Raw genomic sequence first — 57,671 nt, forward strand, 5'->3', positions numbered from 1 at the left:
GTCCGCCGACCCGGCGATGCGCAACCGTCCGGCGGTACTCACCGGCGACGCGCACCCGGGCCTGACCCGGCCGCCGCTGCTGGTGGTCGCCGACGGGCTGCGCCGTACCGACACCCGGTTCGGCCTGGTCAACGCGAACACCTCGTACACCTACACCGCCGACGAGCGGAACCACTCGGGCAGTCTGCAGAACCCCGGTGAGAAGCCGAAGCAGATCCTTCCGGCCACGGGCGTCAAGCACCAGACGACGGCGGTGCTGCGGGGCGCCTCGCAGGTCACCGCGTCCAGCAGCGGCAGCTGGCTGTTCCACTTGCCGCAGTACGACCCGGTGAACGCCTTCGACGGCAACCCGGACACCGCCTGGGCGGAGGGCAGCGCCGGCGCCCCGGTCGGGCAGTGGCTGCGGGTCGGCTTCGACAAGACCATCACCCTGCCGGAGTCCATCCAGCTGACGCCGCTGCCCGGGGACGGGCTGCGGGCGGCGCCCACCTCGGTGCGCGTGGAGACCGACCGGACCAGCGTGGAGAGCCCGTTGCAGGCCAACGGCTCCCCGCAGTCGGTGCGGGCCCCGGCCGGACCCGCCAAGTGGCTGAAGATCACCATCACCGGTTCGCAGGAGCCGCGTCCGGGGCTGTCCGGCGCCGGATTCTCCGAGGTGTCGATCCCCGGGGTGCAGGTCACCCGGCTGCTGGCGCTGCCCACCGACGCGGAGAGCGTCGACGCCCCGGCGTCGTTGTACTCGCTGCACCGGGGCAGCGACCCGGGCGGGCTGTCGCCCTCCTCCGCCGAGGTGGGGCTGCACCGGCAGTTCCGCACCGGAGCCGAGGGGGACTACGCGGTCTCGGCGCAGGCGCTGCCGGTGCCCGGCAAGGAACTGGACGAGCTGCTGGACAAGGTGGCGCCCGGTCAGCGGGCCCGCATCTCGGTCAGCGCGGACTCCACCAGCCGGGCCGGGACCGCGCTGAGCGCCCGCAACCTGGTCGACGGCGACCTGACCACCGCGTGGATCGCCGGCGACCGGCCGGTGCTCCACCTGAGCTGGCCGAAGAAGACCACCGTCGACGAGATCGTGTTCGCCGCGGCGGGCGGTATCTCCACCCGGCCCGAGCAGGTGATCATCAGCTCGCCGGACGGGGCCGCCACGGCCGGGGTCGACCACAACGGCCAGGCCAGGTTCGAGCCGATCACCACCAACCGGCTGGACATCACCATCAGCAAGACCGTGCCGCTGGCGATGCACAACCCGGTCGCCGACCAGGAGCTCCAGCTGCCGGTGGGCCTGAGCGAGGTGTACGTCCCCGCGCTCGACGCGCTGCGCAGCAAGCCGGCCGACCCCAAGGCCCGCTTCTCGCTGGCCTGCGGCGAGGGCCCGCCGCTGGCGGTGGACGGCACCCTGCACGCCACCAAGGCGTCCGGGCGGGTGCGTGACCTGACCGAGCGCCGGCCGGTGGACGTGGAGCTGTGCGCGGGCGACGCGAAGGACGGGGTGCTCGCCCTGGGTGCCGGCCGGCACCGGGTCGAGGCCGGGGACGCGGGTCCGCTGGCGCTGACCGACGTCACCCTGAGCCGGGGCACCGCCGCGGCCCCGGCGGCCGCGGACCGCACGGTCGAGGCCACCGACTGGTCCGGCGACGACCGCAGCGTGCGGGTCGGCTCCGGCAAGGCCGTCTACCTGCAGACCTACGAGAACCACAACGAGGGCTGGCAGGCCACGCTGGACGGCCGGAAGCTCACCCCGGTGCGGATCGACGGCTGGCAGCAGGGCTTCCTGGTGCCGGCCGGCGCGAGCGGCACGGTGCGGCTCAGCTACGAGCCGGCCACCACCTACCACGCCGGGCTCATCGGCGGCGTGCTGGGCGTGGGGCTGCTGCTGGGCCTGGCCCTGTTCCGCCGCACCGCGGGCGCCCCGGAGGAGCCGGACGAGCGGCAGGCCGCCGCCCCGCCGGCGCCGGGCTGGGTGATCGGCACGGCCGCGCTCACCGTGGTCCTGGTGGCGGTCGCCGGGCCGCTGGCGCTGGTGGTGCCGGTGCTGGCCGCGGTCGCCTGGTGGCGGCCGGCGCTGATGGCCCCGGTCGCGCTGACCGCGATGGCGGCGGCGGGTGTCGTGGCCGCGGTCGGCGCGGGCGAGCCGGTCTCCGCGGACGAGGGCGCGTTCAGCGGCTGGGCGCAGGCCCTGGCCGTGATCGCGCTGGCCGCGGCGGTCGTCACGGTTCCGGTGCGCACGCCGGGCCGGCACGCGGTCCCGGTGCACGGCGCGGAGCCGGAGGCGGGCGGACCGGGTGCGGCCGGGTACGGTGCGGCACCCGGCGGGGCCCCGGCTCCCGGGGACGGTACGCCGGCCGGACCGGCTCCCGAGGCCGGTCCCGGGCGTACCATCCCGACGGGGCCGGTCGCAGACGGCTCGGCACCGGCCCTGCCGCGGCGCGAGCCCGGCGGCGACGTGCCGCCCGGCCCCGCCCCGGACGGCACCGAGGAGGGCACCGGCCGATGACCACGCTCCACGACCCCCGCCTGGGCGGTCCGGCCCCGGCCACCGGGGCCGGGCGGCTGCCGCGGGTGCCGTTCCCGACCATCGACGAGGTGTCCCGGCACTGCGTCCAGGACGAGGAGCCGGAGACCGTCCACATCGAGGTCCACCTGCCCGGCCGGCCGGACCCCGACCGGCTGCGGGCCGCCTTCCACGAGGCGCTGCGGAAGCATCCGCGGATCCTGATGCGGCAGGCGCCCGGGGCCTGGTGGCGGCGCCGGTACGAGTGGGAGCTCACCGACGGGCCGGACGTCGACCCGGTGAGCTTCCCGCCGCCCGCCGCCGACGCGCTGGACCGGGCGCGGGAGCGGTCCATGGCCCAGTGCCCGCCGCTGGACGCCGCCCCGCCGATCCGGCTGGAGCAGGTGGTCACCCCCGGGGAGCCCGGGTGCGTGCTGGTGCTGACGATCAATCACACCGCGCTGGACGGCCCGTCCTGCCTGCGGATCCTGGCCACCGCCGCGACGCTGTACGGCGGCGCGGAGAACCCGCCGGCCCCGCCGCCGTCCCGCGCGGCGGCGGGGGCGCCGGCCGCGCCCGCCGAGCGGGCCGGCCGGACCGCGGCCGACGTCGCGAGGTCCCTCACCCGGTCCGCCCGGATAGCCGCGGACACCCGGGCCCCGGGCCGGACCGGCAACGGGATGCTGCTGCTGGACCTGCCGGTGCCGGCCCGGTGGCCGGCCCCGGCCGACGGGTCGGTGCGGCCGACCGTCAACGACCAGCTGATGGTGGCGGTGTGCCTGACCGCCGCCCGCTGGAACCGGCTGCACGGCCGGCCGGCCGCCCCGGTGCGGGTGACCATGCCGATCGACGACCGGCCGCGCGCCGCGGAGATGCCCATCGGCAACGGCACCCGGCTGGTGGACGTGGACTTCGCGGCGCTCCGGGAGGCGGATCCGCGGCTGCTGGCCGCCGAGCACCCGGACCCGGCGGCGGTGGCCCGGCTGGTCCACCGGACCGCCGCGGTCACCCGGGCGCTGAAGGCGACCCCGGCCGCGCCCATGCGGACGGCGGGGACCCTGCTGACCGCGCCGGTGCTGCCGGTGGGGCTGCGGGCGGCGCTGACCCGTACGGCCCGGCGGGTGGCCGGGCCGTGGACCTCCACGGTCCTGCTGAGCAACATCGGCCGGGTCGCGTTCCCGCTCGACTTCGGGGACGCGGGCCGGGCCCGGGCGGTCTGGTTCTCCGCGCCTGCCCGGATGCCGCGCGGGCTCGCCGTCACCTGTGCGTCCACCGCCGGCCGGCTCCATCTGACGCTGCGCTGGTCGCGGGCGCTGCTGGACGACGCGGGGGGTGCCGCGCTGGCCGGGCTCCTCACCCGTTCGCTCGCCCTCGCCTCGCCCGGGAACGGCCCGGCGACCGCCGGGGGTGAGCGCCCCGGACCACCGCCGGAGACCGGCGGGACAGCGGACCCCGTACCACGTAAGGGTGGAGGAACATGACCACCGGATCCCCGACGGCCGAACGCGGCACGCCCGCCACCACTCCCCTGACCGGCCCCGCCGCCGGGCCGGCCGCCGCCCCCGAGGGGGCGGCGGCCCCGGCGGTCCGGGCTTTCCCCGACACGACCGCCCCGACCGCCGCGCCCCCCGCCGCGACCGCCGCGCCGCCGGCCGGGGCGCCCGGGCGGGACCGGGAGGACGAGCAGGCGGCCGGGCGCGGCACGCCCGCCACCGGGCTGCGGGACTTCTACGAGGACCCGGCCGTGCCCGTCGCCTCCGGGGCCGAACGCAGCCGCCGCCAGGCGCGGATGCTGGCCCGCGCCCTCGGGCCGGTGGGGGCCGGGGGCCCGGCCACCGTGCTCGACATCGGCTGCGGGGACGGTTCCGCGGCCGCCGTGGCGATCCCGTACCTGCGCGGGCACCGGGTGATCGGGGTGGACTGGTCGCAGGACGCGCTGCGCCGCGCGGCCCCCCGGCTCCCGGCCGTGGTACGCGGCGAACTCTCCGACGGCGGCCTGCCGTTCGCCTCCGGCAGTGCCGACGCGGTGGTGTTCAGCGAGGTGATCGAGCATCTGGTGGACCCGGACGCGGCGCTGGACGAGCTGCGCCGGGTGCTCCGGCCGGGTGGCCATCTGCTGCTGTCCACCCCGAACCTGGCGGCCTGGTACAACCGGGGCCTGCTGCTGGCCGGGGTGCAGCCGGTGTTCTCCGAGGTGAGCCTGCGCGGCGTGCACGGCCGTCCGGGCAGCCAGGTGGTGGGGCACCTGCGGCTGTACACCGCCCGGGCGCTGCGCGGCTTCCTCACCGCGTCCGGGTTCGAGGTGGTGAGCTGTGCGGGCGCGCCGTTCCACGGGGTGCCGCGGCCGCTGCGCGCACTGGACCGGGCCGCCTGCCGGCTGCCGTCGCTGGCGTCCATCCTGCTGGTGCACGCGAGGCGGGTGTAGGCCGTGCTGTGGGGTGTGGCGGCGGCACTGCTGGCGAACGTCCTCTACAGCACCGGTTTCGTGCTGGAGAAGCGCGCGCTGGCCGGCATGCCCCCGCTGAGCGCCACCAGCCCGGCGCGGCTGCTGCGGCACGTGCTGGGCAGCCCGCTGTGGCTGGGCGGCGCGATCGCCCTGGCCCTGGGGTTCGGCGCCCAGCTGCTCGTCTACCGGAAGCTGCCGATCGCGGCCGCCCAGGGGCTGTTCGTGTCCGGCCTGGTGCTGCTGGTGGTGCTCTCCTCGGTGGTGCTCGGGGAGCGTCCCAGCGGCCGCGAGCGGCGCAGCGTGGTGATCATCCTGGGTGCCCTGGTGATGGTCGTCGCCTCGCTGCACGGCGGCACGGAGGACATCAGCCGCTCGGCGCCGGCCGGGGTGCTGCTGCTGGTGTGCCTGCCGTCGCTGGCCGCCGCGCTGTGGCTGTACGGCGCCGCGGAGCGGCGGGCCCGGCGGCGGCACCGGCTGCCGACCACCGGGGTGGCGTACGGCGTGGCCGTCGGCCTGCTGTACGGGGTGAGTTCGCTGGCGATCAAGGGCGTGTCGGGGCTGTCGGCGGGCGGCGGCCTCGGCGGGCTGCTGACCGACCTGATGCTCTCCCCGTACCCGTATCTGCTGGTGTTCACCGGCGCCACCGGTCTGGTGCTGTCGCAGACCGCGCTGCAGCGCTGCCGGGCCTCGCTGATCGTGCCCGTGTGCACCACGGTCACCTGTGTGTTCACCGTCGCGTGCGGGACGGTGGTGTTCGGCGAGCCGCTGCCGCACGAGCCGCTGCGGCTCGCCCTCCGGCTGGGTGGCACCGCGCTGGCGGTGGGGGTGCTGCTGGCCCTGCCCCGCCACGACGACGCCCCGGAGGCCGGGGAGACGGCCATGGAGGCGCCGGAGGAGCCCGGCGCCGGCGCCCGGCCGCCGGCCGGTGGGCCCGGTGCCCGGCCGCCGGCCGGGCCGGGGCTGCCGGTGGGCGCCGGGCCGCTGCCGGCCCGCCCGTTACCGCCCCGGCCGCGGCCCCCGCTGGAACCGCAGCCGCTGTCCTCCGCGCACACGCTCACCGCGGCCCCGTGGCCCGAGCGCGGAGTTCCCCGAAGCCCGAAGGATCCCGAAGGACGTACGCCATGAAGCCCGATGACCCGCTGCTGAAGATCCTGGCCTGCCCGCTCGACAAGGGGCCGCTGGCCCTGCTGGCTCCGGGCGACGCGCTGTACAACCCGCGGCTGCGGCTGCGCTACCCGGTGCTGGACGGCATCCCGCAACTGCTGCCGTCCTCCGGCGAGAAGGTCGGCCGGGAGGAGCACGAACGGCTGCTGACCACGGTGTCCACCGGGGCGAGCGGCGACGCCCCGGTGCGCGGTGAACATCTGGGGTGAGCCCGCCCGGCTCGTGGACGGCCCCGTTCCCGGTCACCGACCGGGGGCGGGGCCGTCGCCGTGCCCGCCGTCCGGCGCGCCCGCGGCGTGGTGGACGGTCCGGGTGCCGGGTCCCGGCCGGGCCGGGGCGGCGCCGCCGGGGCCCTTCGGCGGCGGTAGGGTTGGGAGCGCTCCCTGCCCGTGGACCTCGGCACGACGGCCGGCCCGGACGCGGAACCATCCACTCCTCGGACACCGAGATGCCTCGAAGTGCATGACCGAGCGCAACCTTTGGGTGACGATGAGGTGAACGGAGTGCAAGCTCGGACCCCCCAAAGAGGGCAGCCGCCGACAAACAGCGCAATCTGATTCGCCGGACGAGCTTATCTATTTCACCATTGAAGCAGTATGCCCCTTTTTCGCTGCACCATTGACGCAGTTGTGTTCAGGGTGTGCAATCTCGCCAGCTTGCTCTGCGAAAGACACCGCTCCACACCGGCGGCGCCGACCCGGATTAACCCCGGCGCGACCGCCGGCCGTGTCCGGTGCCCGGATTTTTCGCGACGGGCTACCGCAATGCTGCACCGCGCGACTTCAACGGCCACAGCGCCGGCGCCCCACCGGGCGAAGCGCTGCCGAACGGGGGGCTGAAGGATGCTGGAAATGATGGGCAGGGCGCGTTCTTTATCGTCAGCTGTTCACATTCCCGTCCTTCCCGAGTCATCCCCACCCTCTTTCATTCGAACGCGGCGAGCGGCCCTGGTCCGGCGGCCCGTCGCAGCTGTGCGCTGTCCCGACGGGCCCAGAACCGACCGGTAGACGGAGAGCGGGAGCGGGCCACCTGAGGGAAGCGACGGGTGGCCCGCGGCATGTGTTGAAGACTTTGGCATCATGATTCCGGAGCGAGACGTTGCGCATTCACAGGGACGACGCTGATTCCACATCACCGGACGACAGATTCGAGCCATCGAACGCATCCGGAGCCGCAGCCGATACTCTGCTCGGGCATTTTCGTACCGTTTTCCAGGAGCATCCCGAGAAAGAGCTGTACCGGTTTCTGGAAAATGACGGCGAGAGCACGCCGACCATCTCCGGCGGCGAACTCGACCGCCGGGCCCGGGCCATTGCCGCGACCCTGCAGCGCCATGTTTCCCCGGGTGACCGGGCGCTCATCGTCTGCCCGCCCGGACTCGACTACCTCGCTTCTTTTCTGGGCTGCATCTACGCGCGTGTCATCGCCGTCCCGGTGTACCCGCCGGACCCGGTGCTGGTGAAGCGGACGCTGCCCCGGCTGGTCGGCGTGGTGGCCGACGCCGAGCCCGCGGTCGTCCTGGCCACCGAACCCCTCGCCGCGGCCGCCGGCACCTTCGCCCGGCACGCACCCGAGCTGGGCGGCCCGCACTGGCTGGCCGTCGACCGGATCGGGGACGGCGCCGCGGACGACTGGCGGCAGCCGGCCGTGGACGCCGCGGACACCGCCTTCCTCCAGTACACCTCCGGCTCCACCGGGCGGCCGAAGGGCGTCATGGTGAGCCACCGCAACCTGGTGCACAACCTGCGGTGCATCAACGACCGGCTGTACGGCCACGAGCCGGACAACCACATGGTCACCTGGCTCCCGCCCTACCACGACATGGGCCTCATCGGCGGGCTGCTCGCCCCCGCCTTCGGGGCGTTCCCGACCACCTTCATGTCACCGGTCGCCTTCCTCAAGCAGCCGCTCCGCTGGCTGCGGGCGATCTCCGAACACCGGGCGACCATCAGCGGCGCGCCCGACTTCGCCTACGAGCTGTGCGTCGAGCGGATCTCCGAGGAGGAGCGCCGGGACCTGGACCTGAGCGGCTGGCGGGTGGCGTTCAGCGGCGCGGAGCCGGTACGGGCCCGGACCCTGGAGCGCTTCACCCGCGCCTTCGAGGCCGCCGGCTTCCGCCGGTCCGCGTTCCTGCCCTGCTACGGGCTGGCCGAGGCGACCCTGTGCGTCTCGGCCGGCGACCGGGGCGCGCAACCGGTGCTGCGCGACCTGGCGGCCGGGGCGCTGGCGGAGCACCGCGCGGTGACCGCCGCACCGGGCGAGGCCGCCCGCAGCCATGTGGGCTCCGGCCCGACCATCGACGACCAGCGGATCCACATCGTCGACCCGGTCACCCGCACCCGGCTCCCGGAGGGCGGTGTGGGCGAGATCTGGGTGGCCGGGCCCAGTGTCGCGCAGGGCTACTGGCAGCGGCCGGCGGAGACCGCCGAGGTGTTCGGCGCCCGCCTCGCCGACACCGGCGAAGGCCCCTTCCTGCGCACCGGGGACCTGGGCTTCCTCGACGGGACCGAGCTGTACGTGACCGGGCGCAGCAAGGACCTGATCATCGTGGCGGGCCGCAACCACTACCCCCAGGACATCGAGCGGACGGTCGAGGAGAGCGACCCGCGGCTGCGCCCCGGCAGCGGCGTGGCCTGCGGCTACCCGGCCGACGGCGAGGAGCGGCTGGTCATCCTCCAGGAGGTGACCGGGCTGCCGGACGCCGCCGCCACCGAGCGGATCGTCGCCGCGATCCGGGCCCGGCTGGCCGAGGAGCACGGCCTGCGCGCGCACCACATCGTGCTGCTGCGCCGCGGCAGCATCCCCAAGACCTCCAGCGGCAAGCTCCAGCGGTCCGCCGCCCTGCGGGAGTTCCTGGACGGCGGGCTCAAGCGCCTGGCCTCCTGGGACGCCCCCGGGAGCGCACCGGACGCGCCGGAGATGACCCGTACGCCGTCCACGTCGCCCGGACCGGCGACGCCGGAGATGCCGGGCACGTCGCCCGCGTCGCCCGGACCGGACGCGCCGGCGGTGCCGGACGCGTCGCGGACGCCGGTCGTGCCGGACGGGCCGCGGGAGCCGGACACCGGCCCGGCGGCCCGGGCGGAGCTGGAGGAGTGGCTCACCCGGCGGCTCGCCGGCCACCTCGGGGTGCCCGTCGGCTCGGTGGACACCCGTCAGCCGCTGGCCGGGTACGGGCTGCGTTCGGTGGACCTGATCGGCCTGGTGGGCGATCTGGAGCAGCGGCTGGGGCGGGCCGTGCCCGCCACCGCGGTCTGGGAGCACCCGACGATCGAGGCGCTCGCCGGCCACCTCGCCGGGCCGCCGCCCGGCGCCGCCCCGGTCGCCGACCCGGCCGACCCGGCCGACCCGAACGCCTCCGGCACCGCCGGCCCCGGCACCGCCGCACCGGACACCGCCGACGACCTGATCGCGGTGGTCGGGATCGGCTGCCGCTTCCCCGGCGGAGCCGACGGACCCACCGCCTTCTGGGAGTTGCTCACCGAGGGCCGGGACGCGGTCACCCGGGTTCCGGAGGACCGCTGGCGGGCCGAGGACTTCCTCGACCCGGACCCGTCCGCGCCGGGGAAGACCACCACCGCCTGGGGCGGTTTCGTGGACGGCGTGGACCGCTTCGACCCGCGCTTCTTCGGCATCTCGGGGCACGAGGCCACCCGGATGGACCCGCAGCAGCGGCTGATGGCCGAGGTCGCCTGGGAGGCGCTGGAGGACGCCGGGGTGGTGGCCGAGGAGCTGGCCGGGTCCGCCACCGGCGTCTTCGTGGGGATCGCCACCAGCGACTACCTCCAGGCCCAGTTCCAGGACCTGGCCGGGATCGACGCGTACTCCGGGACCGGCAACGCGTTCAGCATCGCCGCCAACCGGCTGTCCTACCTGTTCGACCTGCGCGGGCCCAGCATGGCCGTGGACACCGCCTGCTCCTCGTCGCTGGTCGCCGTGCACCAGGCGTGCCGGAGCCTGGCCCGCGGGGACTGCACGATGGCGATCGCCGGCGGGGTCAACGTCATCCTCTCCCCCGCCCTGGCCATCAACTTCAGCAAGGCCGGGGCGATGGCCGCGGACGGGCGGTGCAAGCCCTTCGACGCCCGCGCCGACGGGTACGTCCGTGCCGAGGGCGCCGGGGCGGTCGTGCTCAAGCCGCTGCGCCGCGCCCTCGCCGACCAGGACACCGTCTACTGCGTCATCCGCGGCGGCGCGGTCAACCAGGACGGCCGCAGCAACGGCATCATGGCCCCCAACCCGCAGGCCCAGGAGGCGGTGCTGCGCGCCGCCTACGCCGACGCGGGCGTGCGGCCGGAGCGGGTGGACTACATCGAGGCGCACGGCACCGGCACCCTGCTCGGCGACCCGATCGAGGCGAAGGCGCTCGCCACCGTGGTCGCGGACGGCCGCGACCCGGCACGGCCATGCCTGATCGGCTCGGTCAAGTCCAACCTCGGGCACCTGGAGGCCGCGGCCGGCATCGCCGGGCTGATCAAGACCGCGCTGATGCTGCGGCACCGGACGGTGCCGCGCAGCCTCCACTTCGAGCGGCCCAACCCGCACATCCCGTTCGGCGAACTGGCCCTGGCGGTCGCCGACCGGCAGCGCCCGTGGCCGTCCGGCCCGGACCGTCCGGCGCTGGCCGGGGTCAGCTCCTTCGGCTTCGGCGGCACCAACGCCCACCTGGTGGTGGAGGAAGCGCCCGCGCCCGCCGCCGGCCGGCCGGCCGCGGTCGGCCCGGGGTGGGCGGAACCGGAACCGGACGGCCCGGTGCTGCTCACCTTCTCGGCCCGTGACGAGCAGGCGCTCCGCGAGCTGGCCGCTCGCTACGCGGGTCAACTGGAGCGCACCGGCGACGGACCGGCGCTGCGCTCGCTGACGGCCGCCGCCGCGCTGCGCCGCACCCACCACGAGCACCGGCTGGCCTGTGCGGGCACCGGTCCGGCCGAGATCGCCGAGGCGCTGCGGGCGTTCGGCGCGGACGGCGAGCGGCCGGGCCTGTCCTGGGGCCGCCGCGCGGTGGGCCGCCGGCCGCGGACGGTGTTCGTCTTCTCCGGCCAGGGCCCGCGGTGGTGGCCGGTCGCCGCCGACCTGCTCACCGCCGAGCCGGTCTTCCGCGACGTGGTCGAGGAGTGCGACCGGATCCTCGGCAAGCACGTGGACTGGTCGCTGCGCGAGCAGCTGGCCGCGGACCCGGACGGTTCGCTGCTGGCCGACCCCGCGGTCGGGCAGCCCGCGCTGGTCGCCGTGCAGGTGGCGCTGGCCGCGCTGTGGCGCTCCTGGGGCGTCACCCCGTCGGCCGTGGTCGGGCACAGCGTCGGCGAGGTCGCCGCGGCCCAGGTCGCGGGGGCGCTGACCTTGGCGGACGCGCTCCGGGTGGCGCTGCACCGGGGACTGGTCATCCGGTCCGCGGTGGGCACCGGCCGGATGGCGGTGGCCGGCGTACCCGAGGAGCGGGCCCGGCGGTTGCTCACCGAACTGGGGGCCGAGCGGGTCTGGGTGGCCGCCGGGAACGGTCCCGCGACCACGGTGCTCTCCGGCGCCGCGGAACCGCTGGCGGCGGTGGCGGCGGCACTCGACGCGGACGGGATCTTCTGCCGGGTGCTGGAGTCGGTCGACTTCGCGTCCCACTGCCCCCTGATGGACCCGCTGCGCGATCGGCTCACCCACGCCCTGACCGGACTGCGTCCGGGCCCGGCCACCGTCCCGATGCTGTCGACGGTCACCGGTGGACCGGTCGACGGCACCGGGCTGGACGCCGGGTACTGGGGCGACAACCTGCGCCGGCCGGTGCTCTTCGACCGGGCGGTCACCGCCCTGGTCGACTCCGGTCACGAGGTGTTCGTCGAGATCTCCCCGCAGCCGATGCTCTCCGACTCCGTCGCCGCCCGCCTGGACCACCAGGGCGCGCGGGGCGCGGTGGTGGCCTCGCTGCGCCGTGACCGCCCGGGCCGGGCCGGGATCCTCGCCGAGCTGGGCCGGCTCTACACGGCCGGCTTCCCGGTCGACTGGAGCCGGCCGCACGGCCGCCGGACGGTGCCGATGGTGCCGCTGCCGGCCTACCCGTGGCAGCGGCAGCGGTACTGGCACGGCGACCCGGCCGGCCGCGGGCGCCGACCGGCCTCCCAGGGCCACCCGGTGCTCCGGGCGCAGCTGCGGTCGGCCACCGAACCCGGCACCCGGCACTGGAGCGCCACCGTCGACCTCGACGGCTTCGGCTATCTGAAGGACCACCAGGTCGACGGGGCGGTGGTGCTCCCCGCGGCGCTGGTGCTGGACGCCGCGCTGGCCGCCGCCCGGGAGACGCTGGGCAGCGGGCGGGCGGTGGTGGAGGACGTCCGGTTCACCGGGCTGACCGTGGTGCGGGAACGGGCCGCGGAGCCCACCCTCCAGCTCGTGCTCGCCGGCTCCGGGCCGGGCACCTTCCGGCTGTTCAGCCGGGACGGCGAGGGCGGTGCCGGGCAGGAGTGGACCGAGGTGGCCACCGGCCGGTTCCGCGACCCGGGCCCGGACGGCGCTGACCGCCCGGCGGACCCGGAGGCCGAGGACCGCCCCGGCGGGGGCCCGGACGGCCGCGCGGACACCTCGGGGGCGGCGACCGGCACGGACCCCGCGCCGACGCTGGCCGCGGTACGCGCCCGCTGCGCCGAACCCGTCGACCCCGCGGAGCACTACGCCGGGCTGCGCCGGGCCGGGCTGGAGTACGGCCCGGCGTTCCAGGGGCTGGACGGCCTGTGGCGGGGCGACCGGGAGGCGGTGGCACGCCTGCGGGTCCCCGAGGACGTCGCCGCCGACCGGGCCCGCCACCCCGTGCACCCGGCGCTGCTGGACGCCTGCCTCCAGGTGCTGGCCCAGGCGCTGGCCTCGGACCCGGAGGCCGGCGCGGCGATCCATCTGCCGGTCGGGGCCGGCGGTTTCGAGCTGCCGGCGGGCCGGGCGCGGCCCGGCTGGGCGTACGCCGACGTGACCCGGGCGGTGCACGGCGACGGCCGGATCACCGGCGGCCGGGTGGTGCTCTTCGACGAGTCCGGGGAGCGGATCGGCGAGGTCGCCGGGATCACCCTGCGGCGCCTGGAGCAGTCCGCGCCGCCGGACCGGGTCGGCGAGGCGCTGCTGGAGGTGGGCTGGCGTGCCGCCGAGACGGAGCCGACCGGGGACCGGCCGCCCGCGGGCACCGGCTGGTGGCTGCTGCTGGCCGACCGGGACGGGGTGGCCGGCGCGGTGCGGTCGCGGCTGGCGGGCCTGGGCGCGGCGGCCGTCACGGTGACCGCGGCCGACGGCTACCGGCGGCTGGGCCCGGACCGGTTCGAGGTCGCCCCCGGCCGGCCGGAGGACTTCACCGCCCTCCTCGCGGACCTGCGGGCCGACCGCCCGGAGGGGTGTGCCGGGGTGGTGCACGCCTGGAACCTCGACCTGCCGGACGGCGACCGGGAGCCGGACGGCACCGGCGACGGCACCGACCCGCTGGCGGCGGCCCGGGAGCTGGGCACCGTCTCGGTGCTCCACCTGGTGCAGGCACTGGCCCGGGACGCCCGGCCGGAGCACCCCCGGCTGGTGGTGCTGACCCGGGGCGCACAGCGGCCGGCGGAGCCCGAGCGGCCGGGGCCGGCGACCGGCGGCGGGGCGCCGCCGGGGCCCGGCGCGGTCGCCCAGTCGGCGGTCTGGGGCCTGCTGCGGGTCGCCGCCGTGGAACACGCCGAGCTGCGCCCGGTCGCCGTCGACCTCGACCCGGCCCGGCCGGCCGGCGAGGCCGCGCAGCTCGTCGCGGAGCTGACCGGGGCCGCGGGCGACCCGCAGGTGGCGCTGCGCGGCGGCGTCCGGTACGTACCGGCGCTGGAACCGTGGCGTCCGCCCGCCGCGGAGCCCACCGCCTGGCCCCGGCGGCCGTTCGACGCCGCGCGGGACGGCAACCTGCGCCTGCTGGCCGAGCGGCCGGGCATCCTCGGCAGCCTCACCCCGACGGTGTGGCACCGTACGCCGCCCGGGCCGGGGCAGGTGGAGATCGAGGTCACCGCGGCCGGGCTGAACTTCAGCGACGTGCTCAAGGCGATGGACGTCTGCCCGGGGGTTCCGCCGGGTATCACCCCGCTGGGCGCGGAGTGCGCCGGCCGGGTGGTGGCCGTCGGCGAGGGCGTCACCCGCTTCCGGCCCGGTGACGCGGTGATGGCGGTGGCGCCGTCGAGCATGGCGGCCTTCGTCACCACCGAGCAGGAGCTGGTCGCCGAGCGGCCCGCCGGGCTCGGCGACGCGGAGGCCGCGGCCGTCCCGATCGCCTTCCTCACCGCCGTGTACGGCCTGGAGTACCTGGGGCACCTCGGCGCGGGCGAGACGGTCCTCATCCATTCGGCGACCGGCGGGGTGGGGCTGGCCGCGCTCCAGGTGGCGCGCCGCAACGGTGCGGAGGTCTTCGCCACGGCCGGCACCGAGGAGAAGCGGGAGCTGCTGCGGCGGCTGGGAGTGCGGCACGTGATGGACTCGCGCTCGCTGGACTTCGCCGACCGGGTGAAGGAGCTGACCGGCGGCCGGGGCGTGGACGTGGTCCTCAACTCGCTGACCGGCGAGGCGCTGCGGCGCGGGCTGGGACTGCTCGCGGCCAACGGCCGGTTCGTGGAGATCGGCAAGCAGGACGTCTACCGCGACAGCAGCCTCGGGCTGCTGGCGCTGAAGCACAACCGGTCCTTCCTCGCGGTCGACCTGGAGCGGGCCTTCGCCGAGCAGTTCGCCCTGATCCGGCGGCTGTTCGACGAGGTGCTGCGCGGCTTCGAGCGCGGCGAGTTCACCGCCCTGCCGGTCACCTGCTTCGACTACCCGGCGGCGGACGCGGCGTTCGCGCACATGGCGCAGGCCCGGCACACCGGCAAGGTGGTGCTCCGCCCGACCGGGGACGAGACGGTCGCGGTGCGGCCGGACGGCCGCGTGGTCAAGCCGTCGGCGACCTATCTGATCACCGGCGGTCTGGGCGCGCTGGGCCTGCACACCGCCCGCTACCTGGCCGACCAGGGCGCCCGGCACCTGGTGCTGCTGGGGCGCGGCGGCCCCTCGCCGGCCGCCCGCCGGGAACTGGACGCGCTGCGGGCCCGGCAGGTGACGGTGACGGTACGGTCCGCCGACGTCTCCCGGTCCGCGCAACTGGCCGCGGTGCTGGCGGAGATCGACGCGACCATGCCGCCGCTGGCGGGCGTGGTGCACGCCGCCGGTGTGCTGGACGACGGGCTGCTGGTGGGGCTGGACGGGGCGCGGTTCGCGTCGGTGGCCGCTCCCAAGGCCGTGGCGGCCTGGCATCTGCACCGCGCCACGCTCGACCGCGAGCTGGACTTCTTCGTGCTGTACTCGTCGGCGGCGGCGCTGCTCGGCTCCCCCGGCCAGGGCAACTACGCGGCGGCCAACGCCTTCCTGGACGGGCTGGCGCTGCACCGCAGGGCGCACGGGCTGCCCGCGCTGAGCGTCGACTGGGGCCCGTGGACCGGCTCCGGTCTGGCGGCCACCCCGGACCGGGGCGGCGCGCTGGCGGACCGCGGCATCACCGGCATCGACCCGGCCGACGGCATCGAGGCGCTGCACCGGCTGCTGCCGACCGCCACCGCCCAGGCCGCGGTACTGCCGCTGGACCGGGCGAAGCTGCGCGCCGCGGCCGACAGCGGCATGCTGCCGCCGGTCCTCACCGGGCTGATGGGGCCGCGGGCCCGACCGGCCGGCGACGGGGCCGCCCCGGCCGGCGGGGTCCGGCGGGAGCTGCTCGCGGTGGAGCCGGGCCGGCGCCGCCGGGCCGTGCTGGTGCGGCACTGCACCGCGCAGGTGGCCCGGGTGCTCGGCTGCGACGAGTCGCAGGTCGACGTCACGGCGCCGCTGGCCGGGCTGGGCTTCGACTCGCTGATGTCGCTCGAACTCCGCAAACGGCTGGAGGCGTCGCTCCGGGTGGAGCTGCCCGCCACCGTCGTCTGGCGCTTCCCCACCATCGACGCGCTGGTCCCCTTCCTGGCCGAGCGCATGGACATCGCGCTGGAGGCCGGGCCCGGCGCCGCCGGCGAAGCGGAGGAAGAGGAGGCGGCCGCGCCCGGACGGCCCGCCGACGGCACCGGAACGGATCTCGACCGCTTGAGCGACAGCGACGTCGAGGCGCTCCTGCTGGCCAAGTTGACCGAGCTCGACGAAGGGGAAGAGTGATGACTTCGCTGGACCAGTCGCAGACGGGCGCGACCCTGCGCCGGGCGTTCGCGACGGTGGAACGGCTGCAGCGCCGGCTGGAGGAGTCCGAGCGCGCCAGGACCGAGCCCATCGCGATCGTGGGTGTGGGCTGCCGCTTCCCGGGCGGGGTGACCGACGCCGACGGCTACTGGCGGCTGCTGGCGGACGGCACCGACGCCATCGGCGAGATCCCGGCGGACCGCTGGGACGGGGCCGCGTTCCACGCCGCGGAGCCGCAGACGGCGGGCCGGATGAGCACCCGCTGGGGCGGCTTCCTGGACCGGGTGGACCAGTTCGACCACGAGTTCTTCGGCATCTCGCGGCGCGAGGCACTGGCCATGGACCCGCAGCAGCGGCTCACCCTGGAAGTGGTCTGGGAGGCGCTGGAGCACGCCGGGCAGGCCCCCACCGGGCTGGCCGGCAGCCGGACCGGGGTCTTCATGGGCGTGTGCAGCAACGACTTCGCCTCCCGCACGCTGCGCGACCCGCTGGACGCCACCGCGTACGCCTCCACCGGCACGGCGCACTCCATCGTGACCGGCCGGGTCTCCTACACGCTGGACCTGCACGGCCCGAGCGTGGCGGTCGACAGCGCCTGCTCGGCGTCGCTGGTGGCGGTCCACACGGCCTGCCAGAGCCTGCGTGCCGGCGAGAGCGACCTGGCGCTGGCCGGCGGGGTGAACGTGGTGCTGTCGCCGATCCCCAGCATCGCGTTCTCCCAGTTCCCCGGCATGGTGGCGCCGGACGGCCGGTGCAAGACCTTCGACGCCTCGGCCAACGGCTATGTGCGCGGCGAGGGTTGCGGCGTGGTGGTCCTCAAGCGGCTGTCGGACGCGGTGCGGGACGAGGACCGCGTGCTGGCGGTGATCCGGGGCAGCGCGGTCAACCAGGACGGCCGCAGCGCCGGGGTCACCGCGCCCAGCGGTACCGCGCAGCGCGACGTGCTGCGCCGCGCGCTGGCGGCCGCCGGGGTGGAGCCGGAGGAGGTGTCGTACATCGAGGCGCACGGCACCGGCACCACGCTCGGCGACCCGATCGAGGTCGAGGCGCTGGCCGAGGTGTACGGGCGGCCGGAGGGCCCGACCGTCCACCTGGGCTCGGGGAAGCCCAACATCGGCCACCTGGAGGCGGCGTCCGGCATCGCCGGGCTGATCAAGGCGGCGCTCTGCGTGAACCGCGGCGCCATCCCGCGCAACGTGCACTTCGAGCGGCTCAACCCGCACCTGTCCTTCGAGGGCACCACGTTCGCGGTGCCGACCGAGCTGACCGGCTGGCCGAAGGTGCCCGGCCGCCGCCTGGCCGGGGTGAGCAGCTTCGGCTTCAGCGGCACCAACGTGCACATGCTGGTGGAGGAGCCGCCCGAGCGGCCCGCCCCGGCACCGGACGCCCGGCGGCCGCTGTCCGCGCTGGCCCTGTCCGCGAAGAGCGACGCGGCGCTGGTGGAGCTGGCCGAGAAGTACCGCCGGCGGCTGGCGGAGGACCCCGGGCCGGCACTGGCCGACGTGTGCTTCTCCGCCAACACCGGCCGCTCGCACTTCCGGCACCGGCTCGCCGCGGTCGGCGCGACCGGCCCGGAGCTGGCGGCCCGGCTCGACGACTACCTCGGCGGGATGCCCGCGGTGGGGCTCTCCGCCGGGCAGGCCGGCCCGGCGGAGACGGTGTTCCTCTTCCCCGGGCAGGGCCCGCAGCGGGTCGGGATGGCCCGCGGCCTGTACGACACCCAGCCGACGTTCCGGCGGGTGCTGGACCGGTGCGAAGAGATCCTGCGGCCGATGCTGGACGTGCCGCTGCCGGAACTGCTCTACCCGGCCGACCCGGAGTCGCCGCGGGGGCGGCTGATCTACCAGACGCAGTACTCCCAGCCGGCGCTGTTCGCCGTGGAGTACGCGCTGGCGGAGCTGTGGAGCTCCTGGGGCGTGCGGCCCGCGGCGGTGCTCGGCCACAGCTTCGGCGAGTACGCGGCGGCCTGCTTCGCCGGCGCGATGAGCCTGGAGGACGGCCTGAAACTGGTCGTGGCGCGGGGCCGGCTGATGCGGGAGTCCGGGAAGACCGGGGCCATGGCGACGGTCTTCGCCTCCGAGGCGGAGGTGGCCGAGGCCATCGCCGGGTACCCGGACCGGATCTCCGTCGCGGCGGTCAACGGCCCGGCGAACACCTCGGTCTCCGGTGACCGCGCGGTGGTCGAGGCGGTGTGCGAGGAGTTCACCCGGCGCGGGGTGCGCGCCAAGGTGCTCCGCATCACCACCGCCTCGCACTCCCCGCTGATCGAGCCGATCATCGAGGAGTTCCGCGCGGTGGCGGAGGAGATCCGGTTCGCGCCGCCGCGCATCCCGCTGGTCTCCAACCTCAGCGGCGAGCTGTGGGCGTGGCAGGAGGCCCCGGACGCCGACTACTGGTGCCGTCACCTGCGGCAGCCGGTGCGGTTCGCCGACGGGGTGGCCACCCTGCTCGGCACGGGCCACCGCGGCTTCCTGGAGATGGGGCCCGCGCCCACCCTGCTGGGGCTGATCAGCGACAGCCTCCCGGCGGACACCGACGCGCTGCTGCTGCCCAGCCTGCGTCCCAAGCAGGACGACTGGGAGGTGGTGCTGGACTCGCTCGGCCGGCTCTACACGCAGGGCGCGGACGTCGACTGGCGCGCCTTCGACGCCGACTACACCCGCGCCCGGGTGGACGTCCCCGGCTACCCCTTCGCCCGCACCCGCTGCTGGCAGGAGCCGCCCCCGGTCGGCTCGGCCGCCCGCCCGGCCCACCCGTCGCCCGCCGCAGGCGCCGCCTGCCTCCCGGAGGCCGCCGGGGCGCCGGCACCGGGCGAGGGCGACCCGGCGGACGCGGAGTTCACCGACGCCGACCTGGTGCACGACCTGGTGTGGGAGCCAGGCCCCGGAGCGCCTGCCGCCGCGCCGGACCCCGGGGACGCGGCGGCCTGGCTGGTGCTCGCCGACGGCACCGGGGTGGGCGACCGGCTCGCCGCGCTGCTGACCGAACGGGGGGCGTCCTGTGTCCGGGTCACCCCGGGCACCGGCTACCGGTACGCCGCGGGCGCACCGGACGCGGTGGTCCGCCCGGACACGGCCGAGGACCTGCGCCGGCTGCTGGCCGACTGGGCGGTGCCGGACGGCACGCCGCTGCACGTGGTGCACCTGTGGGGGCTGGACGACGGCGCCGCGCCGCGGACCGGCACCGGGCCGGACCCGGTGGCCCGGCTGCTCGACGGGCAGCGGGCCGGTCTGCTGAGCGCGGTACGGACCGTGCAGGCGCTCGCGCGGGCCGGCGGTTCCCGGTCCGCCCGGCTGTGGCTGGTCACCCGTGGCGCGGTGCAGCCGCCGGGCGCGGCCGGCACCCCGCTCGCGGTCGGCCAGTCGACCCTGTGGGGCCTGGGCCGGTCGCTCCAGCAGGAGCACGCCGGGCTGTGGGGCGGGCTGGTCGACCTGGACCCGGACCCGGCGGCCGGCCCGGACGCGCCGGCCGAGCGGCTGCTGGCCGAGATCGCGCACCCGGGCGCCGAGGACCAGATCGCGCTCCGGGGCGAACAGCGCCTGGTGGCCCGGCTGGTGCGCCGGGAGCTGCCCGCCGCCCCGGGCCCGGCCGTGGAGTGGCGCACCGACGCCAGCTACCTGGTCACCGGCGGGCTGGGCGGCCTGGGGCTGGCGGTGGCCCGGTCCATGGTGCTCGCCGGGGCCCGGCACCTGGTCCTGGCGGGGCGCACCGCGCTGCCGCCGCGCGGCGAGTGGGCGGCGCTGGACCAGGACACCGTGGCGGGCCGGCGGGTCGCCGCGGTGCGGGAGCTGGAGTCGCTGGGCGCCGCCGTGACGGTGGAGACCTTCGACGTGGCCGCCGAGGAGCAGGTGCGCGCCTTCCTGGAGCGGTTCGACCGGGAGGGCCGGCCGCCGGTGCGCGGGGTGGTGCACACGGCGGGCGTCGGCGAGGTGGTGCCGGTGCTCGACCTGGACCCGGAGGCGCTGGAGCGGACGCTGCGTCCCAAGGCGGGCGGCGCGGTGGTGCTGGACCGGCTGTTCGCCGACCGGGAGCTGGACTTCTTCGTGCTGTTCTCGTCGGTCAGCTCGCTGCTGAGTTCGCCGTTCGTCGCCGGTTACGCCGCCGCCAACGCCTTCCTCGACGCGCTGGCCCGGTCCCGCAGGGCGCAGGGCCGGCCGGCGGTGAGCGTCAACTGGGGCATCTGGCGGTCGCTGGGCATGGCCGAGCGGGGCGCCGAGGCGACCCCGGGGCTCAGCGCCGGGATGGGCACCCTGCCCCCGGCGCAGGCGCTGCGGATGTTCCACCGGCTGCTGCGCCACGAGGACCCGCAGGTCGCCGTGGTGCCGGTCGACTGGCCCGAGTGGGGGCGCCGCTACCAGGAGGTCTCCGGTTCCCCGCTGCTGACCCGGCTGCTGGCCGGGGCCGGCGCGGCCCGGGTGCCGAAGGCGGCGGCCCGGGCCGGGGCACTGCCCGGCCGCCAGGAGCTGCTGGCGCTGCCGGAGGAGGAGCGGATCGGCACGCTCGCCGAGCGGCTGCGGCTCGGGCTGGCGGCCACGCTGCGCGCCGAGCCGGACACCGTGGGGCCGGACCAGTCGCTGTACGAGCTGGGGCTGGACTCGCTGATGGCGGTGGAGGTGCGGAACGAGATCGAGGGCCGCACCGGGGTGTTCCTGCCGATCTCGGTCTTCCTCGGCGGGGCGTCCGCCCGCGACCTGGCCAAGGAGATCGTCGCCGGCCTCCGGGACGGCACCGCGGAGGACGGCACCGGGCCGGACGGCCGCCGGGAGGCCGGGCCGGGCGCCGGGGCCGGGCCGGCGGGCGGCATCCGGCGGGTGGAGCGGGCCGAGGACGACCTGGCGAGCCGGCTGCTGGCCGAGCTGGACGCGCTGCCCGAGCCGGGTGCGGAGCCCGGACCGGGCGCCGGGCGGGAGGGGTCCGCGGCCGGTGCGGACCGCGCCGAGCGGGAGCGGGAGGGGCACCGTGGCTGATCTGGACGCCGCCGGGCTGGAGCGGCGGCTGGCGGCGCTGACGCCGGAGAAGCGGGCGCTGTTCGAGAAGATGCTGCGGGAACGGCAGCCCGCGGAGGACGTGTTCCCGCTGTCGGTGACGCAGCAGGGCATCTGGTTCCTGGAGCAGTTGCGGCCGAACAACCCGGCCTATGTGATCCCGGCGGCGGCGCGTATCCGGGGCCGGCTGGACACCGCCGTGCTGCGGGCCGCGGTGAACGGGATCGTGCGGCGGCACGAGGCGCTGCGCACCACCTTCCGGTTGCGGGACGGCCGTCCGGTGCAGGTGGTCCGGCGGGAGCTGGCGCTGGAACTGCCGGAGACCGACCTGCGCACGGCACCGGCCGCCGGACCCGGTCGCGATGCCGGGACGGAACCGGCCGCGCCGGGGGCCGGCCGCCCCGGCCGGGCCGGGGACGACGGCCCGGACGTCGGTCCGTGGATCGCCGCCGCGCTCGCCGAACCGTTCGACCTGGCCACCGGCCCGCTGCTGCGGATGAACCTGCTGCGCACCGGCGAGGAGGAGTACGTCCTGCTGGTGGCGATGCACCATCTGGTCTCCGACGGCTGGTCGGTGAAGGTGCTGCTGACCGAACTGTCCGCGCTGTACGCGGCGATCGCGGCCGGCCGGCCGTCCCCGCTGCCCGAACTGGGCATCCAGTACGGCGACTTCGCGGTCTGGCAGCAGGAGCAGCGGGCCGAGTCCCTCGCCGAGGACCTGGGCTACTGGCGGGAGCGGCTGACCGGCGCTCCGGACGCGCTGGCGCTGCGCACCGACCGGCCCCGGCCCGCCGTCCAGGGCTTCAACGGCGGCTCGGTGCCGTTCGCGCTGCCGGCCTCGCTGATGGCCGGGCTGACCGAGGTCGGCCGGGCGCGCGGCGCCACCCCGTACATGGCGCTGCTGGCGGTGTTCGCCGTGCTGCTGCACCGCTACAGCGGTCAGGACGACGTGGTGGTCGGGGTGCCCACGGCGGGCCGGGGCCGGGCCGAGCTGGAGCCGCTGATCGGCTTCTTCGTCAACACCCTGCCGGTGCGCACCGGGCTGGCCGGCGAGCCGGGGTTCCACGAGGTGCTGGAGCGGGTGCGCGAGTCCTGCCTGGGGGCGTACGCGCATGACCAGGTGCCGTTCGAGCGGGTGGTGGAGGAGCTCAGGCCGCCGCGCGACCTGAGCCGGCCGCCGGTGTTCCAGGTGAGCCTGTCGTACCAGAGCGACCCGCTGCCGGTGCTGGACATCGCCGGGGTGGAGTTCCGGCGGATGAACCTGCTCGCCGACGGCGCCCGGTTCGACCTGGAGTTGCAGTTCTTCGCCGACGGCGATGGCCTCAGCGGCTGGTTCGAGTACGACCGGGACCTGTTCGACGCGGCCACCGTGGAGCGGCTGGCCGGGCACTTCCGCCGGGTCGCGGAGCTGGTGGTGGCCGATCCGGCGACCCCGGTGGGCGAACTGCCGCTGCTGGACGGGGCCGAACGCGCCGCGGTGCTGGCCGCGGGGCGCGGCGAGGACCGGCGGTGGCCGGCCGGCGGCTGGATCCACGAGGGCGTCGAGGAGTGGGCCCGGACGACGCCGGACGCCCCGGCGGTGCGCTTCGAGGGCGAGACGCTGAGCTACCGGGAGCTGAACCGCCGGGCCAACCGGCTGGCGCACCGGCTGCGCGGGCTGGGGGTCGGGCGGGACGTGCCCGTCGGGGTCTGCCTGGAGCGGTCGCCGGACCTGGTGGTGAGCCTGCTGGCGGTGCTGAAGGCGGGCGGGGCCTATCTGCCGCTGGATCCGGGGCTGCCCCCGGCCCGGCTGGCCCGCATCGTGGACGACGCCCGGCCTCCGGTGCTGCTGGCCCACCGGGCGTCGGCGGCCGCGCTGCCCCCGGCGGCCGAGGTGCTGTACGTGGAGGAGCAGCCGGACGGACCGGCGGCCGGGCCGGACACCGATCCCGGGGTCGAGGTCGGCGGGGAGGACCTGGCGTACGTCATCTACACCTCGGGGTCGACCGGTGAGCCCAAGGGCGTGATGAACGTCCACGCGGCGATCCGCAACCGGCTGCGGTGGATGCAGGACGCCTACCGGCTGGGTCCGCGGGACCGGGTGCTGCAGAAGACCCCGTTCTCCTTCGACGTGTCGGTGTGGGAGTTCTTCTGGCCGCTGATGTGCGGGGCGACGCTGGTGGTGGCCCGCCCGGAAGGGCACCGGGACGCCCGCTACCTGGTCGACACCATCCGCGCCGAGTCCGTCACCACGGTGCACTTCGTCCCCTCCATGCTGCAGGTCTTCCTCCGGCAGCCGGACGTCGAGGAGTGCGTCTCGCTGCGCCGGGTGGTGTGCAGCGGGGAAGCGCTGCCCACGGAGTTGCAGCAACGGTTCTTCGAGCGCAGCGCCGCCGCGCTGTGCAACCTGTACGGGCCGACGGAGGCGGCGGTCGACGTGACCGCCTGGGAGTGCCGCCGGGACGGCGACCCCCGGCCGGTGCCGATCGGCTTCCCGATCGCCAACACCCGGGTGTACGTGCTGGACCGGTACCGGCGGCCGGTGCCGCCCGGCGTCCCCGGCGAGCTGTACCTGGCCGGGCGGCAGCTGGCCCGCGGCTATCTGAACCGGCCGGAGCTGACCGCCGACCGGTTCCTCCCGGACCCGTACGGGGACGGCCCCGACGACCGCATGTACCGCACCGGTGACCTCGCCTGCTTCCGCCCGGACGGGGCCGTGGAGTACCTGGGCCGGCTCGACCACCAGGTGAAACTGCGGGGCCTGCGGATCGAGCTGGGCGAGATCGAGGCGGTGCTCGCCGGCCACGACCGGGTCCGCGAGGCGGTGGTGACCGCCCACCGGCGCGGCGCCGGCGACGACCGGCTGGTGGCCTACCTGACCGGCGACCCGGTGCCTCCGGCCGCGGTACTCGCCGCCTTCCTGCGCGAACGGCTGCCGGAGTACATGGTGCCGGCGGCGTTCGTGGCCCTGCCGCGGATGCCGCTCACCCCCAACGGCAAGGCCGACCGGGCGGCGCTCCCGGAACCGGAGTTCGCCGGCGCAGCGCCGCGGGCGGCGTACGCGGCCCCCCGGGAGGGGCTGGAGCGGACCATCTCCGAGGTGTGGCGGACCGTTCTCGGCGTCGACCGGGTCGGCCGGAACGACAACTTCTTCGAACTGGGCGGCCACTCGCTGCTGATGTCCCGGCTCCAGGCCGAACTGGCGGCGGGCCGGATCGAGGTGTCGATGGTGGAGCTCTTCCAGCACCCGACGGTGGGGGCGCTGGCCGCCTACCTGGACCGGCCGGGGGACACCCGCGGCCGGGAACGGGACGGTACCGGCCGGGCCGAGACCCGCCGCCGGACGCAGAACCAACGTCAAGCAGCAGCCGCTCGTCGGGCGCGCTCACGGAACGGTAGGTGATCTCGTGTCGGACGCACTCAGGTCGGGCGACCTCGTGACCGGCGGGCAGGGAACGGACGGGCCCGGAACCGACGGCCCCGGCGGGGCAGGGGACGGTGACCTGGGCCGGGTGGCCGTCACCGGGATGGCCGGCCGGTTCCCGGGCGCCGGTGACGTGGAGACCTTCTGGTCCAACCTGACGGAGGGCCGGGAGTCGGTCTCGGTGCTCACCGAGGAGGAGCTGCGGGCCTCGGGCGTCGACCCCGGGCTGCTCGCCGCCGACGGCTACGTACCGGCCAAGGGAGTGCTGGCGGACGGCGACATGTTCGACGCGGGCTTCTTCGGCTACAGCCCGCGCGAGGCGGAGGTGATGGACCCGCAGCACCGGGTGTTCCTGGAGTGCGCCTGGGCTGCCCTGGAGTCCGCCGGCTGCGACCCGCGGACCTTCGACGGCCGGATCGGCGTGTTCGCCGGATCCAGCATGAACTCGTACCTGCTGTTCAACGTCATGGCGAACGCGAAGGTGTACCGGGCCACCGGCAGCTACCAGACGCTGCTCGCCAGCGACAAGGACTTCCTCGCCACCCGCGCCTCCTACAAGCTCGGCCTCAAGGGCCCCAGCCTGACCGTGCAGACCGCCTGCTCCACCTCGCTGACCGCGGTCCACCTGGCCTGCCAGAGCCTGCTGAACGGCGAGTGCGACATCGCGATCGCCGGCGGGGTGTCGGTCAGCGCGCCACTGCGCGCCGGCTACCTCCACGAGCCCGGCGGCATCCTCTCCCCCGACGGGCACTGCCGCCCGTTCAGCGCCGACGCCGCGGGCACCGTGGCGGGCAACGGCGTGGGGGTGGTGGTGCTGCGGCGGCTGGCCGACGCGACCGCCGCCGGGGACACCGTGGACGCCGTCATCCTGGGCACCGCGGTCAACAACGACGGCTCGCTGAAGGCCGGTTACACCGCGCCCAGCGTCGACGGCCAGGCCGAGGTGATCGCCGAGGCGCTGGCGGTGGCCGACGTGGACCCGGCGACCATCGGCTACCTGGAGGCGCACGGCACCGGCACCGCGCTGGGCGACCCGATCGAGATCGCCGCGCTCACCCGTGCCTGGCGCGAGTACACCCAGGACACCGGCTTCTGCGCGATCGGCTCGGTCAAGGGCAACGTCGGGCACCTGGACGCCGCGGCGGGAGTCACCGCCCTGATCAAGGCCACCCTGGCGCTGAAGCACCGGACCATCCCGGCCACCCTGCACTGCGACCGGCCCAACCCGGAGCTGCGGCTGGACACCAGCCCCTTCCGGGTCAGCACCACCACGCACGACTGGCCCGGCGGGGACACCCCGCGGCGGGCCGGGGTGAGCGCCTTCGGCATCGGCGGCACCAATGTGCACCTGATCCTGGAGGAGGCCCCGGCACCGGCCGCGCCCGGCGGGCCCGGCGGCTCCGCGCGCGCGGCGCACCTGCTGCCGCTCTCGGCGCGCGACGGCCAGGCCCTGGCCGAGCAGGCCCGGCGGCTGGCCGGCCACCTGGACCGGCACCCCGGCACCGACCTCGCCGACGCCGCCTACACGCTGGCCCGGCGCCGGGCGGCGCTGGAGTGCCGTACCGCGGTGGTCTGCCGGGACCGGGAGGAGGCGGTCGCCGCGCTGCGCCGGATCGCCCCCGGCGACGGGGTGACCGCCGCCGACCCGGCGCCGGTGGCGTTCCTCTTCCCCGGCCAGGGCTCCCAGTACCCGGGCATGGCCCGGGAGTCGTACGTCCGGGAGCCGGTGTTCGCCGCCGCGCTCGACCGGTGCGCGGAGCTGTTCGCCGCCGAGACCGGCGAGGACCCGCGGCTGCCGCTCTTCCCGGCCCCGGCGGACGCCGCCGCGGCCGAGGAGCGGCTGCGGCACACCGAGGTGACCCAGCCGGTGCTGTTCACCGTCGAGTACGCGCTGGCCCGGCTCTGGACCTCCTGGGGCGTGACCCCGCGCGCGATGGCCGGGCACAGCGTCGGCGAACTGGTCGCCGCCTGCCTGGCCGGGGTCTTCTCACTGCCGGACGCGGTGCGGCTGGTGGCCGGGCGGGGCCGGCTGGTGGCGGGCATGCCCGAGGGCGCCATGCTCGGCGTCTTCCTCTCCGAGGAGGAGACCGCGGCCCGGCTCGGCGACGGCCTCGCCCTGGCCGCCGTCAACTCCACCGGGATGAGCGTGGTCTCCGGGCCCGCCGGCGCGGTGGAGGACCTGCGGCGGCGGCTGGTCGCCGACGGCGTCGCCTGCCGCTCGCTGCACACCTCGCACGCCTTCCACTCGCCCAGCATGGACGCGGCGGTGGAGCCCTTCGTGGAGCTGGTCCGGTCGGTGCCGCTCAGCCCGCCGAGGATCCCGTTCTGCTCCGGGGTCACCGGCACCTGGATCACCGACGAACAGGCCACCAGCCCCGAGTACTGGGGGCGGCAGCTGCGCGCCCCGGTGCGCTTCTCCGGCGCGCTGGAGGAACTGCTCGCCGACCCCGCCACGGTGCTGCTGGAGGTGGGGCCGGGCCGGACCCTGACCGGTTTCGCCCGGCACCACCGGGCCTGGGACGAGCGCCGCACCGCGGTCGACTCGCTGCCGCACCCCAAGGACCCCAGGGACGACCACGCGTACCTGCTGCGCGCCCTGGGCGGGCTGTGGAGCGCCGGGGTGCCGGTGGCCCCGGACGCCCTGCACCCGGGCGGGGCGGACCGCCGGGTGCTGCGGCTGCCCACCTACCCGTTCCGGCGGCAGCGGTACTGGACCGAGCCCGACACCACCGCCGGGGCGGCCGCGGGCCCCGGCCCGCTCACCGCGGCGGGGTCGGTCGACGACTGGTTCCACACCCCCGGCTGGCGGCGGCTGGCGCCCGGGCCCGGGACCGCCGCGCCCGCCGCCGGCCAGGTGTGGCTGCTGCTCGGCGACGATCTGCCGCTCGGCCGTGAGCTGGCGGCGGCACTGACCGCGCGGGGCGCCGACGTGGTCCGGGCCGCCGCGGGCGACGCGCTCCGGCGCGGCGACGAGGCCGCCGGCCCGGACGGGCCCGGCGGCTGGACGCTGGACGTCACCGACCGGGAGCACTACGCGGCGCTGCTGTCGGCGCTGGACCTCCCGGCGGAGCGGACCCTGCGGGTGGTCCACCTGTGGAGCCTCGGCGGCGGGCCCGACGGCCCCGACCCGGCCGCCGGGCCGACTCCGGAGCGGCTGGCGGCGGCCCGGCGGACCGGGTTCGACAGCCTGCTCGCCCTGGCCCAGGGCATCGGCGACGCCCGCCCGGCGGGCCCGGTGGAGATCGACGTGGTGTGCCGGGGTATCCGCAGCGTGACCGGCGAGGAGCCGCTGCGGCCGGAGAACGCCCCGCTGCTGGGCGCCTGCACGGTGATCCCGCAGGAGGTCCCGGAGACCTCCTGCCGCACCCTGGACATCACCGGCGCCGACCCGCTCGAGCCGGGCCCCGGCACCGTGGACGCGCTGCTCGCCCTGCTGCACCGGTCCACCGGGGACCGGGACCTGGCGCTGCGCGGTCGGCACTGGTGGGTACGCGACTTCGACCCGGTGAAGCTGGCCGCTCCGCCCGGGGCGGGCGTGCGGGCGCCGGGCGGCCCGGCGGACCCGGAGACGGCCGGCCGGCCGCCGCTGCGGGACGGCGGCGTCTATCTGATCACCGGCGGCCTGGGCGGGGTGGGCCTCGCGCTCGCCGAACGGATCGCCACCGAGGCGCGGCGGCCGGTCATCGGGCTGCTCGGCCGCTCCGGCTTCCCGGCGGAGGAGTCCTGGGACGGCTGGCTGGCGGCGCACGACGAGCGGGACGCCACCAGCCGGCGGATCCGCCGGCTGCGCGACCTGCACCGGCTGGGCGCCCGTACCGTGCTGCTGCGCGCCGATGTGACGGACCGCGGGCAGCTGGCGGCGGCCGTCGCCGAACTGCGCGCGCACGGCCCGCTGGCCGGGGTGGTGCACGCCGCCGGACTGCCCTCCAACGGCATGATCGCGGGCAAGTCGGCGGCCGACGCGGACGAGGTGTTCGCCGCCAAGACGCTGGGCACCCTGGCGCTGGACGAGGTGCTGCGCGACGAGGCGGACTGCGACTTCCTGCTGCTGTGCTCCTCGCTCACCGCGGTGCTCGGCGGCCCGGGGCAGAGCGACTACTGCGGCGCCAACGCCTTCCTCGACGTGTACGCGCAGTCCCGGCGCGACCGGCCCGGGCCGCCGGTGCGGTCGGTGGCCTGGGACACCTGGCGCGGCGTGGGCATGGCGGCCGGCCTGGCGGAGCGGCTGGGCGGCGAGCCGGAGGGCGAGCCCACCGGCCACCCGCTGCTGCGGCTGGTGCGGTCGGCGGACGGCGCCCGGACGTACCGGACCACGCTCTCCACCGCGAGCAGCTGGATCGTGGACGAGCACCGCATCATGGGCCACGGCCTGGTCCCCGGCACCACCTACCTGGAGCTGGTGCGGGCCGCGGTCGCCGAGCAGGCCGCCGGGCGCGACACCGAACTGCGCGACGTGCTGTTCATGATGCCGGTGGTGGTGCCGGACGGGCAGACCCGCGACGTGTACACCACCATCGAGCCCGACGGCGAGGAGGTGCGCTTCACGGTCCGCAGCCGGGTCCCGGACGGCAGCGGGGCGTGGCAGGACCACGCCACCGGTTCGGTGCGCTTCCCGGACCCGGCCGCCGCGGAGCCGCGGGACCTGGCCGAGGTCGAGGCGGCCTGCCGGGCCACCGAGGTGCTGGAGAGCGAGGAGGAGATCCACCGCCGGCTGAAGCTGGACCGGGCGGCCCAGGGCGGCCCGATGACCTTCTCCTTCGGTCCCCGGTGGCGCTGTCTGCGGCGGATCCGGGCGGGCTGCCGGCGGCTGCTGGTCACCCTGGAGCTGGACGACGCCTACCGGGGCGACGTGGCCGAGTACGGGCTGCACCCGGCGCTGCTGGACGTGGCCGGGGCGTCGGCCCGCATCCACGCCGAGGACGTCTACTACCTGCCGTTCACCTACCGGTCCCTGCGGGTGCTGGCGCCGCTGACCGCCACCATCCACTGCGACGTGGTGCTGAAGGAGTCCGAGGACTCCACCGGCGAGACGCTCACCTGCGACGTGGAGATCCTCGACCCGGCGGGCCGGCCGCTGGTGCGGATCACCGACTTCACCATCAAGCGGATCAACGACGTCGAGGGGCTGCTGGCGCAGGTGGAGCGGGCCGCCGCAGCGCCGGAGGCCGGCTCCGGCGACGCCCCGGACGGGGTGCTGCGGACGCTCGGCGAGGGCATGAGCGAACGGGACGGCGCCACCGCGTTCGCCCGGCTGCTGGCCGCCGCCGACGCGCCCGAGCACGTCGTCGTCTCGGCCCGGGACCTGGCCGGGCTGCGCCGGCTCGCCCGCTCGGTGACCCCGGCGCTGCTCGCCCGCGAGATGGAGCGGCTGGCGCCGGTCGCCGGCACCCATCCGCGCCCCGAGCTGCCCACCCCGTTCGTCGCTCCGGAGGGCCCGGAGCAACTGGCCGTCGCCGAGGTCTGGCAGGAGGTGCTCGGCGTCGACCGGGTCGGCGTCGACGACGACTTCTTCGCGCTCGGCGGGCATTCGCTGGCCGCGGTCCGGATCGGGGCGAAGCTGCAGAGCCGGTTCGGCGTCGAACTGGACCTGCGGAACTTCTTCGACTCCCCCACCGTGGCCGGCACGGTGGCCCTGCTGGCCGCCGCCGGCGACCGCCCGGAGCGGGCCGAGGAGGCCATCCCGGTGCTCGGCCGCGCGGAACCGGATGAGGACGGCGCGGCGGAGGTCGCCGGCCTCTCCGACGAGGAGGTGGAGGCGGAGCTGCTGGCGCTGCTCGCCCTGGAGGCCGACGGTCCGGCCGGCGGCCCCGACGACCGGGAGGACCGGGCATGACCGCCGTCCCCGCTCCGGCCCCGGCCCCCGCCCGGGGCCGGGCCCCGGCGGCGGGCCGGGTGCCGGCCCGCACCGCCGCCCCGGCCGTCCCGCACACCGCGGCGACGGCTGCCGCCGCACCGACCGACCCGAGGAAGAAGCGCCCGTGAGCAAGGTAGACCTGGCCGGCCTCTCGGCCGCCGAGAAGCGCGCGCTGCTCGCGGAGCACCGCCGCCGGCAGAAGCCCCCGCGGCCCCGCCGCTTCCCCGCCTCGTTCGCCCAGGCCCGGATGTGGTTCCTGGAGCAGCTGATGCCGGGGAACGCCACCTACAACCTCCCCGGCGCCATGCGGATGCACGGCACCCTGGACCTGGACGCGTGGCGGCGCGGCCTGGTCGAGATCACCCGGCGCCACGAGTCCCTGCGCACCACCTTCGAGGAGGTGGACGGCGCGCCGGTGCAGGTCGTCGCGGACTCCCTCGAACCGGAGTTCACGGTGGTGGAGTGCGAGGGGCTGCGCGGGCCGGAGGGCGAGGCGGCCGTCCACCGGCTGGCCCGCGAGGAGTTCGCGCGCCCCTTCGACCTGGGCACCGGCCCGCTGCTGCGGGTGAAGGTGCTGCGGCTCGCCCCGGACGAGCACGTGCTGCTGCTCACCATGCACCACATCGTCGGCGACCTGTGGTCCACCTCGGTGGCCTTCTCCGAACTCATCGAGCTGTACGGCGCGTTCGGCGCCGGGCGGGAGGCGGCGCTGCCCGCGCTGCCGGTCCAGTACGCGGACTACGCCGACTGGCAGCGCAAGCGGCTGGCGAGCGACGCGCTGGCACCGGAGCTGGCGTACTGGAAGGAGGCGCTGCGCGGCGCCGCGCCGGCCCTGGACCTGCCCACCGACCGCCCCCGGCCGCCGGTGCAGACCACCCGGGGCGCCTCCCGCCCGTTCGCGCTGCCCGCCCCGGTGATGGACGAGGTGCGCGAGCTGAGCCGGGCGGAGGGCGCCACCCCGTTCATGACGGTGCTGGCGGCCTTCCAGGTGCTGCTCCACCGGTACAGCCGGCAGGACGACATCGTCGTCGGCGTGCCGGTGGCCAACCGCGGCCGGCCCGAGATCGAGGGGCTGATCGGGCTGTTCACCAACGTGCTGCCGCTGCGCACCGATCTGTCCGGCGACCCGTCGTTCCGGGAGCTGCTGCGCCGGGTCCGCCGGGTGTGCCTGGGCGGCTTCGCCCACCCCGAGGTGCCCTTCGACCAGTTGGTGGAGGAGCTCCAGCCGCGGCGCGACCTGTCCCGGTCGCCGGTGTTCCAGGTGTCCTTCCTGTTCCAGAACATCGCGCTGCCCACCTTCGAGGGGGTGGGGCTGCGGCTGGAGCCGATGACCGTCGAGTCCGGCACCGCCCGGTACGACCTGGAACTCCAGGTCTTCGACCGGCCGGAGGGGCTCAGCGGCTGGTTCGAGTTCAACACCGACCTGTTCGACGCCTCGACCGTGGAGCGGATGGCGCGGCACCTGGGGGTCCTGGTGCGCGGGCTGCTGGCCGACCCCGACCGGCCCGTCGGTTCGGCGCCGATGCTCGGCCCGGCGGAGGAGCGCGAGTTGCGGGCGGCCGGGGACGCGACCGCCCGCGTGTGGTCCGGCGAGTTGCTCGCGCACCGGCGGTTCGCGGAGCAGGCCGCGCGGACCCCGGACGCGGAGGCGCTGCGCGCCGGCGGGCGGACGCTGACCTACCGCGAGCTGGACCGGCGCTCGGACCTGCTGGCGGGCCGGCTCACCCGGGCGGGCGTGGGGCGGGAGGTGCTGGTCGGCCTCTGTCTGGAGCGCACCCCGGAGATGGTGGTGGCGCTGCTGGCGGTGCTGAAGGCCCAGGGCGCGTTCGTGCCGATGGACCCGGGGTTCCCGGCCGACCGGCTGGCCTGGACCCTGCGGGACTCGGGACTGTCGGTGCTGCTCACCCAGCGCTCGGTACGGGACCGCCTGGGGCCGGTGCGGGCGCGGGTGCTCTGCCTGGACGAACCCGGCGACGGACCCGGCGACGGACCGGACGGCGGCGCGGGCGACGGCGCGGGCGACGGCCCGGTGGTCCGCACGGACGGCGGCGCGGAAGCCGGGGAAGGCGGCGGGCTGCCCGCCGGTGCCCCGGCCGGCGCGGCCGGCCCCGACGACCTGGCGTACGTGATCTACACCTCGGGGTCCACCGGGCGCCCCAAGGGGGTGCAGGTGCCGCACGGGGCGCTGGGCAACTTCCTGAAGGCGATGGAGGAACGGCCCGGCCTCAGCTCGGACGACACCCTCCTCGCGGTCACCACCCTGGCGTTCGACATCGCGCTGCTGGAGCTGCTGCTGCCGCTGGTCACCGGCGCCCGGGTGGTACTGGCCGACCGGGAGACCGCCACCGACGGCGAGCGGCTGGCAGCCGCGCTGGCGTCGTCCGGGGCCACCGTCATGCAGGCCACCCCGGCCACCTGGCGGATGCTGCTGGACGCGGGCTGGCGGGGCGCGCCGGGCTTCCGGGCGCTGGCCGGCGGCGAGGCGCTGCCGGCCGAGCTGGCGCAGCGGCTGCTGGCCACCGGCGTCCCGCTGTGGAACATGTACGGGCCCACCGAGACCACCATCTGGTCCTCGGTCGCCCTGGTCGGGGCGGGCCCGGTGACCCTCGGCGAGCCGATCGCCAACACCCGGTTCCGGGTGCTGGACGGCGCGGGCCGGCCGGTCCCGCCGGGGGTGCCCGGCGAACTGTGCGTCGGCGGTGCCGGGCTGGCCCGGGGCTACCTGGGGCGCCCGGAGCTGACGGCGGAGCGGTTCGTGCCCGACCCGTCCCCCGGCGGGGCCCCGGAGTACGGCGGCGGGCCGGGGGCGAGGCTGTACCGCACCGGGGACCTGGTGCGCCGCCGGGCGGACGGCGCCCTGGAGTTCCTGGGCCGGCTGGACCACCAGGTGAAGCTGCGCGGCTACCGGATCGAACTGGGCGAGATCGAGTCGGTGCTGGAGCGGCAGCCGGCCGTGGAGCACGCGGTGGTGACGGTCCGCGAGGACGTCCCCGGCGACCAGCGGCTGGTCGCCTACGTGGTGGCCGGTGACGACCCCGCCGGTCACCCGGCGGCCGACCCGGCGCCGGTTGCCGACGGCCCGGCGGACCCGGCACCCGCCGGCCCGGGGGGCGCGGAGCAGCCGGCCGCGGCCCCGGCGGGTCAGGCGGACCCGGCAGACCCCGCAGACGCTGTCCGCGCGGGCGGGACGGACCCCGGCCTGCCCGAGCAGGTGGACGGCTGGCGCGGCATCTGGGACTCGGCGTACGGCACCGACGCCGAGGCCGTCGACCCGGCCTTCGACATCCGCGGCTGGGGCAGCAGCTACACCGGCGAGCCCATCCCCGCCGAGGAGATGCGCGAGTGGGCGGAGGCCACCGCCGGGCTGGTGCTGGACCTGGCCCCGCGGTCGGTACTGGACATCGGCTGCGGCACCGGCATGCTGCTGTACCGCGCCGCGCCGCACTGCGAACGCTACTGGGGCACCGACATCTCCGCGGTGGCGCTGGGCCGGCTGCGGCGCGACACCGCCGCGCCGGAGCGCTCCCTGGGCCGGGTCGAACTCTTCGAGTGCCCGGCCCACCGGCTGACGGACCTGCCCGACCGGCTCTTCGACGCCGTGGTGCTCAACTCGGTGGTGCAGTACTTCCCGGACGAGCGGTACCTGCTGGACGTGCTGGAGGGGGCGCTCGCCCGGGTCGCGCCGGGCGGCTCGCTGATCGTCGGCGACGTGCGCAGCCTGCCGCTGCTGGAGTCCTTCCACGCCTCGGTGGAACTGTTCCGCGCCCCCGGCGACCTCACCGCCGACCGGCTGCGCGAGCGGATCCGGCGAGGGGTGGCCGACGACTGGGAACTCGTCGTCGACCCGGCCTTCTTCACCCATCTCGCGTCCCGCGTGCCCGGCGTCACCGGAGTGCGCATGACGCCCCGGCGCGGCCGGTGGGGCAACGAGATGACCCGCTTCCGGTACGACGTGGTGCTGACCGTCGGCGGAACACCCGACCCGGTCCGCTCCCCCAACCCGCGGCCCGGGCCGCCGGAGCCGGGCGACCGGCCCGCGCTGCCGGAGCTGCGGCGGCTGCTCACCGGGCCCCGGCCGGAGGCGCTGACGCTGCGCCAGGTGCCCAACGCCCGGCTGACCCGGTCCGGCCGCCTCCTGCGGCGGCTCGCGGAGGGCGACGGCGACACCACCGTGGCCGAGCTGCGCGCCGCGCTCGACGCCGCCGAGGCGGCCGGCCCGGACGGCGCGGTCGACCCCGAGGACCTGTGGGCGCTGGCCGAGGAGACCGGCTACCGGATGGAGATCGACTGGTCCGGACACGGACCGGACGGCTCCTTCGACGTGGTGCTGCGCCGTCCGGACGCCGACGGCCGGCTCCAGGCACCGGCCGCCGCCCCGGACGGGCCGGCACCGGCCGCCCCGGACCGGGACCCGCGCTGGGACCGGTTCGTCAACGGCGCCGAGCGGCGCCGGGCCGCCCGGCTCACCCCCCGGCTGCGGGCCGCGCTGGGCGAGCGGCTGCCGGACTACATGATCCCTTCGGCGTTCGTGTTCCTGGACGCCCTGCCGCTCACCCCGAACGGCAAGCTCGACCGCAGGGCGCTGCCGTCCCCGGACCGCGGCGGCACCGAGCGCCGCGCCGCCCGGGTCGCGCCCCGCGACGAGACCGAGCGGAAGCTGTGCGCGGCCTTCGCCGAGGTGCTGGGCGTGCCCGAGGTCGGGATCCACGACGAGTTCTTCGAGCTGGGCGGGCATTCGCTGCTGGCCACCCGGCTGATCTCCCGGATCCGCTCCGCGTTCGGGGTCGAACTGCAGGTCCGGGCGCTGTTCCAGACCCCGACGGTGGCGGGACTGGCCCGGCGGCTGGAACAGGGGGCGTCGGCCCGGCCCGCCCTGCGGCCGGCCGCCCGGCCGGCGGAGCTGCCGCTGTCCTTCGCCCAGCGCCGCCTGTGGTTCCTGCACCAGCTGGAAGGCCCGTCGGCCACCTACAACATCCCGGTCGCGCTGCGGCTGTCCGGGCCGCTGGACGTACCCGCGCTGGGCGCGGCGCTGGCCGACCTGGTCACCCGCCACGAGGCGCTGCGCACCGTCTTCCCCGACGAGGGCGGGGTCCCGCGCCAGCACGTCCTCGACCCCGCGCGGGCCCGGCCGGAACCGGTGGTCACCCCGGTCACCGAGGCAGAGCTGGACGCGGCGGTGGCCGAGGCCGTCCGGCACACCTTCGACCTGCGGACCGACATCCCGCTGCACGCCCGGCTGTTCGTCCTCGGCCCCGAGGAGCACGCGCTGGTCCTGGTGGTGCACCACATCGCCGCCGACGGCTGGTCCCTGGCGCCGCTCGCCCGCGACATGGCCACCGCCTACGCCGCGCGCCGGGCGGGCCGGGCGCCGCACTGGGCCGCGCTGCCGGTGCAGTACGCGGACTACACGCTGTGGCAGCGCGAGCTGCTGGGCGACCCGGAGGACCCGGGCAGCCTGCTCGCCCGCCAGCTGGACCACTGGCGGTCGGCGCTGGCCGGGCTGCCCGAGCGCGTCGCGCTGCCGGTCGACCGCCCGTACCCGGCGCGCACCTCGCACCGGGGCGGGACGCTGGAGTTCTGCTGGGACGCGGAGTTGCACCGGGGTGTGGCCCGGCTCGCCCGGGACTGCGACGCCAGCGCGTTCATGGTGGTGCAGGCGGCCGTGGGCGCGCTGTTCAGCCGGCTCGGCGCGGGCTCCGACATCCCGCTCGGCGCCACCGTCGCCGGGCGGACCGACCAGGCCACCGAGGATCTGATCGGCTTCTTCGTCAACACCCTGGTGCTCCGGGTCGACACCTCCGCCGATCCCACCTTCCGGGAGCTGGTCGGCCGGGTGCGGGAGCGCAGCCTGGACGCCTACGCCCACCAGGACGTGCCGTTCGAGCACCTGGTGGACGCGCTCGCCCCCAGCCGCTCACCGGCCCACCATCCGCTCTTCCAGACGCTGCTGGCCTGGCAGAACACCCCGGAGGCCAGCCCGGTGCTGCCCGGCCTGACGGTCCGGACGCTGCGCGCCGGAACCGGCACCACGCGGCTGGACCTCACCCTGTCCTTCACCGAACGCCCCACCGGCGGCGCCCCGGCCGGCGTCGACGGCACGGCCGAGTTCAACACCGACGTCTTCGACCCGGCCACCGTCCGCACCCTGCTGGACCGGCTGGAGCGGCTGCTGCGCGCCGCGGTCGCCGCGCCGGACCGCCGGCCGGCCGACGTCGGACTGCTCACCCCGGCCGAACGCCACCGGCTGCTGACCGAGTGGAACGACACCGGCTCCGCGCCCCGGGCCGGGGCCACCCTGCCGGAGCTGTTCCGGGAGCAGGTGGCCCGTACCCCGGACGCGCCCGCGCTGGTCTTCGAGGGCGGCCGGCTCAGCTACGCCGAACTGGACGCGGAGGCCGACCGGCTGGCCCGGCTGCTGGCCCGGCACGGCGCGGGACCGGGCACGCTGGTGGCGGTCGCGCTGCCCCGCTCGGTCCGGCTGGTGGTGTCGCTGCTGGCCGTCACCAGGGCGGGTGCGGCGTATCTGCCGGTGGACCCGGACTACCCGGCCGAGCGGGTGGCGTATCTGCTGCGCGACGCCGCCCCCGCCCTGCTGATCAGCCGGCACCCGGACCGCGGGGGCCTGGCCGGGACGCCGGCCGGGGTGCCGCGGCTGGACCCGGACGACCCGGCGGGGCCGCCCGGCGGCGACGACGGCGGCGACGGGCCCGCGCCGGCCGGCGCCCCGGCCCGCCCGCTCTCCCCGGCGGACCCGGCGTACGTCATCTACACCTCCGGCTCCACCGGCACGCCCAAGGGCGTGGTGGTCACCCACGCCGGCATCCCGGCGCTGGTCGCCGCGCAGTCCGAGCGGTTCGCGGTGGGCCCGGGCGACCGGATGCTGCAGTTCGCCTCGCCCGGCTTCGACGCGTCGGTCGCCGAGATGTGCGTGGCGCTGCTGTCCGGGGCGGCGCTGGTGATCGCCCCCAAGGACCGGCTGCTGCCCGGCGATCCGCTGGCCGGGACCTGCGCCGCGTTCGGGGTGACCCATGTGACGCTGCCGCCCGCCGCGCTGGCCGTGATGGACCCGGGCGCGCTGCCCGCCCCGCTGACCCTGGTCACCGCGGGCGAGGCGTGCCCGGCCGGACTGGTCGCCGCCTGGTCCCCGGGCCGCCGCATGATCAACGCCTACGGGCCGACCGAGACCACGGTCTGCGCCACCATGAGCGAACCGCTCTCCGGCGGCGCCGCCCCCGCCATCGGCCGGCCGATCACCGGCACCCGGGCGTATGTGCTCGACGCGCGGCTGCGGCCGGTCCCGGTCGGCGTCCCCGGCGAGCTGTACGTGGCGGGCGCGGGGCTCGCCGCCGGCTATCTGCGCCGCCCGGCGCTGACCGCCCAGCGGTTCCTGCCCGACCCCCACGGGGCGCCGGGCGCCCGGATGTACCGCACCGGCGACCTGGTGCGCCGGCGCCCCGACGGGCAGCTGGAGTTCCTCGGCCGGGTGGACGACCAGGTGAAGATCCGCGGTTTCCGGATCGAGCCGGCGGAGACCGAGGCGGTGGTGCTGGCGCACCCGGCGGTGGCCCAGGCGGCGGTGGTGGCCCGCGAGGACCGGCCCGGAGACCTGCGCCTGGTGTGCTACCTGGTGCTCGCGACCGCCGCGGCCGGGGACGCTTCGGCGGCGAACGAGGCGGCCGGGACGGACGACGCGGCCGGGGTGGCCGGCGTGCGGTCGCACGCGGCCGCGCGGCTGCCGGCCCATCTGGTGCCGTCGGTGTTCGTCCCGCTGGACGAGCTGCCGCTCACCCCCAACGGCAAGGTGGACCGGGCCGCGCTGCCCGCCCCCGACCCGTCCCGGGACGGCTCGGGCGCCGCCTACGTGGCCCCGCGGGACGGGCTGGAGCGGTCGCTGGCCGGGCTGTGGAGCGAGCTGCTGGGGGTGGCCGAGGAGCGGATCGGCGCCCACGACAGCTTCTTCGCGCTCGGCGGGCACTCCCTCCTCGCCACCCGGCTCGCCGCGCGGATCACCGCCGCCCACGGGGTGCGGATGCCGGTGCGGGACCTGTTCGACCATCCGACGCCCGCCCTGCTGGCCGCCCGGATCAGCGGGCTGCGGAGCGCCGGCGGGCCGGCCGCCGAGCCGATCCCGGTGGTGGAGCGCGGCCCGGGGGTGGTGCTGTCCTTCGCCCAGGAGGACCTGCTGCTCCACCACCCGGTGGACTCCGCCGACCCGTACCACAACGTCCTCACCGCGCTGGTGCTCACCGGCGACCTGGACGAACCGGCGCTGCGCCGGAGCCTGGACCGCATCGTCGGCCGGCACGAGGCACTCCGCACCCGGCTGGTCCGGCGGCCGTCGGGGTGGGTGCAGCAGGTCCTGCCCGGCGGCGGCTGGCCGCTGGCCGCGGTGGACCTGCGGGACGAGGAGGCGGACATCCGCACGGCGCGGCTGCGCGCGGTGCTGAAGGAGCTGGAGCGCCACTCCTTCCGGGTCGGCGACGAACCGCTGGTCCGCGGCGCGCTGGTCCGGACCGCCGACGACAGCTGGGTGCTGGCCCTGCTGATGCACCATCTGGTCACCGACAACTGGTCCTACGGGGTGCTCTTCCGGGAGCTGCGCGAGTTCTACACGGCGCAGTTGCTGGGCCGCGCCCCCGGACTGCCGGAACCGGCCGTCCAGTACCCGGACTTCGCCGCCTGGCAGCAACGGCAGCTGGCCGACGGGGCGCTGGACGGGCCCGTCGGGTACTGGCGGGAACGGCTGGCGGAGCTGCCCGCCACGCTGGCCTTCGACGCCCCGGCGCACCCGGCGGCGGAGGCGGCCACCGGGGCGACCCGGGGCTTCCGGCTGGACCCCGCCACCGCCGCGGCGCTGCGGGAGATCGCGCGTGCCGAGGACGCCACCCTGTTCATGGTGCTGATGGCCGCGTTCGACGTGCTGCTGTCCGCGTACTCCGGCTCCGACGACATCCCGGTGTCGTTCCCGCTGGCCGGCCGGGACCGCCCGGAGACCGCCGAGCTGATCGGCTTCTTCGTGCAGCACGCGGTGGTCCGGACCGACCTCTCCGGCGACCCCGGATTCCGGGAGCTGGTCCGTCGGGTGCGCCGGGAGACCCTGGGCGCCTACGCCCACCAGGGCGTGCCGCTGTGGTCCTACGACTGGGCCAGGGGCGAGGGCCGCGACCCGTTCGCGGTCTCCTTCAACCTGCTCAACGCCTCGGTGCCGGACCTGGAGCTGCCGCAGGTCGCCGCCGCCCCGCTCGATCTGGACCTGGGCGACGACTACGTGTTCGCCGAGGTCGTGGTGAACATGGAGGCGTCCGCGGTCGACCTGGCGCTCATCATGCGCGAGGAGGACGACGGCGGGCTGCGCGGCATGTGGCTGTACGCGCTGGACCGGGTCGACGCCCGGGTGGTGGCGGTGATGATGCGCCGGTGGCACCGGCTGATCGAGCTGGTGGTCGCCGACCCCGGGGCCGGCACCGACGCATTGCGGCGCCGGGTCCGGGGGGCGCCGGACGCGCCCGGCACGGCCGGCGGCGACCGGACCGGGGAGGGGGCGTGACGGCCGGGGTCGCCGCGCTCCTCGGGGAGGCGCCGGGTCCGGCGGACGGCCTGCGGCTGTTCTGCTTCCCGTACGCGGGCGGGAACGCCGCCGGGTACCGGGAGTTGCGGCGGGCCGCCCCGGCCGGGCTCCGGGTGTGCCCGGTGGAACTCCCGGGCCGGGGCCGCCGGCGCGGCGAGGCCCCGTGCACCTCGATGGCGGCCCTGGTGGCGTCCCTCGCCGACTCCCTCCGGGAGCTGCTCGACCGCCCCTACGCCCTGTTCGGCCACAGCCTCGGCGGCCTGGTCGCCTACGAGGTGGCCGCCGAACTGCGGGACCGCGGGGCGCCCCTGCCCGAACACCTCTTCCTCTCCGCGGTCGCCGCACCGCAGTGGTCCCGGGGCCGCCCGGACCGGCCGGTGCCCACGGCGGAGGAGCTGAAGACCGAGCTGGCGGCCATCGGCGGCACCCCGCCGGAACTGCTGGAGAACGAGGAGATCATGGCTCTGGCGCTGCCCGTGCTGCGCGCGGACCACAGCGTGCTGGCCGGCTACCGGTACCGGCGGCGGCCCCCGCTCCCGCTGCCGGTCACCGTGTTCGGCGGCGAGTCGGACCGGGTGGCGCCGCCGGAGGTGCTCAGCGGCTGGCGCGAGCACTCCGACCGGCCGGTGCCGGTCCGGCTCTTCCCCGGTGACCACTTCTTCCTCGACACCGCCACGGCGGACCTGATGCGGGCCGTCGAACACGGCCTGGGCCTGCTCCGGCCGGTCCGATGAACACCCCGGCGCCGCCCCGCGGGACGCCCGCCGCGCACCCCACCCGTACCCCACCCGGACACGACGGCCCGGGCCAGTCAGGAGTGATGTCCATGAACACCCAGCCAACCCCCGCCCAGCCGGCCGGGCCGGCCGGCTCCGACCCCGGACCGGACGTCACCGGCGCGCTGGTGTCCGGGATCGGGCTGACCCGGATCGACCACGTCGGGATGGCGGTGGCCGACCTGGACGAGGCGATCGGCTTCTACCAGCGCACCTTCGGCATGGCGTGCGTACACATCGAGGAGAACCGGGAGCAGGGGGTGCGGGAGGCGATGATGGCGGTCGGCCCGGACCCGGCGGGCGGGCACCTCCAGCTGCTCGCGCCGCTGGACTCCAGCTCGATGATCGCGCGGTTCCTGGACCGGAACGGGCCCGGGGTGCAGCAGCTGGCGTACACCGTCGAGGATCTGGACGCGGCCAGCGCCGAACTGCGCTCCCGGGGCGTCCGGCTGCTCTACAACACCGCCAAGCGCGGCACCGCGGGCTCCCGGGTCAACTTCGTCTTCCCCGCGGACGCCGGCGGCGTGCTGGTGGAGCTGGTCGAGCCGGCCCCGGCCGCCGAGCGGTGAGGGAGTCCCGGATGCCACCGGCCCGCACCCCCGCGTCGCCGGGTGCCCCCCGCGCGGCGGCGGACGCCCCGTGGCCGGGCGCCGCGGCCCCGGGCGGCACCGCGCCCGTGCTGTGCGGACTCGGTTCCTGGCTGCCGCCGCGCCGGGTCGGCAACGACGAGCTGTCCCGGGAACTGGACACCTCCGACGAGTGGATCCGCAGCCGGACCGGCATCGGCCACCGCCATGTCGCCGACGCCGCCACCGCCACCTCCGACCTCGCGGTCGAGGCGGGCCGCCGGGCCCTGAAGTCCGCCGGCACGGAGCGGGTGGACGCCGTGGTGCTGGCCACCACCACCCCGGACCGGCCCTGCCCGGCCACCGCCCCGCTGGTCGCCGCGCAGCTCGGGCTGGGCACCGTGCCGGCCTTCGACGTGGGCGCGGTGTGCACCGGCTTCCTGTACGCGCTGGCAGCCGGGAGCGGACTCATCGCGCTGGGCACGGCCCGCAGGGTGCTGGTGATCGGCGCCGACAAGTACTCCGGCATCCTCGATCCGCGGGACCGCTCGACCCGGGTGATCTTCGGCGACGGGGCCGGGGCGGTGGTGCTGCGGGCCGGGGACCCGGCGGAGCCCGGTGCGCTGGGCCCGCCGCTGCTGGGCAGCGACGGCACCGGCGCCGACCTGGTCGCCATCCGGTCCGGCGGCTCCCGGGAGCCGCTGCGGGAGGCGGCGGACGGTGCCGCCGACCCGTACTTCCGGATGGACGGGCGGACGGTGTTCCGGCGGGCCGTGGAACGGATGGCCGACACCTCGCTGGCGGCGGCCGAGCGGGCCGGCTGGGCGGCCGGGGACATCGACCGGCTCGTGGCCCACCAGGCGAACCTGCGGATCCTGCACGCGGTCGCGGACCGGATGCGACTGCCCCGCGACCGGTGCGCGGTGCACCTGGACCAGGTGGGGAACACCGCGGCCGCCTCCATTCCGCTGGCGCTGGCGCACGCGGTGGCCGGCGGGCGGCTGGCCGCCGGCCACCGCACCGTGCTCACCGCCTTCGGCGGCGGCCTCACCTGGGGCGCCTGCGCCCTCCACTGGCCGGAGCTGACCCCGGTATGACCCCGGCCGGGCACGCCGGCCCCAACCCTCCGGCGAACGCGCGCCCCGCCCCGGGGCGGCACCGATCCGCACCGCACCACACCGACATCTCCGAGGAGTACACGATGAGCAGCACCTACGACCGTCTGGTGACCCTGCTGGGCGACGGCTTCGGCATCGAGCCCGGCGAGGTCACGCCGGAGACCACCTTCGAGGAGCTGGACCTGGACTCACTCGCCCTGGTGGAGCTGACCCTCACCGCCCAGGACGAGTTCGGCATCCAGCTCGCCGACGACGACCTGCAGGCGTCGAACACCCTGGCCAAGACGGCCGAGGTGCTGGACTCCAAGACGGTGGCTCTCTGATGGCGCCGGCCGCGGCACCCTTCGGCGCGGCGGTCACCGGCATCGGCATGGTCACCTCGGCCGGGGTGGGCACCGACGCGGCCTGGCGGCGCATCCGGGCCGCCGAGGGCACCGCCGCCGGGCGGGTGCCGGCGCTGGCGGGCATCCCCGCCGACGTGGGGTGCTGGATACCGGACTTCGACGCCGCCGCCACGCTGGGCAGACGCAAGATCTGGCGGCTGGACCGCAGCAGCCAGCTGGCCCTGGCGGCCGCCGCCGAGGCGCTGGCCGACGCCGGGCTGGACCCGTCCTCCTGGGACGGCGCCCGGGTGGGCGTGGTGCTCGGCAACGGCGTCGGGGGCACCGCCACCTGGGAGAAGAACTACGAGGTGCTGCGGGAGCGGGGGCCGGAGAAGGTCTCGGCCATGCTCATCCCGATGCTGATCGTCAACATGTCCGCCGGCCACATCGCCATGGAGTACGGAGCGCGGGGCCCCAACTTCGTCACCGCCACCGCCTGCGCCTCGGGCACCACGGCGGTGGGCGCGGCCCGGGAGCTGCTGCGCAGCGGCGCCTGCGACGTGGTGATCACCGGGGGGACCGAGTCCTGCCTCACCCCGTCGATCATCACCGGCTTCCAGCAGATGGGCGCCCTGTCGAACCGCCGTGCCGAACCGGCCGCGGCGTCCCGGCCGTTCGACGCGGACCGGGACGGCTTCGTCCCGGCGGAGGGGGCGGCCGTGCTGGTGCTGGAGCGCCCGGAGACCGCGCGGGCCCGCGGGGCGCGGATCCGCGCCCGGGTCAGCGGGTACGGGGCGTCCGCCGACGCCTACAACGCGACCGCCCCCGACCCCGAGGGGCTGGGCGCCGAGCTGGCGCTCCGGGCGGCGCTGCGGGACGCCGGGCTGGGCACCGACGCGGTGGACCACGTCAACGCGCACGGCACCTCCACCCCGCTCAACGACCTGGCGGAGGCCCGGCTGATCCGCCGGGTGCTGGGCGACCGCCCCGCGGTGACCTCGGTGAAGGGGGTGACCGGCCACGCGCTGGGGGCGGCCGGGGCGATCGAGGCGGCGGTGACCGCGCTGACGGTGGAACAGGGCGTCATCCCGCCCACCGCCAACCTGGACAGCCTCGATCCGCGGATCGAACTGGACGTGGTCGCCAAGGCGGAGCGCTCCGCGCCGGTGGAGGTGGCGGTCAGCAACTCGTTCGGCTTCGGCGGCCAGAACGCGGTGCTGGTGCTGACCGGCCCCTGAGACCCCGTGCCGCCGGCCCGGTGGCCCCCTGGGGCGGCCGGACCGGGTGGACCGGGTGGACCGGGTGGACCGGGTGGACCGGGTGGACCGGGTGGACCGGGTGGACCGGGTGGACCGGGTGGACCGGGTGGACCGGGTGGGTTCCCGCCGCCTCGGGGCGGCGGGAACCCACCCGCCCGCTCACCGTCAGGCGAGCTTCGCGCTGAGGGTGATCTCGGTGCCGGTCAGCGCCTGGCTCACCGGGCAGTTCTTCTTGGCGTCCTCGGCCGCGGCGGTGAAGGCGGCCTCGTCCAGCCCCTCGACCTGCCCCTCCACGGTGAGGTGGATGCCGGTGATGCCGGTACCCGGCTGGAAGGTGACCTCGGCCTGGGTGCGCAGCTGGGTCGGCGCCGTGCCGGCCTGGGTGAGGGCGTGCGACAGCGCCATGGAGAAGCAGCTGGAGTGGGCCGCGGCGATCAGCTCCTCCGGGCTGGTCTTGCCGTTCGCCTGCTCGGCCCGCGACGGCCAGGAGACCGGCTGCTCGCCGATGCCGGAGGAGTCGAAGGTGACGGTGCCCTCCCCCTCGGTCAGGCTGCCGGTCCAGACGGTGTGCGCGGTGCGGGTCGTTGCCATGCTCGTTGCCTCCTGTGTGACCAATGGTCAACCTGTGGATGATGACGGGGCGTTCGCACACCTGCGCGTGCGGCGCCGCCGGTCCGGTCGCCCGGGCGGGGCGGTGGACCGGTACCGGCCGCGCCCCGCCCGGTGATCGGTTACGAGCCTACGTTCCAGGCGAGCATCACCGGGCGTCCGTGCTCGTTTCCCAGTCGACCGAGTGTGCCGGTCTCCAGCCGGAACAGCGCCCCGGCGGCGGGCGGCAGCCCGAGCCGGCGGGCGGTCAGCACCCGCAGCAGGTGCGAGTGCGCCACCAGCACCACGTCACCGCCGGTGGCGTCCGGGCGCAGCAGCGGCTCGATGCCGGCCAGCACCCGGTCGGCGCGCGCACCGACCTGTTCGGGTGTTTCCCCCGGGTGGTCCGCCGGGCCGGGGGCTACGCCGTCGGTCCACAGCCGCCAGCCGGGCCGGGTGCGGTGGATCTCGGCGGTGGTGACGCCCTCGTACCCGCCGTACTCCCATTCCCGCAGCCCGGGTTCGACCTCGGTGCGGTCGTCGGCCAGGCCGGCCAGTCGGGCGGTCTGCCGGGCCCGGGCCAGCGGGCTGACCAGGATGCGGACGAGCCGGCGGTGGGCCAGCAGCGGGCGCAGCGCGCGGGCCTGCTCCTCGCCGTGCGCGGTGAGCGGTTTGTCCGTCCAGCTGGTGTGCCGGCCGTCCCGGCTCCACTCGGTCTCGCCGTGCCGGACGACGAGCAGCTCACCCACGCTCGTCCGGCTCCGCGGACCCGGTCCCGGCGGACCCCGGGGCCTGCTCCGCCGCCTCGGCGACGGAGGCGCGCACCTGGTCCATGTCGAGCGCCCGGGCCTGCCCGATGACGTCCTCCAGGGCCGGTTCGGGGAGGGCGCCGGGCTGCGCGAACACCGCGATGTTCTCCCGGACGATCATCAGGGTGGGGATGGACCGGATGTCGAAGGCGGCGGCCAGCTCGGGCTGGGCCTCGGTGTCGACCTTGCCGAAGACCAGGTCCTGGTGGCGCTCGGCGGCCCGCTCGTAGACCGGGGCGAACATCCGGCACGGACCGCACCAGGAGGCCCAGAAGTCGATCAGGACGAAGTCGCTTCCGGAGACGATCTCGTCGAAGTTGTCCTTGGTGAGTTCTACCGTGCTCATTCCTGGCTTCCCTGCTTCCGGTCGGGTCGGCGGGTGCCCGGCCACGGTAACCAACCGCGGCCGGGCGGTATTCCTGCCGGAACCCGGGTCACAGCCCGCCGGTGTGCACCAGGAGCGGGGGCGTGCCGGTGGGGGAGCCGGCGCGGGTGGTGTCCATGCCGGGGGTCGCGTTCCGGGTGAGCCAGGACGACAGGGCGGCGAACGAGGTGTCCCCGCGGGCGTCCTTGTAGAGCGCGGCGACGCCGGTGACGTGCGGCGCGGCGGCGGAGGTGCCGCTCAGTTCCCGGTAGCCGCCGCCCAGGTGGGCGGAGCGGATGTCGACGCCGGGGGCGTTCATCTTCACGCAGCCGCCCCAGTTGCTGAACGGGGCCAGCCGGTCCTTGCGGTCGACGGCCCCGACGGTGAACCCGCTCGGGGAGCCGGCCGGTGAGACGGTGCAGGCGTCGGCGCCGGAGTTGCCGGCGGCGACCACCGGGAACACCCCGGACGCGGCCAGGTCCGCCACCGCCCGGTTCACCGCGGCCGACCGGGGGCCGCCCAGCGACAGGTTGGCGACCGCGGGCCGGCGGGCGTGGTCGGCGACCCAGTCCATCGCGGCGATGACGGCGGAGTTGCTGCTCAGCCCGGCGCAGTCGAAGACCCGTACCGACACCAGCGTGGTCTTCCTGGCCACGCCGGACCGGGCGCCGCCGACCGTGCCGGCCACGTGGGTGCCGTGCCCGACGCAGTCCCGGGCGCCCCGGCCGTCCTCGACGAAGCTGGTCCCGGCCACGGCCCGGCCGGCGAAGTCCGGGTGGTTCAGTTCGATGCCGCTGTCGATGATGTACGAGCGGACCTTGGCGCCGGTGGCCTTGACCGAGTAGCGGATGCCGCCGGGCTCCCGGCTGTCGATGCGGGCCAGGTTCCAGGGGACCTCCGCGACCTTGGTCACCGGGCCGGCCGGGGGCGTGGCGGGCGGCAGGTCCTCGGGGACGGTGACGGTGGCGTCCTCCTCGACCGCCTCCACCCCGGGCTGGTTGCGGACCATGTCCAGCTGCGCCGGGCTGAGCCTGGCGGCGAAGCCGGTGTGGGTGCGGCTGTAGGTGTACAGGGGTTTGACGCCCGCGCGGGTGGTCACGGTGGCCGGGCTGGTCCCGGAGGAGAGCGAGACGATGTACTGCCCGGGGATGGCGCCCCGGACCGTGACCAGGGGCGCGGGGCTGGGCCGGGCGGCGTCCGGGACCGGCAGCGGCACCGGGGCCGCGGCGGCGGGGGCGGCGGTCAGCGGGACCGCGGTTATCAGGGCGGCGACGGCCGCCAGGGGAAAGGAAGGGCGCATGAGCGGGTTCCTTCGTGCGGATCGCTGAGACGGTCTCAGCACGTCCGGTCTATCGACGGCGTCCGGCCGCGGCACGGCCGGTTAGGCCGTTCGGCCGCCTGCGCCCCCGGGGCCGCCGCCCGCCCTGGGGCTCCGAGCCGGTATAGGGCCATCCGGGTGGTATGCCCGCATCCGTGTGGGGGTCCGGTCGTTCTCCAAGCGACCGCAGTTACCACTGAATCCAACGAAGGGGAGAGCTCGTGAAGCGACTCTCGAAAGCCGTAGTCCTGACCGCCACCGCGGGTATCACCGTCCTCGGTGCCGCGGGCGGTGCCGTGGCCCACGACGGCGGTCACGGGCACCAGGGGAAGAAGCCCCAGGGCAAGCACGCCAAGCACCAGAAGAGCCAGAAGAGCCACAAGGGCCAGAAGCACTACGCCAAGGGCGGCGGCTCCGGCTCGGACGCCAAGGCGGTGGCCGTGGGCTCGCCCGGCATCGTCAGCGGCAACGTGATCCAGGTCCCGATCGACATCCCGATCAACCTGTGCAACAACACCATCAGCGTCATCGGCGCGCTGAACGGCTCCGTGGGCAACGTCTGCATCAACAAGTGACACACGGCTCCTGAGCGGCCGTCCCGCATAAGCGGGGCGGCCGCTCTGCCGTGCCCGGACCGCCGCCGGACGGCCCGGCACCCCTCAGGCGGCCACCAGGGTGACCTCGGTCGCCTTGACGCTCACCCAGACCGCGGCGCCGTCGGCCAGGCCGAGTTCCGCCGCCGCCCCCGGGGTGATCTCCGCGACCAGGTCCGGGACGGGGCCGAGGCTCACCAGCACCCGGAGCCGGCTGCCGAGCGCGGTGATCTCCCGGACGTGGCCCGGCCAGTTGTTCCGCGGACTGCCGGTGGGCCGCTCACGGTGCAGCGACACCGCTTCCGGGGCGATGATCCCCAGCGCCGCGGAACCGGCGGGCAGCGGGTCCGCGGCCACCAGGCGACCGCCGCCGGGGAGCCGCAGGCCGTCCGCGGACGTGGTGCCCGCCCAGGCGTTGCGGCCGAGCATCCGGGCCACCCACGGGGACCGCGGGTGCCGGGTGACCTCGGCGGGCGAGGCGTCCTGCAGCGCCCGGCCGTCGTCCAGCACCAGCACCCGGTCCGCGAGCGACACCGCCTCGACCGGATCGTGGGTCACGATCAGGCAGACCCCGGTGAAGCCGCGCAGATGGGTGCGGAGGGTGTGCCGCACCCGGGCGCGGGTGGTCTGGTCGAGTGCCGCGAGCGGCTCGTCGAGCAGCAGCAGCCGGGGGCGCGCGGCGAGCGCCCGTGCGAGGGCGACGCGCTGGGCCTGGCCGCCGGAGAGCTGCGCGGGCCTGCGGTGGGCGAGGTGGCCCACCCCCAGCCGGTCCAGCCACTGCCGGGCGGCGGCGCGGGCCTCGGCGCGCGGCACGCCGCGGGCGCGCAGCCCGTACGCGGTGTTGCCCAGGGCGTTCAGGTGCGGGAACAGCGCGCCGTCCTGCGGGACCCAGGCCACCTGGCGCCGGTGCGGGGGCAGCCCGGTGATCTCGGTGCCGCCGAGCCGGAGCACGGCGTGCGCCCGGTCGGTCAGTCCCAGCAGGGCCCGCAGCAAGGTGGTCTTGCCGGCGCCGTTGGGTCCGACGACGGCGATGGTGGTGCCCGGCTCGGCGTCCAGGGTCAGCCGGTCGGCGCCGGTGACCTCGGCGTGCAGCGGCCAGCGCGGGGCGTCCGGGTCCGGGTCCGGCGCGGGGTCCGGCCCGGTCCGGTCCGCCGGGTCCGGGTGCCCGCCGCCGTCCGGCGCCGCGTCCGGCACGCCGTCCGGCGCGTGGCGGGGCGCACCCCTGGCCGTGCCCGTGAAACGGCCGCGCAGGGAGACCAGCACCACGGCGGCGATGACGAGCAGCAGCAGCGAGACCGAGGTGGCGGCCTCCGGTTCCTGCTGGAGGAGCAGATAGACCTGGAGCGGCAGCGTCTGGGTGGTGCCGGGGAGGTTTCCGGCGAAGGTGATGGTGGCGCCGAACTCGCCGAGCGCGCGGGCCCAGGTGAGCGCGGCACCGGCGATCAGGCCGGGGGCGACCATGGGCAGGGTGACGGTGAAGAAGACCCGCACCGGTGAGGCGCCCAGCGAGGACGCGGTCTCCTCGTAGCTGGGTCGCAGCCCGGCGAGCGTGCCCTCCAGGCTGATCACCAGGAAGGGCATGGCGACGAAGGTCGCGGCCAGCACCGCGCCGGAGGTGTGGAACGGCAGGGTGACCCCGAAGGTGTCCTCCAGCCAGGGGCCCAGCAGGCCCCGGCGACCGAACGCCAGCAGCAGCGCCACACCGCCCACGGTCGGCGGCAGCACCATCGGCAGCAGCACCAGTGAGCGTACGAGGGCCTTCCCCCGGAACGGGACGCGGGCGAGCAGCCAGGCGAGTGGCACACCCAGCAGCAGCGACAGCCCCAGCGCCCAGAAGGACACCACCAGCGAGAGCCGGAGCGCCTCGGTCGTCTCGGGCCGGGACAGGTGCGCGCCGAGGTCGCCCCAGGGGGTCCGGGACAGGATGCCGACCAGCGGCAGCAGCAGGAAGGCGACGGCCAGCACGGCGGGCAGCGCGAGGGTGACCGGGGCACGCAGCCGGGGCGCGCCGGTGCGGATGCGTCTCATCGTGTCCCCTGCCTGGTCGTTGCCTGTCCGGTGGCTGCTCGGTGCCCCGTGCCCGGCCGCGGGGCGGGGGTGCGTGCGGTGGCCGTCCGGCCCCCTGTCCGGACGGCCACCGCACGGGTCGTCACGGCTTCTGGAAGCCGGCGTCGCGCAGGATCCGCTGGGCCTCCGGCCCGCTGAGCCACGTCACGAACTCCGCCGCGGCCGCCGCGTGCGAGGACTCCTCGAGCGTGGCGGCCGGGTAGGAGGCGATGGCGTTCTGGTCGTCGGGGACGGTGACCGCGTCGACCTTGCCCGGTTCGGCCGCGGCGTCGGTGGCGTACACCAGCCCGGCGTCGGCCTCCCCCAGGGCGACCTTGGTCAGCACGGCCCGCACGTTGGGCTCCTCGGAGACCGGACGGACGTCCAGGTCCCGCTTGTCCAGGATCTGCTCGCTGTAGCGGCCGGCCGGCACCTCGGGCGCGGCGAGCACCACCTTGAGCTTGCGGTCGGCCAGGTCCGCCAGGTCGTCGATCTTCTCCGGGTTGCCCTCCCGGACGGCGATCACCAGGCGGTTCCGGGCGATGACGGTCGGACTGCCGGTGTCGGACCGCAGCCCGTCCATGGTCCGGGTGTCCGCGGTGACCAGGGCGTCGGCGTCGATGCCCTGCCTGACCTGGGCGGCCAGTTCCTGGGATCCGGCGAAGGAGAACTTCACCGTGGTGCCGGCGTGCGTGTCCTCGTACGCCTGGCCCGCGGTCTTGAAGACGTCGGTGAGCGAGGCGGCGGCGAGCACCGTCAGCTCGGTGCGGGAGGATTCGCCGCCCTTGGTGGCGTCGCCGTCGCCCTTGTCGTCGTCGCTGCCGCAGGCCGTGGCGAACGGCATGAGCAGGGCGGTGGTGAGTATCGCGACCGCGGCGCGTCGTCCGGGGAAGGTGCGGGGCATGGCAGATGTCTCCTCGGGAGAGTGGCCGGCGGCACGGGGCGGGCCCGGGCTGCCCGGCGGGATCGGGGACGGGCCGAGCGGCGCCGTGGACGGGCGGCGCCGCTCGGGGATGGAGATCGCCGCACCGGGGCGGCGGGGCGCGCCGGCGTCCCGGGATCCGCCGGGTGCCGGTGCCGGTGCCCCTGCCGGCGGGAGGTACGGGTGCCCGGCGGGCCGCCCGCCGCGGCGTCAGACGCGGTCGATGTGCACGCTGGTGGACTTCACCCGGGCGGTGGCCTGCATGCCGACCTCCAGCCCGAGTTCCTCGACGGCTTCCCGGGTGAGCAGTGACACCAGCCGGTGCGGGCCGGCCTGGATCTCGACCTGGGCCGCCACGTCGCCGAGCTTGACGGCGGTGACGATGCCGGGGAACGCGTTGCGGGCGGAGGTGTAGGGCGCCTCCTCGTCCTCGGCACCGGACTGGGCGAGGGTCACCGAGAAGGCGGCCAGGTCGCGGCCGTCGATGAGGCGCCGGCCGGATTCGTCGCGGTGGGTGGCGACCTTCCCGGCATCGGCCCAGCGGCGGGCGGTGTCCGGACTGACGCCCAGCAGACGCGCCGCCTGGCCGATTGTGTACTGCTGCATGTGCGGCACGATAAGTGGATAAGCCTTGCATCTACAACTCCCATCCCCCATCTTCATCGCAACCGCCAACCGGCTAGGACGAACCTACAAGGCGCGGGTGCCCGGATACCGCGACGCCCGGACCCCGCCGGCGGAGGCCCCGACGGGGCGTGGGCCGCCGCCGCGGACCGCCCCGGCCACGGCGGCCGGACCCCCGGTCACGCCACCGGGGACGAGCGAGGGGACGCGCGGCACCCGGCACCCGGCACCCCGGCACCCCGGCACGCCTGACGCGGCCCGGGAGAGGGCGAACCGGAAGAGGGAGAGAAGAGAGTGAAGAGGGAGAAGGGGGACGCGGGGCAGCGGGCAGCGTCACACAAGGAAGCGGTACCCGGGGAGGGGGATGCGCCGGGAAGCGGGGCAGCCGCGCGGACCGGGCCGGCCGGGCGGCACGGAACCGGGGAGCGCGGGGAACCCGAGAGCCCGGGGGCGGCGCCGAACGCGGGGAGGGGCCGAACGCTGGGTGGCACCGCACGCGGGGAGGGGCGGCGCGGCGGGGAAACGGGGGCGGGCCCCCACTCGTCCGTGAGGGCCCGCACCGCCTCGGTTCACCGGGCGGGGCGTCCTCATCGAACGCCCGACCGGTGGGGCGGGTGGGACTCGAACCCACGACCGACGGATTATGAGTCCGCTGCTCTAACCGGCTGAGCTACCGCCCCGTAACGGCGCGTCGCGTACATCTGTGCGCGCCGTCTGCCGCAGCATAGCCGCTCATACGATCTGCTGCCCCAGGGGGCCGCAGCGATCCGGCATGCTCGCCTTGAAGGACTTCGATCACCGGCGCGCGGTTCCCGGGGAAACGAAAAAGGACCCCGGCGGGGTCCTTTTTCTCTCTGCTCCCCCGACTGGACTCGAACCAGTAACCCTCCGGTTAACAGCCGAATGCTCTGCCAATTGAGCTACAGGGGACCGAGCTCCCCCGACTGGACTCGAACCAGTAACCTGCCGGTTAACAGCCGGCTGCTCTGCCAATTGAGCTACAGGGGATTGCTCCGTGTGCCTCGAATGCGCCTCCCTCCGGTCCCCCGGACGGCGCGCGCTCGCTGCGACACATACATTAGCGCAAGCAGGGGGGTGCTCCGCCAATCGGTATGCCTTGCGGTGACCTGCGCGTCGCCGGGGGGTAACACGAGCCCCGCGGGGTAGGCGGCAGGCACGGCCCCATCGGTACCCCAGGCGTGGACTACGGGAAGGCAGAGCGATGCGCTACCGGCTGACGTTCATCACCGGAGTGGCTGTCGGATACGTGCTCGGCGCGCGCGCCGGACGCGAACGGTACGAACAGCTGTGCCAGAGCGCTCAGCGGTTCGCCCGGAACCCGGCGGTGCGCAACACCGCCGAGGCGGCCGCGGTCAACGGCCGCAAGGCCGCCACCAAGGCGTTCGACAAGGTCGAGGAGCGGCTGCCGGACTCCGTGTCGGACCGGGTGCACGCGATGCGCGACCAGCGCACCGCCCAGGACGACGACTGGGGTACCTCCAACACCTGACCAAACCGCCGCCGGAGGCCCTCCATAGGGCATCATCGTTGGCTATGGGGATAGTCGCCGGATTGGACAGTTCGTCCGAGAGCACACGCATCGTCGTCTGTGACACGGACACGGGCGCGGTACTCAGGCACGGGTACGCCCCGCACCCCGCGACCGGCAGCGACGTGGACCCGCAGTCCTGGCTGCTGTCGCTGGGCGAGGCCGCCGAGGGCGGGCTGCTGGAGGGCGTGGAGGCCATCGGTGTCTCCGCGCAGCAGCACGGCCTGCTGCCGCTGGACGCGGGCGGGGTGGTGGTCCGCCCCGCGATGATCGGGAACGACCGGCGGGCGCAGGCCGCGGCGGCGGACCTGATCGACGCGCTGGGCGGCCGTACCGCCTGGGCGCAGGCCGTCGGCTCGGTCCCGCAGGCCGGGCTGGCGGTGGCGAAGCTGCGCTGGCTGGCCCGTACCGAGCCGGAGTCCGCCCGGCGGGTGGCGGAACTCCTCCAGCCGCACGACTGGCTGGTGTGGCAGCTGCTGGGGCGGCCCGCCCGCCGGACCACCGACCGGGGCGCCGCCTCCGGCACCGGCTACTGGTCGGCGGCGACCGGCGCCTACCGCACGGATCTGGTCGAGCTGGCGCTCGGGCACCAGGTCCGGCTGCCTGAGGTCATCGGCCCCGCCGAGCCCGCCGGCCACACCCCCGAGGGTCTGCTGATCTCCGCCGGGACCGGCGAGACCATGGCCGCCGCCTTCGGACTGGGGGTGGGCATCGGGGACGCCGTGGTCTCGCTGGGCGCCTCCGGGTCGGTGTTCGCGGTGCACCACGAGGCGCTCGCCGACCCGAGCGGCACCATCACCGCGTACGCGGACGCCACCGGCATGCACCTGCCCGTGGTCCACACTCTGAACGCGGTCCGGGTGCTGCGCGGCACGGCCGAGATGCTCGGCTGCGACCTGGAGGAGCTCTCCGCGCTCGCCTTGAAGTCCACGCCCGGCGCCTCCGGGCTGGTCTTCCTGCCGTATCTGGAGGGGGAGCGGACACCCCACCTGCCGCACACCGCCGGGACGTTGGCCGGGCTGCGCCGGGAGAGCATGAGGCCGGAGCATCTGGCGCGGGCGGCCTTCGAGGGCATGCTGTGCGGCCTGGCGGACGCCCTGGACGTGCTGCGCGGACGCGGCGTGGAGGTGCGCCGGATCTTCCTGCTCGGCCCCTCGGCCGAGCTGCCCGCGATCCGCGCCATCGCCCCGGCGCTGCTGGGCGCGCAGGTCGTGGTGCCGCAGCCCGCGGAGTACGCGGCGCTGGGCGCCGCCCGGCAGGCGGCCTGGGCACTGGGCGTCTCGCGCGCCACGCTCTCGCCGCAGCAGCCCCCGGCCTGGCCGTCGGCGGCCAGCCAGGTGTTCGAGCCGGCTGAGGAGCTGGCCGTCGGGCAGGCGGTGCGGCAGCAGTACGTCGCGGTCCGCGAGCAGACGCACCCCGGGGCGTTCGAGGCGGGGCCGGCGGCGGGCTGACCGCCCGGCGGCCCCCGCCCCGCGTTCGCCCCGGCCGGCGCGTTTCGCCCCGGCCCGCGCCCGCGCGCCGTCCCGTGCTGGGCGTCCCGGCCCGCGTTTCGTCCCGCCCGGCGCCTGCCTCGTCCCGTGCGGGGCGTTCCGGCCCGTGCGTTTCGTCCGGCCCAGCGCCCGGCCCGCCCGGTGCCCCCGCCCCCTGCGGGGTACCCCGGCCCGTGCGTTACGTCCGGCCCGGTCGCCGGTCCCTACGTCCTCGCCCCGCCCGGTCGTCGGCTCACGTCCCGGAGGGTCGGTCGTCACCGCCGCCGGACGTCAGATCGTCGATGATCCGGGACAGCGGCAGCGGCCCGCCGAGCGTGCGGGCGGCCACCAGGTCCTCGAAGCAGGGGTCGCACAGGGCGTAGCGGATCGCGAGACCGAGGTCGCGCACGGTCGGGTCGCGGTACCCGCACTCACGGCACTCCTCGACCTGCCCGCGCTCGGCTCGGCTCGCGTGTTCCGGCCGCCCGGAGCGGCGTGTGGCGTCGACCCCCATGTGATCAGGGTGCGGGACGAACCCCCTTCGAGGCCAGGGCGCCTGACGGCGGGCCACCCCGCCGGTGGTGCGCCGGGCCGCGCGGCGCCCCGCCGCACGGTGCGGCTCCCCCGGCCGTCCGGCGCGCCCCGGGCCGCCGACGCGCGCTCCGCGCCGCGCGCCACGGGCGCGCGGGCTGGCCGCCGGGTCACCGTGCGCTCCAGGCGCTGATGGCCGACAGCGGCACCCGGAAGAACTCGCCGAACGCGGCGGGCAGCGTCCACTCCCCGGACACCAGTTGGCAGTCCCGCAGGTGCAGGAAGGCCGGCGGACAGTCCCGCGGGCCCGCCGCCTCGCCGTCGAAGTCCTCGGCGAACCGCTCCACCAGCGGGTCGGAGTCCCGCAGCCGGGCCGCGACCTCCACCGCCCAGTCCCGCTGGGCCGCGATCCGGCCGGTGATCACGGCGCCGTGCGTCAGCACGGCGAGCCGCGGACCGGAGCGCTCCATCTCGGCGCGGTTGATCAGATCGATGAGGAGTTCGTCCCGGGTGTCCATGCCGCGAAACCCTGACGAGGCGGGTCCGGCGCCCGGCCGGCGCTCAGTCCAGGTAGCCGCGCAGCTGGTCGGCGAAGGTGTGCTCGCGGAGTTTGTTGAGGGTCTTGGACTCGATCTGGCGGATGCGCTCCCGGGTGACCCCGAAGATCCGGCCGATCTCCTCCAGGGTCCGCGGACGGCCGTCGGCCAGCCCGTAGCGCAGCTGCACCACCTTCCGCTCCCGCTCGCCCAGCGTGGACAGCACCGCCTCCAGGTGCTCCCGGAGCAGCAGGAACGCGGCGGACTCCACCGGCGAGGCGGCGTCCCCGTCCTCGATCAGGTCGCCCAGCGCGACGTCCTCCTCCTCGCCGACCGGGGCGTGCAGGGAGACCGGCTCCTGCGCCAGCCGCAGCACCTCGGTGACCCGTTCCGGGGTCAGGTCGAGGTGGGCGGCGACCTCGTCGGCGGTGGGTTCGCAGCCGCGTTCCTGGAGCATCCGGCGCTGCACCCGCACCACCCGGTTGATCAGTTCGACCACGTGCACCGGCACCCGGATGGTGCGGGCCTGGTCGGCGAGCGCCCGGGACATGGCCTGCCGGATCCACCAGGTGGCGTACGTGGAGAACTTGTAGCCGCGGGCGTAGTCGAACTTCTCCACCGCCCGGATCAGGCCCAGGTTGCCCTCCTGCACCAGGTCCAGCATGGTCAGCCCGCGCCCGATGTAGCGCTTGGCCACGGAGACCACCAGGCGCAGGTTGGCCTCGATCAGCCGCCGCTTGGCCATCCGGCCCAGCACGACCAGCCGGTCCAGGTCCAGCGCCAGGGCCTCGTCCAGCCCCGGGGTGCTGCTCAGCTTCTCCTCGGCGAAGAGGCCGGCCTCCACCCGCCGGGCCAGTTCCACCTCGTCGGCGGCGGACAGCAGCGGGATCCGGCCGATCTCCCGGAGGTACTGGCGGAACAGGTCGGAGGAGGGGCCGCCGGAGTCCAGGCGTACCACGGGTCCGACCGGGTCGGTTTCCTCCGGCACCCCGGCCGCCGGGCGGTGCGGCTCCCCGGTCTCAGGGCCGAGGCGCTCCGGCCCTTGCGGCTCGGGCCCGCCCGCCTCCGGTTCCCCGGCCTCGGGATGGCCCGGCGGGAGGCCCTGCTGCGGCACCGCGGGCAGGGCTTCGGCGGTGTGGGAGAGGGTCTGGGTCTGCACGGGGGCGACCTCCAGGGTGATCGCTGCTGAGGCGGCAGGACGATCGGGAACGGTGGGGCGGCCGAGCCGCCGTCCGTCCCGTACACGGTGAGCGGATCTGCGGGGGATTCCGGCCCGACCCGGCCGACCACCGCCGCGTTCCGAGGACTCGGGCACCGCAATCCAGTGTGGGGTACGACACAGGGCCGCCACGAGGGGCGTGCGCGCACTTTTTGCTATGCGCGGCGTGACCGGACGGTTACAGGGTGGTTGCCCCGCGCGGCGCGCCCGGGCGGCAGCCGCCGGGCACCCCCGGGGCGTGGGGCGGGGCACTCCGGGGGCGGGGGGCCGGGCACTCCGGGGCCGGGCACTCCGGGGCCGGGCACTCCGGGGCCGGGCACTCCGGGGCCGGGCACTTCGGGGCCGGGCACTTCGGGGGCGGGGGGCCGGGCAGGGGGCCGGCCGGTCCCGGCTCCGCCCGCTGCCCGGTCCGGCCCCGCCGCCCCGCCGCGCGCCATCCGGCTGCCGCGCGGGCAGTCGGAGCGGTTCGCGGCGGGGGCGGCGGCGCCCCGGGTTACGGCGGCGGGCGCCCCTGCCCGGCGAAGGAGCGCCCCCGGCCCGGCGGCCGGTGCCTCGTTCCGGTGGCCGGTGCCTCGTTCGGCGACGAGCGCCTGGTTTACGACAGGGGGCGCCCCAGGGCCGGCGGCGGGGGTCCCGGGTGGGCGGCCAGTGCCCGGGTTACGGCGGCAGGTGTCCCGGGTGGGCGGCGGCCAGTGCCCGGGTTACGGCGGCGGGCGCCCCGGGATCGGTGGCCGGTGCCCGAGTCACGGCGGCGGGCGCCCCGGGTCCGGTGGCCGGTGCCCGGCGGGTCAGCCCTTGCGGAGCACTCCCCCGTACTCGTAGATGCCGGTGTCCCGCAGGCCGGCCCCCAGATAGGGCCGCAGCTCCGCCGCGACCGGGGCCAGCGGCGGCTGGTCGGCGTCGGGGCGCCAGTGGTCCAGGTTGACCAGGCCCGGTTCGACCGGATCGAGCCCGTCGAGGAAGGCGTCCACCTCGGCCGGGGTGCG

The 57,671-nt window shown here is 76.3% G+C and carries 28 protein-coding genes, 3 tRNA genes and 1 pseudogene (2 of these 32 cut by a window edge); 18 read left to right on the forward strand and 14 right to left on the reverse strand.

Annotated elements, in window-relative coordinates; all coding sequences use genetic code 11:
* The 15 genes from ACH4B3_RS11965 to ACH4B3_RS12035 form a co-directional block, all read left to right on the forward strand.
* Positions 1-2,491 carry the 3' portion of an alpha-(1->3)-arabinofuranosyltransferase family protein gene (locus tag ACH4B3_RS11965; RefSeq protein WP_398462662.1) on the forward strand. 1,904 nt of this gene lie to the left of the window's left edge, so the window shows 2,491 of its 4,395 coding nt (coding positions 1,905-4,395); its start codon lies off the left edge, out of view; the stop codon is at positions 2,489-2,491.
* Positions 2,488-3,969 carry a condensation protein gene (locus ACH4B3_RS11970; protein ID WP_398462663.1) on the forward strand — a complete coding sequence of 494 codons (1,482 nt, stop codon included), beginning with the start codon at positions 2,488-2,490 and terminating at the stop codon, positions 3,967-3,969. The genes ACH4B3_RS11965 and ACH4B3_RS11970 overlap by 4 nt, the downstream gene beginning before the upstream one ends.
* Positions 3,966-4,913, forward strand: coding sequence for a class I SAM-dependent methyltransferase (locus tag ACH4B3_RS11975; RefSeq protein WP_398462664.1), 948 nt, complete (start codon positions 3,966-3,968; stop codon positions 4,911-4,913). The genes ACH4B3_RS11970 and ACH4B3_RS11975 overlap by 4 nt, the downstream gene beginning before the upstream one ends.
* A 3-nt stretch (positions 4,914-4,916) precedes the next feature.
* Positions 4,917-6,059: a hypothetical protein gene (locus ACH4B3_RS11980; RefSeq protein WP_398462665.1), complete on the forward strand. Its 1,143-nt coding sequence runs from the start codon at positions 4,917-4,919 to the stop codon at positions 6,057-6,059.
* On the forward strand, positions 6,056-6,307 hold the full coding sequence (locus ACH4B3_RS11985; protein ID WP_398462666.1) for a Trm112 family protein: 252 nt from the start codon (positions 6,056-6,058) through the stop codon (positions 6,305-6,307). The genes ACH4B3_RS11980 and ACH4B3_RS11985 overlap by 4 nt, the downstream gene beginning before the upstream one ends.
* An 889-nt stretch (positions 6,308-7,196) precedes the next feature.
* The gene (locus ACH4B3_RS11990) at positions 7,197-16,244 is read left to right on the forward strand and encodes an SDR family NAD(P)-dependent oxidoreductase (protein ID WP_398462667.1); all 9,048 of its coding nucleotides are present in this window, start codon (positions 7,197-7,199) and stop codon (positions 16,242-16,244) included.
* Positions 16,244-21,232 carry a type I polyketide synthase gene (locus tag ACH4B3_RS11995; protein WP_398462668.1) on the forward strand — a complete coding sequence of 1,663 codons (4,989 nt, stop codon included), beginning with the start codon at positions 16,244-16,246 and terminating at the stop codon, positions 21,230-21,232. The genes ACH4B3_RS11990 and ACH4B3_RS11995 overlap by 1 nt, the downstream gene beginning before the upstream one ends.
* Positions 21,225-24,632, forward strand: coding sequence for an amino acid adenylation domain-containing protein (locus ACH4B3_RS12000; protein WP_398462669.1), 3,408 nt, complete (start codon positions 21,225-21,227; stop codon positions 24,630-24,632). Before ACH4B3_RS11995 ends, ACH4B3_RS12000 begins: the two co-directional genes overlap by 8 nt.
* Positions 24,633-24,636: 4 nt before the next feature.
* The gene (locus ACH4B3_RS12005) at positions 24,637-30,486 is read left to right on the forward strand and encodes a beta-ketoacyl synthase N-terminal-like domain-containing protein (RefSeq protein WP_398462670.1); all 5,850 of its coding nucleotides are present in this window, start codon (positions 24,637-24,639) and stop codon (positions 30,484-30,486) included.
* 145 nt (positions 30,487-30,631) lie between these two features.
* Positions 30,632-40,054 (forward strand): amino acid adenylation domain-containing protein, encoded by a 9,423-nt coding sequence (locus ACH4B3_RS12010; protein WP_398462671.1) that lies wholly within the window; start codon positions 30,632-30,634, stop codon positions 40,052-40,054.
* Positions 40,051-40,809, forward strand: coding sequence for a thioesterase II family protein (locus tag ACH4B3_RS12015; protein ID WP_398462672.1), 759 nt, complete (start codon positions 40,051-40,053; stop codon positions 40,807-40,809). The genes ACH4B3_RS12010 and ACH4B3_RS12015 overlap by 4 nt, the downstream gene beginning before the upstream one ends.
* Positions 40,810-40,901: 92 nt before the next feature.
* Positions 40,902-41,420, forward strand: coding sequence for a methylmalonyl-CoA epimerase (mce, locus tag ACH4B3_RS12020; protein WP_398462673.1), 519 nt, complete (start codon positions 40,902-40,904; stop codon positions 41,418-41,420).
* Between the two features lie 11 nt (positions 41,421-41,431).
* Positions 41,432-42,514 (forward strand): beta-ketoacyl-ACP synthase III, encoded by a 1,083-nt coding sequence (locus ACH4B3_RS12025; RefSeq protein ID WP_398462674.1) that lies wholly within the window; start codon positions 41,432-41,434, stop codon positions 42,512-42,514.
* Positions 42,515-42,618: 104 nt separating this feature from the next.
* Complete coding sequence (locus tag ACH4B3_RS12030) at positions 42,619-42,858, forward strand: acyl carrier protein (protein WP_398462675.1); 240 nt, start codon at positions 42,619-42,621, stop codon at positions 42,856-42,858.
* Positions 42,858-44,096 carry a beta-ketoacyl-[acyl-carrier-protein] synthase family protein gene (locus ACH4B3_RS12035; protein ID WP_398462676.1) on the forward strand — a complete coding sequence of 413 codons (1,239 nt, stop codon included), beginning with the start codon at positions 42,858-42,860 and terminating at the stop codon, positions 44,094-44,096. The genes ACH4B3_RS12030 and ACH4B3_RS12035 overlap by 1 nt, the downstream gene beginning before the upstream one ends.
* Before the next feature lie 186 nt (positions 44,097-44,282).
* Here the strand turns inward: ACH4B3_RS12035 and ACH4B3_RS12040 are convergent, their stop codons facing one another.
* From ACH4B3_RS12040 to ACH4B3_RS12055, 4 genes are all read right to left on the reverse strand, one after another.
* Entirely contained in the window at positions 44,283-44,708 is a 426-nt protein-coding gene (locus ACH4B3_RS12040) for an OsmC family peroxiredoxin (protein ID WP_398462677.1), read from the reverse strand.
* A 140-nt stretch (positions 44,709-44,848) separates the two neighbouring features.
* Positions 44,849-45,454, reverse strand: a complete 606-nt coding sequence (locus ACH4B3_RS12045) for a histidine phosphatase family protein (protein ID WP_398462678.1) — start codon at positions 45,452-45,454, stop codon at positions 44,849-44,851.
* Positions 45,447-45,860 carry a thioredoxin gene (gene trxA, locus ACH4B3_RS12050; protein ID WP_398462679.1) on the reverse strand — a complete coding sequence of 138 codons (414 nt, stop codon included), beginning with the start codon at positions 45,858-45,860 and terminating at the stop codon, positions 45,447-45,449. Before trxA ends, ACH4B3_RS12045 begins: the two co-directional genes overlap by 8 nt.
* An 88-nt stretch (positions 45,861-45,948) precedes the next feature.
* Positions 45,949-47,178 carry a S8 family peptidase gene (locus ACH4B3_RS12055; protein ID WP_398462680.1) on the reverse strand — a complete coding sequence of 410 codons (1,230 nt, stop codon included), beginning with the start codon at positions 47,176-47,178 and terminating at the stop codon, positions 45,949-45,951.
* A 239-nt stretch (positions 47,179-47,417) separates the two neighbouring features.
* On the opposite strand from ACH4B3_RS12055, the gene ACH4B3_RS12060 reads away from it, so the two are divergent.
* The gene (locus ACH4B3_RS12060) at positions 47,418-47,771 is read left to right on the forward strand and encodes a chaplin (protein ID WP_398462681.1); all 354 of its coding nucleotides are present in this window, start codon (positions 47,418-47,420) and stop codon (positions 47,769-47,771) included.
* Positions 47,772-47,855: 84 nt separating this feature from the next.
* Here the strand turns inward: ACH4B3_RS12060 and ACH4B3_RS12065 are convergent, their stop codons facing one another.
* From ACH4B3_RS12065 to ACH4B3_RS12090, 6 genes are all read right to left on the reverse strand, one after another.
* On the reverse strand, positions 47,856-49,817 hold the full coding sequence (locus tag ACH4B3_RS12065; protein WP_398462682.1) for an ABC transporter permease: 1,962 nt from the start codon (positions 49,815-49,817) through the stop codon (positions 47,856-47,858).
* 121 nt (positions 49,818-49,938) lie between these two features.
* The gene (modA, locus tag ACH4B3_RS12070) at positions 49,939-50,739 is read right to left on the reverse strand and encodes a molybdate ABC transporter substrate-binding protein (RefSeq protein ID WP_398462683.1); all 801 of its coding nucleotides are present in this window, start codon (positions 50,737-50,739) and stop codon (positions 49,939-49,941) included.
* A gap of 228 nt (positions 50,740-50,967) precedes the next feature.
* Positions 50,968-51,363: a molybdopterin-binding protein gene (locus ACH4B3_RS12075; protein WP_398462684.1), complete on the reverse strand. Its 396-nt coding sequence runs from the start codon at positions 51,361-51,363 to the stop codon at positions 50,968-50,970.
* Positions 51,364-51,987: 624 nt separating this feature from the next.
* Positions 51,988-52,061, reverse strand: a tRNA-Ile gene (locus ACH4B3_RS12080).
* 177 nt (positions 52,062-52,238) lie between these two features.
* A tRNA-Asn gene (locus ACH4B3_RS12085) sits at positions 52,239-52,311 on the reverse strand.
* 5 nt (positions 52,312-52,316) lie between these two features.
* Positions 52,317-52,389 (reverse strand) — tRNA-Asn (locus ACH4B3_RS12090).
* Between the two features lie 214 nt (positions 52,390-52,603).
* On the opposite strand from ACH4B3_RS12090, the gene ACH4B3_RS12095 reads away from it, so the two are divergent.
* Both ACH4B3_RS12095 and ACH4B3_RS12100 read left to right on the forward strand, forming a co-directional pair.
* Entirely contained in the window at positions 52,604-52,891 is a 288-nt protein-coding gene (locus ACH4B3_RS12095) for a YtxH domain-containing protein (protein ID WP_398462685.1), read from the forward strand.
* Between the two features lie 44 nt (positions 52,892-52,935).
* A complete protein-coding gene (locus tag ACH4B3_RS12100; protein ID WP_398462686.1) occupies positions 52,936-54,381 on the forward strand; it encodes an FGGY family carbohydrate kinase in 1,446 nt (481 codons plus the stop codon).
* A gap of 271 nt (positions 54,382-54,652) precedes the next feature.
* Here the strand turns inward: ACH4B3_RS12100 and ACH4B3_RS12105 are convergent, their stop codons facing one another.
* From ACH4B3_RS12105 to ACH4B3_RS12120, 4 genes and pseudogenes are all read right to left on the reverse strand, one after another.
* Positions 54,653-54,913, reverse strand: coding sequence for a hypothetical protein (locus ACH4B3_RS12105; protein WP_398462687.1), 261 nt, complete (start codon positions 54,911-54,913; stop codon positions 54,653-54,655).
* Between the two features lie 187 nt (positions 54,914-55,100).
* Complete coding sequence (locus ACH4B3_RS12110; RefSeq protein ID WP_398462688.1) at positions 55,101-55,448, reverse strand: hypothetical protein; 348 nt, start codon at positions 55,446-55,448, stop codon at positions 55,101-55,103.
* Between the two features lie 43 nt (positions 55,449-55,491).
* Positions 55,492-56,781 (reverse strand): annotated as a pseudogene (locus ACH4B3_RS12115) (sigma-70 family RNA polymerase sigma factor).
* Between the two features lie 692 nt (positions 56,782-57,473).
* Positions 57,474-57,671 carry the 3' end of an SAM-dependent methyltransferase gene (locus tag ACH4B3_RS12120; protein WP_398462689.1) on the reverse strand. Its footprint extends 654 nt past the window's final position, so only the last 198 of its 852 coding nucleotides appear in the window; its start codon lies beyond the right edge, outside the window; the stop codon is at positions 57,474-57,476.

Source organism: Streptomyces sp. NPDC018031 (assembly GCF_044327625.1).
Taxonomy (GTDB): Bacteria; Actinomycetota; Actinomycetes; order Streptomycetales; family Streptomycetaceae; genus Streptomyces.

Excerpts from the sequence above, each read along its gene's own strand:
- ACH4B3_RS11970 (WP_398462663.1), top strand. The coding sequence starts at position 2,488 with ATGACCACGCTCCACGACCCCCGCCTGGGCGGTCCGGCCCCGGCCACC.
- ACH4B3_RS11975 (WP_398462664.1), top strand. The coding sequence starts at position 3,966 with ATGACCACCGGATCCCCGACGGCCGAACGCGGCACGCCCGCCACCACT.
- ACH4B3_RS11985 (WP_398462666.1), top strand. The coding sequence starts at position 6,056 with ATGAAGCCCGATGACCCGCTGCTGAAGATCCTGGCCTGCCCGCTCGAC.
- ACH4B3_RS11995 (WP_398462668.1), top strand. The coding sequence starts at position 16,244 with ATGACTTCGCTGGACCAGTCGCAGACGGGCGCGACCCTGCGCCGGGCG.
- mce (WP_398462673.1), top strand. The coding sequence starts at position 40,902 with ATGAACACCCAGCCAACCCCCGCCCAGCCGGCCGGGCCGGCCGGCTCC.
- ACH4B3_RS12025 (WP_398462674.1), top strand. The coding sequence starts at position 41,432 with ATGCCACCGGCCCGCACCCCCGCGTCGCCGGGTGCCCCCCGCGCGGCG.
- ACH4B3_RS12030 (WP_398462675.1), top strand. The coding sequence starts at position 42,619 with ATGAGCAGCACCTACGACCGTCTGGTGACCCTGCTGGGCGACGGCTTC.
- ACH4B3_RS12035 (WP_398462676.1), top strand. The coding sequence starts at position 42,858 with ATGGCGCCGGCCGCGGCACCCTTCGGCGCGGCGGTCACCGGCATCGGC.
- ACH4B3_RS12040 (WP_398462677.1), bottom strand. The coding sequence starts at position 44,708 with ATGGCAACGACCCGCACCGCGCACACCGTCTGGACCGGCAGCCTGACC.
- trxA (WP_398462679.1), bottom strand. The coding sequence starts at position 45,860 with ATGAGCACGGTAGAACTCACCAAGGACAACTTCGACGAGATCGTCTCC.
- ACH4B3_RS12055 (WP_398462680.1), bottom strand. The coding sequence starts at position 47,178 with ATGCGCCCTTCCTTTCCCCTGGCGGCCGTCGCCGCCCTGATAACCGCG.
- ACH4B3_RS12065 (WP_398462682.1), bottom strand. The coding sequence starts at position 49,817 with ATGAGACGCATCCGCACCGGCGCGCCCCGGCTGCGTGCCCCGGTCACC.
- modA (WP_398462683.1), bottom strand. The coding sequence starts at position 50,739 with ATGCCCCGCACCTTCCCCGGACGACGCGCCGCGGTCGCGATACTCACC.
- ACH4B3_RS12075 (WP_398462684.1), bottom strand. The coding sequence starts at position 51,363 with ATGCAGCAGTACACAATCGGCCAGGCGGCGCGTCTGCTGGGCGTCAGT.
- ACH4B3_RS12095 (WP_398462685.1), top strand. The coding sequence starts at position 52,604 with ATGCGCTACCGGCTGACGTTCATCACCGGAGTGGCTGTCGGATACGTG.
- ACH4B3_RS12100 (WP_398462686.1), top strand. The coding sequence starts at position 52,936 with ATGGGGATAGTCGCCGGATTGGACAGTTCGTCCGAGAGCACACGCATC.
- ACH4B3_RS12105 (WP_398462687.1), bottom strand. The coding sequence starts at position 54,913 with ATGGGGGTCGACGCCACACGCCGCTCCGGGCGGCCGGAACACGCGAGC.
- ACH4B3_RS12110 (WP_398462688.1), bottom strand. The coding sequence starts at position 55,448 with ATGGACACCCGGGACGAACTCCTCATCGATCTGATCAACCGCGCCGAG.